Origin of the sequence: Frankia casuarinae (assembly GCF_000013345.1) — a bacterium.
GTDB lineage: Bacteria > Actinomycetota > Actinomycetes > Frankiales > Frankiaceae > Frankia > Frankia casuarinae.
Map to the genome: position 1 here is coordinate 3,669,376 of NC_007777.1, position 57,093 is coordinate 3,726,468.

The 57,093-nt window shown below is 70.8% G+C and carries 52 protein-coding genes (2 of these 52 cut by a window edge); 24 read left to right on the forward strand and 28 right to left on the reverse strand.

Annotated features, from left to right (window positions below; genetic code table 11):
• A protein-coding gene (locus tag FRANCCI3_RS15565) for an AMP-dependent synthetase/ligase (protein ID WP_011437482.1) crosses the window boundary here: on the forward strand, positions 1–723 show its end. Its footprint begins 1,077 nt before the window's first position; the window shows 723 of its 1,800 coding nt (coding positions 1,078–1,800); its start codon lies off the left edge, out of view; the stop codon is at positions 721–723.
• Here FRANCCI3_RS15565 and FRANCCI3_RS15570 read toward each other — a convergent pair.
• The 3 genes from FRANCCI3_RS15570 to FRANCCI3_RS15580 form a co-directional block, all read right to left on the reverse strand.
• Positions 720–1,850, reverse strand: a complete 1,131-nt coding sequence (locus FRANCCI3_RS15570) for a glycosyltransferase family 4 protein (RefSeq protein WP_011437483.1) — start codon at positions 1,848–1,850, stop codon at positions 720–722. The genes FRANCCI3_RS15565 and FRANCCI3_RS15570 overlap by 4 nt on opposite strands.
• A gap of 81 nt (positions 1,851–1,931) precedes the next feature.
• Complete coding sequence (locus FRANCCI3_RS15575) at positions 1,932–2,165, reverse strand: hypothetical protein (RefSeq protein ID WP_011437484.1); 234 nt, start codon at positions 2,163–2,165, stop codon at positions 1,932–1,934.
• Between the two features lie 150 nt (positions 2,166–2,315).
• A complete protein-coding gene (locus FRANCCI3_RS15580) occupies positions 2,316–3,626 on the reverse strand; it encodes an NYN domain-containing protein (protein ID WP_011437485.1) in 1,311 nt (436 codons plus the stop codon).
• Positions 3,627–3,951: 325 nt separating this feature from the next.
• Here FRANCCI3_RS15580 and FRANCCI3_RS15585 point away from each other — a divergent pair, with 325 nt between their 5' ends.
• Positions 3,952–5,247 (forward strand): DUF4352 domain-containing protein, encoded by a 1,296-nt coding sequence (locus FRANCCI3_RS15585; protein ID WP_011437486.1) that lies wholly within the window; start codon positions 3,952–3,954, stop codon positions 5,245–5,247.
• 78 nt (positions 5,248–5,325) lie between these two features.
• On the opposite strand, the gene FRANCCI3_RS15590 is transcribed toward FRANCCI3_RS15585, so the two are convergent.
• A complete protein-coding gene (locus FRANCCI3_RS15590; protein ID WP_011437487.1) occupies positions 5,326–5,721 on the reverse strand; it encodes an HIT family protein in 396 nt (131 codons plus the stop codon).
• A gap of 144 nt (positions 5,722–5,865) precedes the next feature.
• On the reverse strand, positions 5,866–6,276 hold the full coding sequence (locus FRANCCI3_RS15595; protein WP_011437488.1) for a VOC family protein: 411 nt from the start codon (positions 6,274–6,276) through the stop codon (positions 5,866–5,868).
• 307 nt (positions 6,277–6,583) lie between these two features.
• Here FRANCCI3_RS15595 and FRANCCI3_RS15600 point away from each other — a divergent pair, with 307 nt between their 5' ends.
• Positions 6,584–8,338 carry a DEDD exonuclease domain-containing protein gene (locus FRANCCI3_RS15600; protein WP_011437489.1) on the forward strand — a complete coding sequence of 585 codons (1,755 nt, stop codon included), beginning with the start codon at positions 6,584–6,586 and terminating at the stop codon, positions 8,336–8,338.
• Between the two features lie 27 nt (positions 8,339–8,365).
• On the opposite strand, the gene FRANCCI3_RS15605 is transcribed toward FRANCCI3_RS15600, so the two are convergent.
• The 8 genes from FRANCCI3_RS15605 to FRANCCI3_RS15640 form a co-directional block, all read right to left on the reverse strand.
• Positions 8,366–9,949, reverse strand: coding sequence for a cytochrome bc1 complex cytochrome b subunit (locus tag FRANCCI3_RS15605; protein WP_011437490.1), 1,584 nt, complete (start codon positions 9,947–9,949; stop codon positions 8,366–8,368).
• Positions 9,946–11,268 carry a cytochrome bc1 complex Rieske iron-sulfur subunit gene (locus tag FRANCCI3_RS15610; RefSeq protein ID WP_011437491.1) on the reverse strand — a complete coding sequence of 441 codons (1,323 nt, stop codon included), beginning with the start codon at positions 11,266–11,268 and terminating at the stop codon, positions 9,946–9,948. The genes FRANCCI3_RS15605 and FRANCCI3_RS15610 overlap by 4 nt, the downstream gene beginning before the upstream one ends.
• Positions 11,265–12,182 carry a cytochrome bc1 complex diheme cytochrome c subunit gene (locus FRANCCI3_RS15615; protein WP_011437492.1) on the reverse strand — a complete coding sequence of 306 codons (918 nt, stop codon included), beginning with the start codon at positions 12,180–12,182 and terminating at the stop codon, positions 11,265–11,267. The genes FRANCCI3_RS15610 and FRANCCI3_RS15615 overlap by 4 nt, the downstream gene beginning before the upstream one ends.
• A 5-nt stretch (positions 12,183–12,187) precedes the next feature.
• Entirely contained in the window at positions 12,188–12,826 is a 639-nt protein-coding gene (locus tag FRANCCI3_RS15620) for an aa3-type cytochrome oxidase subunit III (protein WP_035941687.1), read from the reverse strand.
• 328 nt (positions 12,827–13,154) lie between these two features.
• Positions 13,155–13,610, reverse strand: a complete 456-nt coding sequence (locus tag FRANCCI3_RS15625; protein ID WP_011437494.1) for an SseB family protein — start codon at positions 13,608–13,610, stop codon at positions 13,155–13,157.
• A gap of 226 nt (positions 13,611–13,836) precedes the next feature.
• A complete protein-coding gene (locus tag FRANCCI3_RS15630) occupies positions 13,837–14,433 on the reverse strand; it encodes a DUF3501 family protein (RefSeq protein ID WP_011437495.1) in 597 nt (198 codons plus the stop codon).
• A 185-nt stretch (positions 14,434–14,618) separates the two neighbouring features.
• Positions 14,619–15,059 (reverse strand): rubrerythrin family protein, encoded by a 441-nt coding sequence (locus tag FRANCCI3_RS15635; RefSeq protein ID WP_011437496.1) that lies wholly within the window; start codon positions 15,057–15,059, stop codon positions 14,619–14,621.
• Between the two features lie 24 nt (positions 15,060–15,083).
• The gene (locus FRANCCI3_RS15640; RefSeq protein ID WP_011437497.1) at positions 15,084–15,524 is read right to left on the reverse strand and encodes a Fur family transcriptional regulator; all 441 of its coding nucleotides are present in this window, start codon (positions 15,522–15,524) and stop codon (positions 15,084–15,086) included.
• 393 nt (positions 15,525–15,917) lie between these two features.
• Between FRANCCI3_RS15640 and FRANCCI3_RS15645 the strand changes: the two genes are divergently transcribed.
• A complete protein-coding gene (locus FRANCCI3_RS15645; protein ID WP_011437498.1) occupies positions 15,918–16,346 on the forward strand; it encodes a response regulator in 429 nt (142 codons plus the stop codon).
• 19 nt (positions 16,347–16,365) lie between these two features.
• Complete coding sequence (gene trpD, locus FRANCCI3_RS15650; RefSeq protein WP_011437499.1) at positions 16,366–17,529, forward strand: anthranilate phosphoribosyltransferase; 1,164 nt, start codon at positions 16,366–16,368, stop codon at positions 17,527–17,529.
• A 52-nt stretch (positions 17,530–17,581) separates the two neighbouring features.
• On the opposite strand, the gene FRANCCI3_RS15655 is transcribed toward trpD, so the two are convergent.
• From FRANCCI3_RS15655 to coxB, 3 genes are read right to left on the reverse strand one after another with little or no spacing between them, the layout of a single operon-like run.
• Complete coding sequence (locus FRANCCI3_RS15655; RefSeq protein WP_011437500.1) at positions 17,582–17,983, reverse strand: aa3-type cytochrome oxidase subunit IV; 402 nt, start codon at positions 17,981–17,983, stop codon at positions 17,582–17,584.
• Between the two features lie 12 nt (positions 17,984–17,995).
• The gene (ctaD, locus tag FRANCCI3_RS15660) at positions 17,996–19,678 is read right to left on the reverse strand and encodes an aa3-type cytochrome oxidase subunit I (protein WP_011437501.1); all 1,683 of its coding nucleotides are present in this window, start codon (positions 19,676–19,678) and stop codon (positions 17,996–17,998) included.
• Positions 19,675–20,625, reverse strand: a complete 951-nt coding sequence (gene coxB / locus FRANCCI3_RS15665) for an aa3-type cytochrome oxidase subunit II (protein ID WP_011437502.1) — start codon at positions 20,623–20,625, stop codon at positions 19,675–19,677. The genes ctaD and coxB overlap by 4 nt, the downstream gene beginning before the upstream one ends.
• Before the next feature lie 246 nt (positions 20,626–20,871).
• On the opposite strand from coxB, the gene FRANCCI3_RS15670 reads away from it, so the two are divergent.
• Positions 20,872–22,020, forward strand: coding sequence for a cysteine desulfurase family protein (locus FRANCCI3_RS15670; RefSeq protein ID WP_035731691.1), 1,149 nt, complete (start codon positions 20,872–20,874; stop codon positions 22,018–22,020).
• 13 nt (positions 22,021–22,033) lie between these two features.
• Complete coding sequence (locus FRANCCI3_RS15675) at positions 22,034–22,270, forward strand: sulfurtransferase TusA family protein (protein WP_035731696.1); 237 nt, start codon at positions 22,034–22,036, stop codon at positions 22,268–22,270.
• Positions 22,271–22,279: 9 nt separating this feature from the next.
• Here FRANCCI3_RS15675 and FRANCCI3_RS15680 read toward each other — a convergent pair whose 3' ends face one another.
• Entirely contained in the window at positions 22,280–23,260 is a 981-nt protein-coding gene (locus FRANCCI3_RS15680) for a carbohydrate kinase family protein (protein WP_011437505.1), read from the reverse strand.
• Between the two features lie 316 nt (positions 23,261–23,576).
• Positions 23,577–23,939, reverse strand: a complete 363-nt coding sequence (erpA, locus tag FRANCCI3_RS15685) for an iron-sulfur cluster insertion protein ErpA (RefSeq protein ID WP_011437506.1) — start codon at positions 23,937–23,939, stop codon at positions 23,577–23,579.
• A 411-nt stretch (positions 23,940–24,350) separates the two neighbouring features.
• On the opposite strand from erpA, the gene nadA reads away from it, so the two are divergent.
• The 3 genes from nadA to FRANCCI3_RS15700 are packed head-to-tail and all read left to right on the forward strand — an operon-like array spanning position 24,351 to position 27,202.
• A complete protein-coding gene (nadA, locus tag FRANCCI3_RS15690) occupies positions 24,351–25,574 on the forward strand; it encodes a quinolinate synthase NadA (RefSeq protein ID WP_011437507.1) in 1,224 nt (407 codons plus the stop codon).
• A complete protein-coding gene (locus FRANCCI3_RS15695; protein WP_011437508.1) occupies positions 25,574–26,203 on the forward strand; it encodes a DUF3043 domain-containing protein in 630 nt (209 codons plus the stop codon). Before nadA ends, FRANCCI3_RS15695 begins: the two co-directional genes overlap by 1 nt.
• Before the next feature lie 33 nt (positions 26,204–26,236).
• Positions 26,237–27,202 (forward strand): aldo/keto reductase family protein, encoded by a 966-nt coding sequence (locus tag FRANCCI3_RS15700; protein WP_011437509.1) that lies wholly within the window; start codon positions 26,237–26,239, stop codon positions 27,200–27,202.
• Positions 27,203–27,295: 93 nt separating this feature from the next.
• On the opposite strand, the gene FRANCCI3_RS15705 is transcribed toward FRANCCI3_RS15700, so the two are convergent.
• The 3 genes from FRANCCI3_RS15705 to FRANCCI3_RS15715 all read right to left on the reverse strand — a co-directional run bounded on the left by FRANCCI3_RS15705 (position 27,296) and on the right by FRANCCI3_RS15715 (position 28,883).
• Positions 27,296–27,904, reverse strand: a complete 609-nt coding sequence (locus FRANCCI3_RS15705; protein ID WP_011437510.1) for a TetR/AcrR family transcriptional regulator — start codon at positions 27,902–27,904, stop codon at positions 27,296–27,298.
• A gap of 68 nt (positions 27,905–27,972) precedes the next feature.
• Positions 27,973–28,452 (reverse strand): nitroreductase family deazaflavin-dependent oxidoreductase, encoded by a 480-nt coding sequence (locus tag FRANCCI3_RS15710; protein ID WP_011437511.1) that lies wholly within the window; start codon positions 28,450–28,452, stop codon positions 27,973–27,975.
• Between the two features lie 218 nt (positions 28,453–28,670).
• On the reverse strand, positions 28,671–28,883 hold the full coding sequence (locus tag FRANCCI3_RS15715; protein ID WP_011437512.1) for a hypothetical protein: 213 nt from the start codon (positions 28,881–28,883) through the stop codon (positions 28,671–28,673).
• A 141-nt stretch (positions 28,884–29,024) separates the two neighbouring features.
• Between FRANCCI3_RS15715 and FRANCCI3_RS28245 the strand changes: the two genes are divergently transcribed.
• Both FRANCCI3_RS28245 and FRANCCI3_RS15725 read left to right on the forward strand, forming a co-directional pair.
• Positions 29,025–29,483, forward strand: a complete 459-nt coding sequence (locus tag FRANCCI3_RS28245; protein ID WP_035731702.1) for a hypothetical protein — start codon at positions 29,025–29,027, stop codon at positions 29,481–29,483.
• Between the two features lie 96 nt (positions 29,484–29,579).
• Complete coding sequence (locus tag FRANCCI3_RS15725; RefSeq protein WP_011437514.1) at positions 29,580–31,103, forward strand: bifunctional adenosylcobinamide kinase/adenosylcobinamide-phosphate guanylyltransferase; 1,524 nt, start codon at positions 29,580–29,582, stop codon at positions 31,101–31,103.
• A gap of 5 nt (positions 31,104–31,108) precedes the next feature.
• On the opposite strand, the gene FRANCCI3_RS15730 is transcribed toward FRANCCI3_RS15725, so the two are convergent.
• Entirely contained in the window at positions 31,109–31,300 is a 192-nt protein-coding gene (locus FRANCCI3_RS15730) for a hypothetical protein (RefSeq protein WP_035731705.1), read from the reverse strand.
• 118 nt (positions 31,301–31,418) lie between these two features.
• On the opposite strand from FRANCCI3_RS15730, the gene cobT reads away from it, so the two are divergent.
• Positions 31,419–32,552: a nicotinate-nucleotide--dimethylbenzimidazole phosphoribosyltransferase gene (gene cobT, locus FRANCCI3_RS15735; protein ID WP_023842026.1), complete on the forward strand. Its 1,134-nt coding sequence runs from the start codon at positions 31,419–31,421 to the stop codon at positions 32,550–32,552.
• Positions 32,552–33,385 (forward strand): adenosylcobinamide-GDP ribazoletransferase, encoded by an 834-nt coding sequence (locus FRANCCI3_RS15740; RefSeq protein ID WP_023842025.1) that lies wholly within the window; start codon positions 32,552–32,554, stop codon positions 33,383–33,385. The genes cobT and FRANCCI3_RS15740 overlap by 1 nt, the downstream gene beginning before the upstream one ends.
• A gap of 70 nt (positions 33,386–33,455) precedes the next feature.
• On the opposite strand, the gene gcvT is transcribed toward FRANCCI3_RS15740, so the two are convergent.
• On the reverse strand, positions 33,456–34,571 hold the full coding sequence (gene gcvT / locus FRANCCI3_RS15745; protein WP_011437517.1) for a glycine cleavage system aminomethyltransferase GcvT: 1,116 nt from the start codon (positions 34,569–34,571) through the stop codon (positions 33,456–33,458).
• Between the two features lie 120 nt (positions 34,572–34,691).
• Here gcvT and FRANCCI3_RS15750 point away from each other — a divergent pair, with 120 nt between their 5' ends.
• The 3 genes from FRANCCI3_RS15750 to sucB all read left to right on the forward strand — a co-directional run bounded on the left by FRANCCI3_RS15750 (position 34,692) and on the right by sucB (position 39,572).
• Complete coding sequence (locus FRANCCI3_RS15750) at positions 34,692–36,287, forward strand: leucyl aminopeptidase (RefSeq protein ID WP_011437518.1); 1,596 nt, start codon at positions 34,692–34,694, stop codon at positions 36,285–36,287.
• 296 nt (positions 36,288–36,583) lie between these two features.
• On the forward strand, positions 36,584–37,966 hold the full coding sequence (gene lpdA / locus FRANCCI3_RS15755; RefSeq protein WP_011437519.1) for a dihydrolipoyl dehydrogenase: 1,383 nt from the start codon (positions 36,584–36,586) through the stop codon (positions 37,964–37,966).
• 142 nt (positions 37,967–38,108) lie between these two features.
• Positions 38,109–39,572: a 2-oxoglutarate dehydrogenase, E2 component, dihydrolipoamide succinyltransferase gene (gene sucB, locus FRANCCI3_RS15760; protein WP_011437520.1), complete on the forward strand. Its 1,464-nt coding sequence runs from the start codon at positions 38,109–38,111 to the stop codon at positions 39,570–39,572.
• Between the two features lie 27 nt (positions 39,573–39,599).
• Here the strand turns inward: sucB and FRANCCI3_RS15765 are convergent, their stop codons facing one another.
• Complete coding sequence (locus FRANCCI3_RS15765) at positions 39,600–41,393, reverse strand: protein kinase (RefSeq protein ID WP_235463132.1); 1,794 nt, start codon at positions 41,391–41,393, stop codon at positions 39,600–39,602.
• Between the two features lie 135 nt (positions 41,394–41,528).
• Here FRANCCI3_RS15765 and FRANCCI3_RS15770 point away from each other — a divergent pair, with 135 nt between their 5' ends.
• The 4 genes from FRANCCI3_RS15770 (at position 41,529) to FRANCCI3_RS15785 (ending at position 44,767) form a co-directional block, all read left to right on the forward strand.
• Positions 41,529–42,263, forward strand: coding sequence for a peptidase E (locus FRANCCI3_RS15770; RefSeq protein WP_023841807.1), 735 nt, complete (start codon positions 41,529–41,531; stop codon positions 42,261–42,263).
• A 158-nt stretch (positions 42,264–42,421) separates the two neighbouring features.
• Positions 42,422–43,423, forward strand: coding sequence for a lipoyl synthase (lipA, locus tag FRANCCI3_RS15775; RefSeq protein WP_011437523.1), 1,002 nt, complete (start codon positions 42,422–42,424; stop codon positions 43,421–43,423).
• Between the two features lie 117 nt (positions 43,424–43,540).
• Entirely contained in the window at positions 43,541–43,798 is a 258-nt protein-coding gene (locus FRANCCI3_RS23580; RefSeq protein WP_023841806.1) for a hypothetical protein, read from the forward strand.
• A gap of 102 nt (positions 43,799–43,900) precedes the next feature.
• The gene (locus tag FRANCCI3_RS15785; RefSeq protein WP_011437525.1) at positions 43,901–44,767 is read left to right on the forward strand and encodes a DUF4191 domain-containing protein; all 867 of its coding nucleotides are present in this window, start codon (positions 43,901–43,903) and stop codon (positions 44,765–44,767) included.
• A 75-nt stretch (positions 44,768–44,842) separates the two neighbouring features.
• Here FRANCCI3_RS15785 and FRANCCI3_RS15790 read toward each other — a convergent pair whose 3' ends face one another.
• On the reverse strand, positions 44,843–45,322 hold the full coding sequence (locus tag FRANCCI3_RS15790; RefSeq protein ID WP_082456814.1) for an RDD family protein: 480 nt from the start codon (positions 45,320–45,322) through the stop codon (positions 44,843–44,845).
• Between the two features lie 182 nt (positions 45,323–45,504).
• Between FRANCCI3_RS15790 and glnA the strand changes: the two genes are divergently transcribed.
• On the forward strand, positions 45,505–46,929 hold the full coding sequence (glnA, locus tag FRANCCI3_RS15795; protein WP_011437527.1) for a type I glutamate--ammonia ligase: 1,425 nt from the start codon (positions 45,505–45,507) through the stop codon (positions 46,927–46,929).
• A 728-nt stretch (positions 46,930–47,657) separates the two neighbouring features.
• Complete coding sequence (gene glnII / locus FRANCCI3_RS15800) at positions 47,658–48,719, forward strand: glutamine synthetase GlnII (protein WP_011437528.1); 1,062 nt, start codon at positions 47,658–47,660, stop codon at positions 48,717–48,719.
• A 107-nt stretch (positions 48,720–48,826) separates the two neighbouring features.
• Here the strand turns inward: glnII and FRANCCI3_RS15805 are convergent, their stop codons facing one another.
• Both FRANCCI3_RS15805 and FRANCCI3_RS15810 read right to left on the reverse strand, forming a co-directional pair.
• Entirely contained in the window at positions 48,827–52,030 is a 3,204-nt protein-coding gene (locus tag FRANCCI3_RS15805) for a bifunctional [glutamine synthetase] adenylyltransferase/[glutamine synthetase]-adenylyl-L-tyrosine phosphorylase (RefSeq protein ID WP_011437529.1), read from the reverse strand.
• A complete protein-coding gene (locus FRANCCI3_RS15810) occupies positions 52,027–53,385 on the reverse strand; it encodes a glutamine synthetase family protein (protein ID WP_011437530.1) in 1,359 nt (452 codons plus the stop codon). Before FRANCCI3_RS15810 ends, FRANCCI3_RS15805 begins: the two co-directional genes overlap by 4 nt.
• Positions 53,386–53,572: 187 nt before the next feature.
• Between FRANCCI3_RS15810 and FRANCCI3_RS15815 the strand changes: the two genes are divergently transcribed.
• Entirely contained in the window at positions 53,573–55,393 is a 1,821-nt protein-coding gene (locus FRANCCI3_RS15815; RefSeq protein ID WP_011437531.1) for an NAD+ synthase, read from the forward strand.
• Positions 55,394–55,425: 32 nt separating this feature from the next.
• Here FRANCCI3_RS15815 and thrS read toward each other — a convergent pair whose 3' ends face one another.
• Positions 55,426–57,093, reverse strand: partial view of a threonine--tRNA ligase gene (gene thrS / locus FRANCCI3_RS15820; protein WP_023841802.1) — the 3' portion only. Its footprint extends 315 nt past the window's final position; 1,668 of the gene's 1,983 nt are visible here — the last part of the coding sequence; its start codon lies beyond the right edge, outside the window — the gene reads right to left on this strand; it ends in the stop codon at positions 55,426–55,428.

Here is a 57,093-nt window from a genome sequence, read left to right on the forward strand (position 1 = left end):
TTCTTCCGCGGGATCGGGTTCACGGTGCTCGAAGGCTACGGTCTGACCGAGACCAGCGCGCCGGCCGCGGCGAACCGGCCGGGCAACGTCCGCATGGGCACCGTCGGCCAGCCCTTTCCTGGCGTGACGATCGCCATCGCCGATGACGGGGAGATCCTCATCCGCGGTCCCCTGCTGTTCCGCGGCTACCGCAACAACGAGCTCGCGACGAAGGAGGCGCTCGACGCCGAGGGCTTCCTGCACACCGGCGACCTCGGCGACCTCGACGCCGACGGCTTCCTGCGGATCACCGGCCGCAAGAAGGAGCTGCTGGTCACCGCCGGTGGGAAGAACATCGCACCGGCGCCACTGGAGCACATCATCCAGTCCCATCCCCTGGTCAGCCAGGCGATGCTGATCGGGGACCGGCGGCCCTTCGTCGCCGCCCTCGTCACGCTCGATCCCGAGGCGTTCGACCGGTGGCGGTCCTCGGCGGGCAAGCCGGCCGGCGCGACGGTTGCCGACCTGATCGACGACGCCGGCCTGCGCACCGAGATCCAGAATGCGATCGACGCCGCGAACGCGACAGTGTCGCATGCCGAGAGCATCAAGAAGTTCGCGATCCTGCCGCAGGACTTCACGGTGGAGACCGGCGAGCTCACCCCGAGCCTGAAGGTGCGCCGCTCGCTGGTGCTCGACCGGTTCAGCCAGGCGGTGGAGGACATCTACGCTACCCCGCGCTAACCGTCCGGGCCGGCGAGCAGCGTGCGCAGGTCCTGCGCGAGGACGTCCCACCGCCAGCGCAGCTCGACCCACGCCCGCCCCGCGGCACCCATCGACGCCGCCCGGTCGGGGTCGGCAAGAAGATCACCGATGGTCGTCACGACCTGCGCCAGATCGGTACCGTCGATCACGATGCCGGTGTGCTGGTGCAGGACGGCGTCGGGGGAACCCCCACTGCGGCCGGCCACCACCGGCAGGCCGGTCGCCGACGCCTCGAGGAAGACGATGCCGAGCCCCTCGACCTCCAGGCCGGCGAGGCGGGAGCGGCAGGGCATCGCGAACACATCGCCCGCCGCATAGTGCGCCGGCAGTTCCTCCCACGGCACCGAACCAGTCATGATCACATGCTCGGCGACGTCGTTCTCCCGGGCGAGCCGTTCAAGGTCACCCCGCCGGGGACCGCCGCCGACGATCAGCAGCGCGGCGTCCGGTACGCGGCGCCGTACCATGGGCAGCGCCCTGATCAGCATGTCCTGGCCCTTGCGGGCGACCAGCCGGCTTACGCACACCACCACCCGGCGGCCCGTCAGCCCGTGGCGCCGGCGCATCTCCTCGCGCCCGTGACCGGGATGGAACAGCGAGGGGTCGACTCCGCTGGGCAGCCGGGCGAAGGTGGGATGGCCGCCGAAGGCGGGCCGGATCCGGGCCCGGGTGTAGTCGGTCAGATAGGTGATGACGTCGGCCGCGGTGCCGATGCTGTGCAACGCCTGACGCGCCCCCGGCAGCGCCGCCCAGCCGACCTCGTGACCATGGGTGCTCGCGACCATCCTGCGCATGGCCGTGTCGCGGCGCAGCCGGGCTCCAAGCAGCCCGAGCGGTGCCGCGGCGCCGAACCACATCGTGTCGCATCCCTCCGCCCGGGCGATCTCTCTGGCTCGGCGCAGGACGTCCGGTGTCGGCAGCATTAGCGACGTGGTGTGCCGCACGACCGGGAAGTTCTGTTCGGCGTCGAAGGCGGCGGCGTTCTTCCAGGCCGGGGCGTAGACGACGATCTCGCCCTCGGGCAGCCGCGAGGCGAAGTTGTGCACGTAGGCCTGGATCCCGCCGGGACGGGGCGGGAAATCGTTCGTGACGGCCAGCACGCGCATCCGCTCATATTCTCCCACGGTCCCACCGCGTTTTCCCACGGCCCCACCGACGCCCGCGCCGGAATCCCCCGGCCGGGCGGGCTAGCCGGCGCGGCGACGCCGCGGCGTCTGGTCCGGCCGCGGCGCCTGGTCCAGCAGGGCCGTCCGCACGTCGGCGAGCGGGGGCAGCAGACCGGCGTCGGCGAGCAACCGCAATGCCTCGAGCTCCTCGGCGTCCCAGCCGACGGGCGGGCCCGACGCCGGGAGCAGGACGGTCATCATGCAGCCGGCGCACCTGACACCACGGGCGGTGCAGGAGTCACAGTCGATCAGCATCGTGCGCACCTTCCGGATCCGAACCGGTGGAGGTCGGCGACGACAAACAATCCGAGCACCGATCTCCCGACTTCACCGACGGTAAGTCCAGGGTCCGACAATTCTCGGCGGACAAGTCCCGCCCGGCGAAAGTCCCGCCCGGCGGATCCCCTACCGGTCGAGGCGGGCCAGCAGAGCGGCCGAGGGCACCGCCCGGGCTCCGGCTGCGACGCAGTTCTCCGCGACCTCCCGGTCGGAGGTGATGACGAAGACCGGGCGGCCTTCCGGTTCCATCCGCGCCAGCCGGACGATCTCCTCGTCAGCGAGCTGCCCGGGCCGGCTGAACAGCACGCGCACCCCCCGAGGCATGGCGACACCCACCGGCCGGGCCACGACGGCGGTGGCGTCGAAGACGACCGTGACCTCGCTGTCGGGATTGCGGCCCGCGAGCGCACCGAGTCCGGACAGCAGCCGCTCACGCTGGGCCTGCAGGGTGAGGCGGCCGTAGCCCCGCTTGGTCACGTTGTACCCGTCGATGATCAGATGGACCCCGGGGACGGCCAACACCTCGTCGATCAGGGAGGGGTCGTCGTCCGGCCGCCCGCGGGCCCCGACGAACGCCTGCGGGCCGTTACTCGGACCGGCTCCGCCGCGAGCGATGAGATCCGCGGGCCTCGCGACCATCGTCGGGAGGTCGAGTTCGCGTCGCAGGCCGTGCGCCGAGGCGATCAGGGTGTCAAGTAGAACGCGCAACCGGGCGTCATCGACGCTGCGGGACTCGCGGCTGTCCCGGCGGGTGGAGGCGAGCGCGCTCTCCAGCTCCGCCACCCGGCCGCGCAGCCGCCGGGTCTCCGCCTCGGCATCCCGACTGGCGGCCAGGGCGGCGTTCCGGGCCGCCTCGGCCGCGGTCAGGGCCTCCCGCGTGGCCTGCTCGGCCTGCCGGATCCCGGCAGCGGACGAGCGCAGCCGCCGGCGAGCCTCGTCCGCCTCCGCCCGGGCCGCCTGCAGCTGCTCGCGCAGTTCCTCCTGCTCGGCCGCGGCGATGCGCTTGCTCGTCTCGAGTTGTTCGGTGAGCCGCAGTATCGTCCGCCCGGCCTCGTCAACCTGGCTGCGGGCCGCCGCCTCCGACGTGGACGCCGCGGCGACCTGGACCAGCTCCTGCCAGCCGGAGACCCGCAGCAGGTACGCGACCGCGGCGATCTTCTCGGGGGGCGCCGCGGGCGGCGGTCCGTCCGGCGAGCTGACGGCTTCGACAAGCTCGGGATGATGACGGTGGATCCACTCGGCGACCCGGCCGCGGAACACGTCACCGTCCACCGCCGCGGCCAGCGGGACGGCCCCCTGGCGGACACGGCGGGAGGGCTTGAAGCGGCGCACCGCGACCAGCGACGGCGGGACCTGCGACTCGGGAAGATCCGCCAGCGTCCGCTCGGCGAACTCGACGACATGCGCACGCACCGGCGCCGGAAGCGGCTCACGCATGCGGCGAACCCGAGGGTGGCGACGAAATGTCCGTCATCACGCGCACGACGGAAAAACTGGGCGGGCCGTATCTCCAACGGCTCGTCCAACCGGCCAGACAGCAAGGCACGCGGGACTCCGGAGCCGATGGGGAGAACGATGACAGTACAGCTTATCGGGAGAGCTCAGGGCACTCACAGCCGCTACCGGCCGGATCGGTACGTCGCGGCCTACGGCTGGGCGGTCATTGTCTTAGGTGAAAGTCGGCTTATGTAGCCTCGCGAGGCGCGCCCCTTATGCTCGATTTCTTCCGAACGCGGCCCTGGCTGCGCCTGAGAGGATCATCGTGACCGACCAGAACCCGCCTCACCAGCCCCCCAGCGGTGACGGGAGCCAGGAGGCGTGGAGGCAGCCGAGTGATCCCTGGCACCAGCCCGCGGACGCCGGCAGCACCCCCACCTCCGGTTCGTCCTCTACTCCCCCGGCGGCCCCGGTCCCATCGTGGGGAGCGCCCCAGCCCGGCCAGCCGAACCAGCCCGACTCGGAGGAGACACGCCTCGCCTGGCCAGGCACCGCCCCACAACCGGGTGGGCAGCAGTGGGGCGGGCAGCCCGGCGGCCCGCAGCACCCCGGCGCCCCACAGCACCCCGGCGCCCCACAGCACCCCGGCGCCCCACAGCACCCCGGCGCCCCACAGCACCCCGGCGCCCCACAGCACCCCGGCGCCGCGCCAGGGTGGGGACAGCCCGGCGAACGGCAGGGCTGGGGACAACCGGGCGGCTGGCAACAGCCGGACCATCCCCCGGCCGCGGCTGCCGGGCCCTACCAGGGTGGGAGTGCCCCATACCCGGGGACGGTCGGCTACCAGGGCGCTCCCGACGCCTACCAGAGCCCCCCGGGGGCTTACCACAACCTCCCGGGGGGCTACCCGCCGCCCGGCGGCTGGCAGCAGGGCAGCCCGCTGCCTCCGCCCCGGCAGCGGGCCAATCCGCTGTTCATCATCGTGCCCCTCGCCGTGGTCGCCGCCATCGTGCTCGGTGTCGTGATCGCCCTCGCGGTGCGCGGCGGTGACGGCACCGAGATCGCCTCCCCGCCGGCCCCGACGGTGACCGTGCCCGACCTCCCGAACACCACTGCGACCGCGACCGCGACCGCCCCGACCGCGGCCGCCCCGACCGCGACCGCCCCGAACGGAGTGCCGAACTGCGTTCCGGTGACGCCACAGCACGCGCCGGCGGCCGGCACCGCGACGATCGGCGGGTCCGGCACCGCCGTCGGCCGGGCCACCTCCTCGGTCAGCGACTTCGAAGCCAGGGTCACCCTCAACAGCGTCTGCTCCACCACCGGCAAGGTGACCCAGTACGGCGACGCGCCCACCCAGGGGGCCTACTACGTCATTAACGTGACGGTCGAGGTGAGCCGCGGGTCGACGTCCGCCTCGCCGTCCGACTTCTACATCCAGACCTCCGACGGCACCCGGTACGACGGCAGCTACGAAAACGTCGCGCCACGGCTGTCGGTGTCGACTCTCAAGGCCGGGCAACGGGTCCGGGGCAACATCGTCATCGATGCGCCGCCCGGGCACGCCATCCTGAACTGGGAACCGCTGTTCGCCGTCGATCCGCCGAAGTTCCAGCTCTGACCGCCGCGTACCCCTACGAACCGCTGAAACCGCCAGAACCCCTGAAACCGCCAGAACCGCGCCAGACCGGTACCCGGCTCAGCCGAGGGCGGCGCGGATCCGCTCGGCCACGGCATCGAGCTCGGCCGAGTCGGGGTTGTGGTCGGCGAGCCTGAAGTCGATCTGCGTCTCGTCCTCGATCGGCAGGAGATGCACGTGGACGTGCGGGACCTCCAGCCCGGCGACGAGCGCGGCCACCCGCCGAGGTCGGAAGGCCGCGTCGATGGCGCGGCCCACCGTCGCCGCGGCGCTCCACAGCGCGGTCTGGAGGTCATCGGGTAGATCGATCCAGTGGTCGATCTCGGTGCGGGGAACAACCAGGGTGTGTCCCGGCCGGATCGGCGCGATCGTCAGGAACGCCACCACATGCTCGTCGGAGTAGACGATGCGACCGGGAAGCTCGCCGTTGATGATCCGGGTGAAGACGCTCGGCATGGGTGCGACCCTATCGACCGGGTCGTCCGGCACGTGACGACAGCACCCGATGGCCGATGGCCGTTCACCCGGCCGTCGAGCTGTCACGTTTTCCGCTGGGCGCGCCGGGAGTCCGGCCCCGCGGGAGTCCGGCCCGCCGGGGTGTCAGACGAAGGGGCGCGCAAATCCCGCTGGCCCAACCGTCATCACCCGGAACTCATTACCCTCCGGATCCTTGAGAACGTATCCGCTCTCCCCGTCGTCGTCGTACCGGGATACCCGGCGGGCACCGAGGGTCGACAACCAGCCGATCACACGCTCCGCGTCGACGGCGTAGAGATCCAGATGAAGCCGGTTACGGCCGGCATTGCGCTTCGCCCCGGGCCTGAGAAGGAGCTTGGGTCCCGCGCCGGCCGGGTGACGCAGGATCGCCCCGTCGTCACGCCGGCTCACCTCGTATCCCAATGCGGCGGACCAGAAGCGCACCATCACGTCAACGTTCAAACAGTCGACCGCGACCCGCGCCACTCGAATGCCGTTCGTCTCGAACCATGCCACCTGGGCATGATTCCGCATTCGACGCACGCAGGCCTGCCGAGTGGGCCGCACGCTTGAGCGCACGCCCCGACAGAAGCACCAGACTGCCCCGACGGGACCATGAACGGGACAACCGCGGAGAATTTCGTGGCCAATACCGGCCCGTGGCACACCCGGCACCCTACGGAGCAGGTAGCGTTAGTCGTTTTCCACCGGCCCGCGACCCGGAACCTCCATGACCCGGAACCTCCATGACGACGTGCGGCGAGGCGGACCTGCTTTCGCATCCGGGTCCGCGGACGATCCCGGGCGCAAAACTGTCGGGGGTGGGACCTACCGTGACGCCGTGCGCCCAGATCCCGCCCCGGACCGTCCCCGGCCGCCCCGACAGGGCAGGCTGGATGATCTCGGTCGTCCGTTGGCGGACGTGACCTTCGTCGTGTTCGACCTGGAGACGACGGGCACCTCCCCGGGACGCGACGAGATCACCGAGATCGGCGCGGTCCGGGTCCGCGGCGGCCGGATCCTCGCCGAGATGGCCACCCTGGTCCGGCCGGGCGTCGGCATCCCTCCGATGGTCTCGGTGCTCACCGGCATCACCGACGTGATGGTGGCGACGGCGCCGCCGGTCACGCAGGTGCTGCCTACCTTCCTGGAGTTCGCCCGCGGCGCCGTTCTCGTCGCCCACAATGCCCCGTTCGACCTCGGCTTCCTGCGCGCCGCCGTCGAGCTCTGCGGCTATCCGGTACCCGTCTGGGAGTATCTGGACACGTTGCGTATCGCCCGGCGGGTGGTCACGAGAGACGAGAGCCCCGACTGCCGGCTCACGTCGCTGGCCTCGCTGTTCCGCAGCCCGGTCGAGCCCCGCCACCGGGCGCTGGCGGACGCCCGGGCCACCGTCGACGTGCTGCACGGGCTGTTCGAACGGCTCGGCAACGCGGGCGTGACCACCCTGGAGGACCTGCACGACTACAGCTCCCGGGTGTCGCCGGCCCAGCGACGCAAACGGCATCTGGCCGACGGCCTGCCGACGGGCCCGGGTGTCTACATCTTCCGGGACGCCGACGAACGAGCCCTGTATGTCGGCACCTCGCGTTCGGTGCGCTCCCGGGTCCGTACCTACTTCACCGCCAGCGAGCCCCGGACGCGGATGGCGGCGATGGTGGCGCTGGCCGAGCGGGTTGACGCGATCGGATGCGCGCACGCCCTGGAGGCCGAGGTCCGGGAACTGCGGCTGATCGCCGAGTACAAGCCGCCGTACAACCGCCGATCCCGCTTCCCGGAGCGCTCCGTGTATCTCAAGCTCACCGACGAGCCATTCCCACGGCTTTCACGGGTGCGCGCCGCCCGTGACGACGCGACCTATCTCGGGCCGTTCGGCAGCGTCCGCGCCGCCGACGCCGCCGCCGAGGCGCTGCTGGCCGCGGTGCCGCTGCGCCAGTGCTCCGGGCGCCTGTCCCCGCGCGTGCGCCGGTCCGCCTGTACCCTCGCCGACCTCGGCAGATGCGGAGCGCCGTGCGACGGCCGGGAGGACGTGGCGAGCTACGGCCGGCACGTCGCCGCCGCCCGGGCCGCCATCACCGGCGATCCGGGCCGGGTCATCGCCGCCTCGACGCGGCGGATCGACCGGCTGGCCGCCGAGCGGCGCTACGAGGAGGCCGCCGTCCAGCGGGACCGGATGATCGCGTTCGTCCGCGCAGCCGCACGTGCCCAGCGGCTGTCGGCCCTCACCGGGGTCGCCGAGCTCGTCGCCGCGGCCCCGACCGCCGAGGCCGGCTGGGATCTGGCCGTAGTGCGTCACGGTCGGCTGGTGTCGGCGGCGAGCGTGCCGCCCGGTGTCGATCCGCGGCCCTGGGTCGACGCCGCGGTCGCCAGCGCCGAGACGGTGCGGCCGCGGCCCGGTCCGGCCCCGTGCGCCTCCGTCGAGGAGACCGAACGCATCGCCCGTTGGCTCGGTGGGCCTGGGGTGCGGCTCGTGCGGCTGGAGGGCGAGTGGAGCTGGCCGGCCGCGGGCGCCATCCGCGCCGCAGCCGGATTCGGTGCGGCCCCCGGCCGGTCGGTACGTGCGTATGACGGTGACGGATGGTTCCCGTCGGCCTGACGTGACGTGCTCCGTCAGGCCGGGCGGCTACTGCCGGCCGCCGCCGGGTGGCTGCTTCTCCTCGACGAAGAACCCGGTCACGGCCTTGCCTGCGCGGCGCGCAAGCCCCTTGCCGTGACCGTCGCCATGCCCGTTGGCCGCCGGCAGCTCGAACCGGTCCGTCGGGACGAGCGGATGGTCGGGGACGGGAGTCGGCTTCGGGCGGTGGTCCTCCACGAACTCCCCGCTGGGAAGCTGGCGGATGATCCCGGTCTCGATGCCGTGATGCTCGATCTCGGCGTCCTTCTGGTTGAGCGCGATGCAGATCTTCTTCGTCACCGCATAGGCGATCGGTGGCACGACGATGAGCCCGATGCGGCCGGCCCAGGTCATCGCGTTCAGCGAGATGCTGAAGGTCTTGGCGATGATGTCGTTACCACCGGAGATCATCAGCACCAGGTAGAAGCTGATCGCCATCGCGCCGATCGCGGTCCTGGTCGGCGCCTCCCGTGGCCGCTGCAGCAGGTTGTGCGGCTTCGTGTCCCCGGTGAACCTGGCTTCCAGCGCGGGATAGAGCGCCGCCAGCGTGAACAGGATGCCCGGCAGGACGGCAGTCGGCCAGAACACCGCGGGGATGGTGTGCCCGAGCCCGCGGAACTCCCAGGGCGGCATGAGCCGGGTCGAGCCGTCGAGGAAGCCGATGTACCAGTCCGGCTGGGAGGCCGAGCTGACCTTCGACGGGTCGTACGGGCCGAACATCCAGATCGGGTTGATCTGGGCGAGACCGCCGAGCAGCGCGAGCATCGCGAAGACCAGCATGAAGAACCCGCCGGACTTCACCGCGAACACGGGGAAGACCCGGTGGCCGACGACGTTGTCCTCGGTCTTGCCCGGCCCGGGGAAGTCCGTGTGCTTCTGGTGCCACAGGATGCCCATATGCGCGCCGATCAGGGCGAGCAGGACACCCGGCACCAGCAGGATGTGCGTCACGTAGAGCCTGGGCAGGAAGTTGACGCCCGGGAACTCCCCGTTGAACACGAGGAACGACGCCCACGTCCCGATGATCGGGATGGACTGGGCGATCGAGGCCGCGATCCGCAGACCGGTGCCGGAGAGCAGGTCGTCCGGGAGCGAGTAGCCGGCGAAGCCCTCGAGCATTGACAGGGCGACCAGACCGATGCCGATCAGCCAGTTGGTCTCACGGGGCTTGCGGAACGCGCCGGTGAAGAACACCCGGAACATGTGCACGATCATCGACGCGACAAAGACCAGCGCGGCCCAGTGGTGGATCTGGCGGAACACCAGACCGGCCCGGGTGTCGAAGCTGATGTCCAGCGTCGAGGCGTAGGCCCGGCTCATCTCCACGCCCTTGAGCGGGACGTAGGAACCGTTGTAGATGACCTCGGTGTTCGACGGGTCGAAGAACAGAGTCAGGTAGATGCCCGTCAGCAGCAGCACGACGAAGCTGTAGAGGGCGATCTCCCCGATCATGAACGACCAGTGGTCGGGGAAGACCTTGTTCAGGTTGCGCCGCAGAAAGGCCTGGTTGCCGAACCGTTCGTCGAGCTCACGGTTGGCCTTCCGGATCGGGCCCGGCCGCTTGACGAACTCGGGGGCGGATGCGGTGGTCATGAGCGCTCCCAGAAGGCGGCACCGACGGGCTCGTGGTAGTCACCGTCACGGGCGTAGAGGAACCCGTCCTTGTCCGCGGCGATGGCAAGCTGTGGCAGGGACCGGCTGGCCGGCCCGAAAATCGCCCGACAGCCGTCCCGCACGTCGAAGACGGACTGGTGGCAGGGGCAGAGCAGATGATGGGTCTGCTGTTCGTACAGGCTGACCGGGCAGCCGGCGTGCGTGCAGATCTTGGAGTAGGCGACGTGGCCGTCGACGCCCCAGTCCTCCCGGCCCTTGCGGGGGCGGTCGACCCCCGGTGGCAGCCGGATGAGCAGCGTCGTGCTGTCGGCCTTGGTCTGGACATCGGTCTTCGGCTGGTACGCAACGGTGCCGTCGGACTCGGTCACCGGAACGGCCGGGAACACCGTCTCGATGCCGCCGATGGCGACGTCGCCGAGCTTGACGTAACGGCCGTCCTCCGTGACGAGGCGGGCACCCTTCACCCAGCTCGTGTGGTCGAGCTTCTTGCCCGGCTTGGTGTTCGTCAGGTTCAGCAGCGGCACCACGATCAGCCCGCCGAGCACGGTGCCCGCCCCGAGCAGGGTGCGGCGCAGCAACGGGTAGCGCGCGAGGCCGGTGTCGGCGAACCCGGCCGCGATCTCCTCCTCGGTGACGGCGATCTCCTCCTTGGAGGAGGCGAACGCGTGGCGCTCCTGCACGGCCTGCTCGTGCGGCATCAGCCGCTTGGCCCACAGGATCAGGCCGATGCCGAGCCCACCGACGGCGAGGCCCAGCGCGGCCCCGAGGGAGGGGGTGTAGTACGCCTTGTACTTGTCACCGACGAAGTTGGTGACAACGAACCCGACGGTGCCGATCACCGAGATCAGGAACCAGCCGGCAATCAGCCGCTCCGCCCGCCGCTCGGCCCGGCGGTCCACGTCCTGCGCGCGCGGCGGACGGACGGTCACCCCACCGGCGGCCCGCTCCCCGTAGGTCGGCTGGATGACCCCCGCCTGCGGGCGAACGGCCGTGGTCGCGGGCTCACGGGTCGAATCGGTCTGGTGGGGCGGCGTGCCCAAGGCCTCCGGGCCGTCCGACGTCCCGGCCGGGACGTCCGGGCCGCCGGCGGACACCCCGGATCCCCCGGCGGGCTGGCCGGAGGTGTCCACCGGGTGTTTCGCCCTTCTGAAGATGCTGCTCATCGAGTCCTGGTCAGATTCGTCGGCCGGTTCGCCCTGGTAGCCCGGGTAGTGCATGCGCCGGTCCGTCGGAACGGACGGCTGGTCCGCACCGGAATCCGCCGGCCCCGGCGTGCCCCGGCCCGTCTGGTCACTCATACCTTCTGCCTCGCTCCGATCCACAGGCACACACCCAGCAGGGCACCGACGCCCACCAGCCAGGCCAGCAGTCCCTCGGGCACCGGACCGTAGTTACCGAGGCTGTACCCACCGGCGCTCGGCGCTTCCTTCATGTGCTTGATGTAGGCCGCGATCGCGGTCGCGTCCTCCTCGTTGAGCTGGCGCGGGCCGAACACCGGCATCGACTCCGGCCCGGTCCGCATGGCCTCGACGACCTGCACCGGGGTGGCCTCGCTCAGCGAGGGGGCGAACTTGCCGTAGGTCAGCGGCGCGCCCTGCCCGACGGCCTGATGGCACTGCGCGCAGTTGGCCCGATACAACTCGCCGCCGTGCGACAGGTCGGCGTCGTTGAGCGCCGCGTCCGTGACCTTCGGCACCTCCTCGCCGCCGCCAAGGCTCTGGATGTACGCGGCGAGCTGGTCGATCTGGGTCGCCGAGTAGATCGGGGGCTTGCGGTCGGCCTGCGCGGCGGGGGCGGCCAGCGGCATCCGGCCGGTCGACACCTGGAAGTCCACCGCGGCGGCGCCGACGCCGATGAGGCTGGGCCCGGTGTTCGTGCCCTGCGCTCCCAGCCCGTGGCAGGTCGAGCAGCCCTGCAGGTACAGCGCCCGGCCCTGCCGGACCGCCTCGTTGGCGTCCGGGGTCTGCGCGGCGTTGCCGCCCGGCGCCAGCACCGTCCACAGCACCCCCGTGGCCAGCAGGCCGAGGACCATGACCAGCGCGGAGGACCTCCGGCGGCGGCGCGCGGACGAACGGCGTCCGCGCGAGAACCGCTTCGTGGCGGCGACCGACACCGAGGATCGCGACGCCGCAGTGCCCGACGCCGGGGTGCCCGACGGTGGGATGCCCGACGGCGTGTCCGAGGATGACGAGGTGCCCGAGGATGCAGTCATGTCGCTCACTGGAGGAGGTAGATGGTCGCGAAGAGGGCGATCCAGACAACGTCGACGAAGTGCCAGTAGTACGACACGACGATCGCCGAGGTCGCCTTCTCCGGTGTGAAGCGCCCGTACGTCGATCGGCCCAGCACCATCAAGAAGGCGACGAGACCGCCGATCACATGGAGCCCGTGGAAACCGGTGGTCAGGTAGTACACCGATCCGTAGGCGTGCGATGCCATCGTGAACTTGTTCTCGCTGAAGTACTCGTTCGCCTGGCCGCCGACGAACACCAGACCCATGATCAGCGAGATCAGGTACCAGCGCCGTAGCCCGTACACGTCACCACGCTCGGCGGCGAACACGCCGAGCTGGCAGGTGACGCTGGACAGGACCAGGATCACGGTGAAGAACAACGCGTACCCGACGTGCAGCTCCACGGGTCCGTGTTCGGATCCGGCGGGGTCGCCGGTGACCGGCGGCCAGTTGCCGCTGTTGACCGAACGGATCGTGAAGTACATCGCGAACAGGGACGCGAAGAACATCAGCTCCGACGACAGCCACACGACCGTGCCAACCGAGACCATCGAGGGACGGTTGGCCGTCGGGTGTGGTGGAGGAGCCTTCTCGAGGACGGGGGCTGAGGCCACGTCGGTCATTCTGGCACGGGACGGCCCACGCGCCACTGTAGGTTCGACGTTCGGTAGGACTACGACCCGTCGATGACCGCCCCGAATCATCGTGGCGGCTGCCTCGCCTGCCCGGCAAAGCCCTGCCGTAGCTGGAAAAACGCAGGTCACAGCGATGTCAGTTGGCCTACGAACGACGCGGAGCGACAAGGCTGACCCGGCCGATGTTGCGTGCCTCACCCGCGACACACCGGCCCGCCAGCGCCCTCCGGCGGGCACAGTCGAGCCAACACGGACACCCCCGACCGCGCCGTGACCCCCGACCGTGACGTGACGTGACGCCGGGCCGGGGCGGGCCTCAGCCGGACATCGCGGCGAGCGCCCGCAGGCCGTCCGCCGGCAGGGCGATGCCGCCCTCCGAGCCGGGATCGACCGCGAGCAGAAGATCGTCGGACGGCCAGATCCGGCCCAGGGCCGCCACCTGGACCGTGCGGTAACGCGCCACCTCCGGCAGCGCCTCGGCCAGGCGTTGCTCAGAGGTGAACGTCGGGACGAACTGGGTGCCGTCCTGCCGTTCGGCCACCGGCAGCTGCAGGAGGCTGTCGTCCTCCTCCGACAGATCGGTGATGTCGTTACCGAGGTCGGGCAACAGGACCTCGGCGGCGGCGAGGTCACCGAGCGCGGCCCACTCGTCCTTGCCCTCGGCGAGGCGGTGCAGCGCGGCCCGCGCGGCCGTGCCCTGCGCGGAGGGGACGCCGGGCGGGACGGCGGCGCCGGGGCGGATGCGGTCGGGACGTAGCTGGTCATCGGTCACGGGTGGCTCCCTGACGTGGATGAACGTGCTGACGTTGACGGGCGGACGGACGTGCCGACACGGACGCGTGCCCTAGATGTTCCGCCTACCCATCCCGCGGCGCGCGAACCGACTACCCGCGGATGCGTCCGACCTCACCCGCGACGGGGACCCGCGGCCGTGACCGGCCGTGGCCAGCCGTGACCAGCCGTGACCGTGACCGGCAGGCAGCGGCCGGGTGAGCCGGTCAGGACCGCAACGCGAGATCCGCGATGAGGACACGCCGGGTAGCTCCGGTCAACGGCGTCGCCTCGCTGTACTCCGGGTGTTCCACGACAAGCTCGACCGGCACGCCGGGGTCGCGGAAGGCGTCCCGGAGCGAATCGGTCAGCGCGAAGCGCACCATGTGCACGGAGACGGTCTCGGTGGGCATGTCGGGATCCTCGTCAAGGCCGGGGATCTCCTCGCCCGCCACCCGGATTCCGCCGATCTCCAGGGCGAGACTGTGCTGCAGCCCGGCAAGCCGCCCCAACTCCTCGCGGACGGTCTCCAGAACCGAGAGCTCGATGAACACCGTCGCCGTGAGGACGTGGCTGGAGGGTAGCAGGCGGGAGTAGGCATCGATCTCGTGGGCGACGTCGGCGGAGGCGGTCAACCGCTCGGTGTAGACCATCTCCTGCACCTGGTAGCGCAGCGTCTGCTCGTTTTCGAACTCGAGGACGACGATGTCCCCGACCCGTACCCGGCGTTCGGCGCGCACCAGGATCATCTGGCTGCGCAGCCGCAGCCGGCGCTCCGCGTACGCCTGGTGGTCGGTGGTGATGTCGGCGATGGTCAGCGCCACCGTGCGATCTCCTGTCCGGAAATGCTGGGATCCGTAAACGGGCGGGCGGTCCAGGAACGGCCGAGGGCCCACGAATCGGCCGAGGGCCCACGGCGCGGGAGCGACGATGCGAGCCGGGGTGGCGACGAGGGACTACTGGCATCGCCCCCGCCACCCCGGCCCGGTAGATCGAGAAACCCCGACGATCAGGCGTCGGCCGTCTCCTCGGCCGACAGCGCGTCGAGGGCCTTCTTGAACCGACCGGCGTGGGTCTTCTCCGCCCGGGCGAGGGTCGAGAACCAGTCCGCGATCTCCTCGAAGCCCTCCTCGCGGGCGGTCTTGGCGAAGCCCGGGTACATTGCGGTGAACTCGTAGGTCTCGCCGGCGACGGCGCTGGCCAGGTTCTTCGTGGTCGTACCGAGGGGCTCGCCCGTCGCCGGGTCGCCGACCTCCGCGAGGAAGTCCAGGTGCCCGAAGGCGTGACCGGTCTCGCCCTCCGCGGTGTCGCGGAACAGCGACGAGGCGTCGGTCAGCCCCTCGATGTCGGCCCGGCGGGCAAAGTAGAGGTAACGCCGGTTCGCCTGGCTCTCGCCGGCAAATGCCTCCTTGAGGTTCTCGTGGGTCTTGGTGCCGTCAAGCTTCGGCATGAAGCGCTCCTTGTGGATGGGTGTTCACTGTTGGCCGGTCCCGGCCGCGCCGCGGGCCGGGCCGGAGCCGTTCGCCTGACAGTCCGGGCACAGCCCCCGGAACCGCAGGTCGTACCCGGTGATGGCGAATCCCGAGCGACACGCGATCTGGGCCATCATCCCGTCGAGGACGGGATGATCAATATCGACCGCCCGACGGCATCCGTCGCAGACCACGTGGTCGTGACGACTCGTGTTGGCGTCGTACCGGGCCGCCGTGCCGTCGCCCAGGTTCAGCTCGAGCGCTCGGCCGGCGGATACCAGCAACGCCAGTGTGCGGTACACGGTCGCACTGCCGATCCCCGGGGATACGGTCCGCACCCGCTCGTGGACCTCGGCCGCGGTCGGATGGTCGCGGGCGGCAGCCAGCACCGCCAGCACGGCCATCCGCTGCGGAGTGAGACGAAGATCGGTCTGGTCGTTCATAGGATCACGCCCGTCGTACGGCGGTGGAACGCCCCAGGCCGCCGGCGATCACGCTCGAGGCGTCACATGGTCCGGCCGGCATCAGGATCCACCGGTTGAGAACGATTCTCAGTATCACTCCCGGGACGATCCGAAGGCAACCAGGGAGCTGTGATCCCGACCTCACCCGGCCCGGCGAGGGCCAGTCGGGCGATGCGACACGGGTCACGTCCAACGGTCCGCGGGAGGTAGCCTGCACAGGACAACTCTCACATGGCAGCGTCCACTTCCGAGGCGCCCGGAGCTCCGGGTGCCTGGAGTTCCGAGGTGCCTGGAGGGCGGTCCGCAGTTCACCGCTGGTCGGCTCGCCGCCGGTCGGCGGTGGTCACCTCTCGCGAAAGGCCCGCGGACGACATGAGCACCGTCCTCGTCTACGCCGACCGAGCGGATGTGCGCGAACACGTCCGGAACGCGATCGGCCGTCTCCCCGCCGCCGACCTCGGTCCGATCGAGTTCGTCGAGGCCACCGACGCCCCCGAGGCGATCGGCGTAGTCGATCATCACGAGGCGGATCTGTGCGTCTTCGACGCGGAGGCCACCCCCAGCGGGGGCATGGGGCTCTGCCGGCAGCTGAAGAACGAGGTCACCAACTGTCCGCCGACCATCCTGCTGGTCGCCCGCCCGGACGACCGCTGGCTCGCCACCTGGTCCCAGGCGGATGCGGTGGTCACCCATCCGATCGATCCGGGTCTACTCACCGAGGCGGTCGTGACACTGCTGCGGGCGCGTGCCGGCGGCGCCGTGGCCCGTCGGCCGCTCACCGGCGCCCAGCTCGCCCACTGAGATCCAGGGCTTCCGAGGTATGACCACCGTTGGCGCATCCCACTCCCACACCGGCCGCTCCCCCGCCGGGGCGTCCCCCGCCGGGGCTCTCCCGACCGCCGGGACGAGCTGGCCGGAGCTGATAGGAGCATTGCTAGCGGGCGAGTCCCTGGACTCCGCGCGCACCGCCTGGGCGATGCAGCAGATCATGGCGGGGGTCGCCTCGCCCGCGCAGGTGGCCGGGTTCGCGGTGGCGCTGCGGTCCAAAGGGGAGACGCCGGAGGAGATCGCCGGCCTGGTAGAGGCCATGCTGGCCAGTGCCACGCCCCTGAGCCTGTCCGAGCGGGTACGGGCCCGCGCCGTGGACACCTGCGGGACCGGTGGCGACCGTTCCCACACCGTGAACCTGTCGACGATGGCCGCGCTGGTCGTTGCCGGCGCGGGTGTGCCGGTGGTCAAGCACGGAAACCGGGCCGCGTCGTCATCCTGCGGCTCGGCGGACCTGCTCGCGGAGCTCGGTGTCGTGGTCGACCTGTCGCCGTCCGGCGTCGAGGCGTGCCTGGCTACGGCCGGCATCGCCTTCTGCTTCGCCCAGGTCTTCCACCCGGCGATGCGGCACGTCGGCGGGGTCCGGCGCGAGATCGGCGTGCCCACCGCGTTCAACATCCTCGGGCCGCTGAGCAACCCGGCCCGCCCCGGCGCGCAGGCAATCGGCGTCGCCGACGCGCGGCTCGCTCCCGTCGTCGCCGGGGTGCTGGCGGACCGGGGCACCCGGGCGCTGGTGTTCCGCGGCGACGACGGGCTCGACGAGCTCACCCCGGTGACGACGTCCGCCGTGTGGGTCGTCGCGGCCGGCGCCGGACAGCCGCGCCGCGAGCGGTTCGACCCCCGCGACGTCGGCATCCACGTCGCGGACCACGCCGCGCTGCGCGGCGCGGACGCCCGTTACAACGCCGCCGTCACCCGGTCGGTGCTCGCCGGTGAGCCCGGACCCGTCCGCGACGCGGTCCTGCTCGCCGCCGCCACCGCCCTGGTCGCCGCGGCCGGCCCCTCCGATGCCCCCGTCACCGAGCAGATCGCCGCCGCCCTGCCCCGGGCGGCCGAGGCGGTGGACTCCGGTGCCGCCCGGGCCGTCCTGGAGCGCTGGGTGACCGCGAGCCAGAGCGCCGCAGCGGTTGACGCGGCGGCGGCCACGGCTCTCTGATCCCGCCCGGGTCGGGGCCCCCGAGGGAAGGGCGACCCCGACCCGGGCGGGATCAGTCCTCGGGCACCGGCGGGTGCCAGAAGTTCTCGAAGACCAGGCAAGTCACGAACACCACGACCAGAAGCGCACCGAGAATGATCATCCAGACGCCGAAGACGAGGCCCATCGCCGCCGTCACCGAGCTGGCCCCGATGAAGAACGGATAGTAGCTGCCCGGGGTGAAGTGCCCGAGCTCCCCAGCCCCGTCGGCGACCTCCGCATCCGGCAGGTCCTGCGGGCGCATCCCGATCCGCCGGCCGGTGAAGATCAAGTATCCGCCGACGAGCAGGCCGAGCCCCGTGGTGAGGGTCAGCGCGGCCGTGCCGGTCGGGTCCTTCGACCAGAACCAGTACACCAGCGCGGCGGCCCCGGCGAAAACTCCGAAGAAGTTGAAGATGATGCCTTCCACCTTCATGCCATGGCCGCCTTAACTGATCTCGGGAGTCGCGTGGTAGTCGATCCGGCCGATCGTGGCCGGATAGTGCAGGTCGAACGCCGGGCGTTCGGAGCGGATGCGCGGCAGCGTCCGGAAGTTGTGCCGCGGCGGGGGGCAGGAGGTCGCCCATTCCAGCGAGTTCCCGTAGCCCCAGGGGTCGTCGACGACGGCGAGTGGGCCCTTGCGGTAGGAGTGCCAGAGGTTGTAGATGAACGGCAGCGTCGAGAGGGCGAGCAGGAACGAACCCGCGGACGAGATCGTGTTCAGCGTGGTGAACCCGTCGTTCGGTCCGTAGTCGGCGTACCGGCGGGGCATACCCTGCACGCCGAGCCAGTGCTGCACCAGAAACGTCGTGTGGAAGCCGAGGAAGACCGTCCAGAAGTGGATCTTCCCGAGCCGGTCGTTCATCAGCCGGCCCGTGACCTTCGGGAACCAGAAGTAGGTGCCCGCGTAGGCGGCGAACACCACGGTCCCGAAGATGACGTAGTGGAAGTGGGCGACGACGAAGTAGCTGTCGCTGACGTGGAAGTCGATCGGCGGGCTGGCCAGCAGTACCCCGGTCAGACCACCGAACAGGAAGGTCACCAGGAAACCGACGCAGAACAGCATCGGCGTCTCGAAGGTGAGCTGCCCGCGCCACATCGTGCCGATCCAGTTGAAGAACTTCATCCCGGTCGGCACCGCGATGAGGAACGACAGGAAGGCGAAGAAGGGCAGCAGCACCGCGCCGGTGACGAACATGTGGTGCGCCCACACCGCGACGGACAGGGCTCCGATGCCGATGGTGGCGAAGACCAGACCCTTGTAGCCGAACAGCGGCTTGCGGGAGAAGACCGGCAGGATCTCGCTGACGATGCCGAAGAACGGCAGGGCGAGGATGTAGACCTCGGGGTGGCCGAAGAACCAGAACAGGTGCTGCCAGAGCAGCGCGCCGCCGTTGGCGGCGTCGAACACGTGCGCGCCGAAGCGCCGGTCGGCCTCCAGGGCGAGCAGCGCCGCGGCGAGCACGGGGAAGGCAACCAGCACGAGGATCGAGGTCACCAGGAAGTTCCAGCAGAAGATCGGCAGCCGGAACATCGTCATGCCCGGGGCCCGCATCGTCAGGATCGTCGTGATCATGTTGACGGCGCCGAGGATGGTACCCAGACCGGACACCGTCAGTCCCACGATCCACAGGTCCGACCCGGCCCCCGGCGAGTACACCTCGTTATTCAGCGGCGAGTAGGCGAACCAGCCGAAGGACGCGGCGCCGTTCGGGGTCAGGAACCCGAGGATCACCGTCAGGCTGCCGAACAGGAAGAACCAGTAGGACAGCGCGTTCAGCCGCGGGAACGCCACGTCCGGCGCGCCGATCTGCAGCGGCACGAGGAAGTTCGCGAACGCGAACGCGATCGGGGTCGCGAACATGAGCAGCATCAGCGTGCCGTGCATCGTGAAAAACTGGTTGTACTGCTCGTTGGAGAAGTACTGCAGCCCCGGGCGGGCGAGTTCCGCCCGCATCATGATGGCCAGGACACCGGCGAAGAGGAAGAACCCGAACGACGTGACGAAGTACATGACGGCGATGTCCTTGTGGGACGTCGTCCGCAGATAGCCGAGCAGGTTCGTCCGCCGGGGGATGTGGGAGTCCGGGGAGTCGGCGTGGCCGACACCCGCTTCTTGTACGAGGGTCACTGTCCACTCCCGGTGGTTGCGGTGGTGGCGGCGGTCCCGGTCGTTGACACGGCCGGCGCCGCCGAGATCGCCACGTTCTCCCGGTCCGCGATGAACGTGTCGTACTCGGCCTGCGGCACGACCTTCACGTAGAAGTTCATCCGGTCGTGGTCCGTCCCGCACAGTTCGGCGCATCGACCGATGAAGGTGCCGGTCTTCGTGATGGTCAGTTCAAACTGGTTCACCCGGCCGGGGATGACGTCCCGTTTGAACAGGAACTCCGGCACCCAGAACGAGTGGATGACGTCCGGCGAGCTCTCCACGAAACGGATCGAGCGGTTCTGCGGCAGCACGAGCACCGCCGGTTCACCGGGGCGACCGGTGACCTCGATCGGGTTGGCACCCTGCCGGCCGGATCCGGTGTCGAGGTACTTGAACTGCCAGTTCCATCGGAAGGCGATCACGTCAACGGTGACGTCTGGCTTCGGCGAGAGCTTGGTGACCTCGCTCTCGTCCCGGGCCGTGTAGAAGAACAGCCCGGCCACGATCACCACCGGCACGACGGTGTAGAGAACCTCGACTGGCAGGTTGTAGCGCACCTGGCGGGGAAGCACGTCGCTGCGTTTCCGGAAGGCGATGATCGCGTAAAAGATCATTCCCCAGACGAGCACACCGACGGCGAGCGCGGCGATCGCCGAACCCTGCCAGATGTTGAGAAGGCGCGGCGTCTGGTTCGTCACGCCCCTGGGATAGCCGAATGTAGGCCTGTCGCAGGCGGTCGCCATGATCCCCACGACAGCGAGCACGGCACCGAGACGCAGGACACGCCGAAGCGGCCGGATGTGCCGCGTCCCGTGCACGCCGACCGCGGACACCGCAGCTGCGCGTGTGTCGGAGTCAGCCGGTGTCGTCGGCGTGTCCTCGACATCCGCGAGCGACGGCCGGGTCCGACCGAAGGATCTCCTCACCAGGTCCTGCCTCCCACGACGAGCGGGCCGCGGCCGCGGGGCGGACAGCGTTCGTCCCCGCGCGCGAGACCCCCTGGAAACGCCATGTCGCCCCGCCGATCCAACCGGACGACATGCTGTCTTCGACACGCTGTAGATGGTGCGGCAGCAGCGTATCTCAGCAGCCGCGAACCTTCTCGCCTAAGGCCCCCGTCAGCGCCTGTGACGCACGCCCCTCCCGGCCGTTCACGGCGTACCGTTTCACAGGTGCCGGCCTATCTCGACCACGCGTCGACCACGCCGCTGCACCCTGCCGCGCGCGAGGCTCTGCTAATGGCTCTTCAGGATGGTTGGGCCGACCCGGCACGGTTGTATCGGGAGGGCCGCCGGGCGCGCATGCTGCTCGACGCGGCCCGCGAGACCGTCGCGGGCGTGCTCGGGGCCCGGCCGGACGAGATCAGTTTTCCCGCGAGCGGGTCGGCGGCGGCGCATCTGGCCCTGTTGGGCACGGCGGCGGCCCGGCGGCGTGCGGGTGACGTCGTCATGGTCAGCGCGGTCGAGCACTCCAGCGTCCTGCACGCCGCGCAGCGGCACGAACAGGCCGGTGGACGGGTCGTCAGGATTGGTGTGGATCATCTCGGCCGGGTCGACCCCGCCGACTTCACCCCCGTCGCCGGTACCGCCGTCGCCAGCCTCCAGCACGCCAACCACGAGGTCGGGACCATCCAGCCGGTCGCCGAGGTCGCCGAACGGATGCGCGCCGCCGGGGTGCCGCTGCACACCGACGCCGCCGTGACAGTCGGCCACATCCCCGTCGACCTGGCCGACCTCGGGGTGGATCTGCTCACCGCGAGTGCCCACAAGTTCGGCGGACCACCCGGGGTGGGCGTTCTCGCGGTGCGCACCGGGACCCGCTGGCGCAGTCCCGGTCCCGTTGACGAGCGGGAGGGCGGTCGGGTTGCGGGCTATCCGAACGTCCCCGCCGTCGTCGCCGCAGCCATGGCGCTGAGCGCCCGGGCGGGTGAACTCGCCGCGGAGGCGCCCCGGCTCGCCGGCTACGTGGCCGAACTGCGCCGCCGGCTGCCCGAACTCGTCAACGGCGTGGAACTACTCGGCGATCCGGACCGGGCGGCGACGGTTCCGCACATCAGCGCGTTCTCCTGCCTCTACGTCGAGGGCGAGGCGCTGCTGACCGAGCTCGACCGGACCGGAATCGCCGTGAGCTCCGGGTCGAGCTGCACATCCGACACCCTGATCCCGAGCCATGTCCTGGTCGCCATGGGCGCGTTGACGCACGGCAACCTGCGGATATCCTTTGGCCGCGAGTCGACCCAGGCCGATCTCGACGCCCTGCTGACGGCGCTGCCCGCAGCCGTACGCGCCGTGCGGGACCGGCTGGGCGCCGCCGGGCTTTGATGCCGACAATCCGATGACGGAACAGCCGCACACGGTCGACTCGCGGGGACGACGCTGCCCGTTGCCGATCATCGATCTGGCCCGCGCCTTCGGCGGGATTCCGGTGACCGGCACCATCACGCTCTGGGCCGACGACCCCGCCGCCGGCGCGGACGTCGTGGCCTGGTGCCGGCTGCGGGGTCAGGAGCTGGTGGACGTCTCCCCGCTTCCGGAAGGCGGGGAGGCGTTCGTCATCCGGCGGCTTGTATAACCCGCCGGCTCAGATTGCCGGCAGATGCTCGGCGATCTCGGCGGCGGCGTCGGAACCGTAGGCCTCGGTGAGACGCTTAAGCACCTCCGAGGGCTCCACCGTGTACTCCTGGGTGCCGATCGTCTCCAGGACCAGGGTGGCGAGCAGGGAGCCGACCTGGGCGGAGCGTTCGAGCGAGAGGTCCCAGGACCGGCCGGCGAAGAACCCGGCCCGGAAGGCGTCCCCGACTCCGGTGGGATCCGGGGTGGCGCGGGCGGGAACGACCGGGACCCGGATGGGGTCGCTCTCCGGGGCCTCGATGACCGCACCGTCCTTGCCGTGCGTGGTCACCCGGACACCGACCCTGGCCAGGATCTCCTCGTCCGACCAGCCGGTCTTGCTGGCGAGCAGCGCCTTCTCGTACTCGTTACAGAACAGGTAGGCCGCACCGACGACGAGCTCGCGGATCTGCGGGCCCTCCATGATCGCGAGCTGCTGGGAGATGTCCGCCGCGAACGGATATCCCCGCTGCCGGCACTCCTCGCTGTGGCGCAGCATCGCCCCGGGGTCGTTGGGGCTGACGATCACCATGTCCAGGCCGCCGAACCGCTCGGCGATCGGCCTCAACTCGATGTCGGCGGCCTCACTCATCGCACCCGGGTAGAAGGACGCGATCTGGTTGAGGTCCTCGTCGGTGGTGCAGACGAACCGCGCGGTGTGCGCGATCTCACTGACCCGCACGGAGGCGGTGTCCACGCCGTGCCGGTCGAGCCAGGAGCGGTAGTCGGCGAAGTCCTCGCCGACCGCGCCGACGAGGATCGGGCGCAGGCCCAGCCGGCCCAGGCCGAAGGCGATGTTGGCCGCCACTCCGCCCCGCCGGATCACGAGCTCGTCGACGAGAAAGGACAGCGAGACCCGCTCAAGCTGGTCGGCGAGCAACTGCTCGGCGAACCTTCCAGGAAAGCGCATGAGGTGGTCAGAGGCGATGGAACCAGTCACGGCGATACGCACGATCAAGGAGCTTACCGGCCTGCCCCGAAGCCCGGAACCACCGGCTCGCGCTGGTTCACACGCGTCATCACGGAGGCGTCAGAATTACGAGGCGTCAGATCGCGGTGTCCCGTGATTCCGGCGGCCCGCCGGCAAGGGAAACGATGAATACCGGCACAAGCGGATACCGACGCAGCACATGCGGGAGAGCCCGGTCCGACGAACAAGGGCCGGACCAGGCTCTCCCGGACGTACCAGTCTGATCAACCGGTCACCGAACCGCACCCGGGACTCGCGTCGAGACGCGAGCAGGAGGGACGGCCCGGTGCTCAGCGCATCAGTGGAACGAGTCGCCGCAGGCGCAGGAACCCTGGGCATTCGGGTTATCGATAGTGAAACCCTGCTTCTCGATCGTGTCGACGAAGTCGATCGTCGCCCCGCCGAGGTACGGGGCACTCATCCGGTCCACCGCCACCTTGACACCGGAGAAATCGATGACGGTGTCGCCGTCGAGGGACCGCTCGTCAAAGAACAGCTGGTAGCGCATGCCCGAGCAGCCTCCGGGCTGCACCGCGATACGCAGCTTGAGGTCATCCCGACCCTCCTGCTCGAGCAGGGTCTTCACCTTGCCTGCGGCGGTGTCGGTGAGGACGACGCTCGAGGACTGCGTCGCGGGTGCCGTGGTGTCCTGAACGGTCATAGGGACTACTCCTGCCCTTGGTGGACGTGCCTGGCAAGCCAGGCCACTAGTTCCGGTTGACTTGTACGCAGGGCGCCGCCGACCATCCGGCGCACACCCCCCGGGCACGGCACTGCCACTGTGCCGACATCCATGCCCAACACCGTCGGCCGGGATCCGCTTCCTATGGTAGCGACGTCGGCGCGGGCCAACCACGTCGAGATCCCGACCATGCCTGGAGACGGTGGTCACTCCCGTTCACGTTAGTGACCTTCGTCTGGCCGCCAGCTGACCACGAAGAGCTCGGCATACGATGGCGCCGGGAGTTAGAGTCTCATCGACCATTCGTGGACGGGTCCGGCGGGATCGTTCGGTCGGCCGCCGCGGACGACGAGGCGGCCAGGCCGAGGGCCGGTCGACCGGAGGAGCGCCATGACCACCAACCCGACCCTGCGGCGCGGCCCCATCCCTGCTCGCGACCCGGCCCTCGGCCGGGTCGGTGTGACTCCATCACCGCTGGCCCTGCTGCTACTCGGCCGCCAGGCCGACCCGGCCAGCGAGCGTGGCGTGGACTGTCCGGGTGAACTCCCCCCGGCGGCCGATCCGGCCCTCACAGCCCGCGCCGCGGCGGCGAAGCGGGCGCTGGGTGATCGGGCGTTCATCCTCGGGCACCACTACCAGCGCGACGAGGTCATCGCCTTCGCCGACGTGACCGGCGACTCGTTCAAGCTGGCCCAGCAGGCCGCCGCGCGGCCGCAGGCCGAGGCGATCGTCTTCTGCGGCGTGCACTTCATGGCGGAAAGCGCCGACATCCTCACCGGCGCGCACCAGCAGGTGATCCTGCCGGACCTCGCCGCCGGCTGCTCGATGGCGGACATGGCCACCGCCGAGCAGGTCGAGCAGGCCTGGGACGATCTGCTCGATGCGGGAGTCGCCGCCGATACCGTTCCGGTGAGCTACATGAACTCCTCGGCCGCGATCAAGGCGTTCACCGGGCGCCACGACGGGACGATCTGCACCTCGTCGAACGCCAGGCGCGCGCTGGAGTGGGCCTTCGGCGAGCGCGGGGGTGCCCGGGTGCTTTTCCTGCCGGACCAGCACCTCGGCCGCAACACCGCCATCGGTGAACTGGGGACAAGCGAGCAGGACTGCGTCGTTTACGACCCCCGCAAGCCCTCGGGAGGACTGACCCGCCGGCAACTGCGCGCGGCGAAGATGATCCTCTGGCGGGGTCACTGCTCGGTGCACGGCCGGTTCACCCGCGACAGCGTCGACGAGGTCCGCCGCCGGATCCCCGGGGTGACGGTGCTCGCCCACCCCGAGTGCCGGCGGGAGGTCGTCACCGCGGCCGACCTCGTCGGCTCGACCGAGTACATCATCTCGGTCGTCGCTGCCGCTCCCGCCGGATCGGCGTTCGCGATCGGTACCGAGCTGAACCTGGTGCAGCGGCTGGCGACGAGGCACCCTGACAAGACCATCGTCTTCCTGGACCGTACGGTGTGTTTCTGCTCCACCATGAACCGGATCGACATGCCCCACCTCGTGTGGGCGCTGGAGTCCCTCGTACGGGGTGAGACGGTGAACCGCATCACCGTCGACCCGGACGTGGCCACCTATGCCCGGAAGGCTCTCGACCAGATGTTGGCGCTGCCCTGATGGCTCTGCTGAAACGACGCAACTCCGCCGGCCCCGATGCCGGCCCCGGCCCCGGGGACCCGATCGCCGAGCAGGTGGAGAGGGTCGAACAGGAGAAGGTCGCCGATCCGCGGCGCACGGCGGCCAAGGGCCGGCCCACGCCCCGCCGGGCGGAGGCGCGGGCCGCCCGTACGAAGCCCGGTGGTGCGCTCGGCGTCTCGGCGAACAAGCAGGAGGCGCGGGCCGCGCGACGCAGGCAGAGCCAGGAGTACCGCGCGGCGATGATGTCCGGCGACGTCAGCCGGCTGCCAGCGCGTGAACGCGCGCCCGAGCGCGTACTGACCCGCGACTTCGTGGACACGCGGATCAACGTCGGATCGTTCTTCTTGCCGATCGCCGTCGTCTACTTCGTCGGCGGACTGGTCCCGAACGCATCGATCAGGCTGGCCGCGACCCTGCTGATGCTGCTCGGGATCGTCGCGGTCGTCATCGACTCGATCCTGCTCTCCTGGCAGGTGAGCCGGCGCGTCGCGGAGAAGTACCCGGACTCCCGGGTGCGGGTGCGGGCCTACGCCGCGCAGCGCGCGCTACTGCCGCGGCGCTGGCGACTCCCCCGCCCGCGGGTCTCCCGCTCCGACCCGCGCCCCTGATCGACGGTCAGGGCCGACGGCTAAGGTCGTCACGTGAAGCATCGACGTCTTGGGCGCAGCGGCCTGTCGGTCAGTGAGATCTCCTACGGCAACTGGATCACCCATGGTGACCAGATCGAGGCGGACGCGGCGACCGCCTGTGTGCGTGCCGCCCTCGACGAGGGCATCACCACATTCGACACCGCGGACGTCTACGCCGGTACCCGCGCCGAGAGCGTCCTGGGCGAAGCGCTGCAGGGCGTGCGCCGGGAGTCCTACGAGCTGTTCACCAAGGTCTACTGGCCCACCGGCCCGGGGGAGAACGACAAGGGCCTCGGTCGCAAGCACATCATCGAGTCCGCGCACGCCTCGCTGCGCCGTCTGCGCACCGACCATCTCGACCTCTACCAGGCACACCGGTACGACCCGACGGTGCCGATCGAAGAGACCCTGCGGGCCTTCGACGACCTCGTCCGCGCCGGCAAAGTGCTCTACGTCGGCGTGTCCGAGTGGAGCGCCGCGCAGATCAGCGACGCCGTCCGGCTGGCCAGCGAGCTGGGGCTGGACCGCATCATCTCCAACCAGCCGCAGTACTCGATGCTGTGGCGGACCATCGAGGCCGACATCGTGCCCGTCAGCCGGAAGGCCGGGATCTCCCAGATCGTCTGGTCGCCGATCGCCCAAGGCGTGCTCACCGGCAAGTACCCGCCCGGTCAGCCACCGCCGGCCGGCAGCCGGGCCACCGGTGAAACCGGTTCCACCTTCATCTCCCGGCTGCTGCGCGACGACGTGCTGACCGCGGTGCAGGAGCTGCGGCCGATCGCCGCGGACGCCGGGCTGTCGATGGCGCAGCTCGCCGTCGCCTGGGTGCTGCAGAACGACAACGTCGCCTCAGCGATCATCGGCGCGTCCCGGCCGGAGCAGGTACGGGAGAACGTCAAGGCTGCCGGCGTGACGCTCGACACGGCGCTGCTTGATCGGATCGACGACGTGCTCGCCGAGGTCGTCACCCGGGCCTGACCCGGGCCTGCCTCCAGGCCTGGCCCCGGGCCCGCCGGCTACCCCGAACCGAATCAGATCTGATCTGATCTGATCTGATCAGATCAGATCAGATCAGCCAGGCTGGTCGCCAGCCGGGTCGGTTCGGCGGAAAGCGGAGGCCAGCGCCTGCCAGGTCCGGTCGAGATCGGATCCTGGCAGATAGCGGCCGTCCAGTTCGAGGATCATCGTGCCGTGCGCGGCGGCCCACAGGGCCTGCGCACGATAGGGTTCCCCGGCCGCCCGGTAGAATGGCTCCCCCGCCCAGTCCTCGACGTCGGCGCTCAGTAGCCGACGGTTCAGCGAACCGGCGGTGACCAGGCGGTAGAGGTTCGGATGGGCTTGGGCATAGCCCCGGTACGCGGCCAGCAGGGCCGGGACCACCTCCGCGGCACCGCCGCGGTCGACCACGTCGTGGAGCAGGTCCCCGATCTCCATGAGCATGGTCTCGATCAGCTTGGCCTCGAGCTGCGGCTTACCCGCGAGATGCTTGTACAGCGACGGCGCCCGGATACCGAGGAGATCACCGATCCGGCGCATCGTCAGCGCCCCCGCCCCCTCGGTCTCCAGCACCCCCCGCGCGACCGTGATGATCTCGGTGACCCGCGGCGAGACGGGGCCTAGGACCGGGCGGGGCGCGATCCTGGGCAATGGCGGCTCGCCGACCGGCCGCGCCTGCGCCACCGACCGTGCTCCCCGCACCGGCGCCGGCCCGGATTCCGCCCGCACCGGTGAGGTCGCCGCCCCCGTGTTCACGCCGGTGTGATCACGAAGACGGGGTGGCGGGGCGCGATCCGACGGATCTCCTCATCGGGCGAGTCCGGCCCGACCCCGTCGAAGAAGGCGCCGACCTCGGCCTTCCACCGCCGCAGGTAGGCCCGCAGCACGGCGACGCTCGCCGCCGGATCCAGCTCGGTCGCGGAGTAACGCGTGCGCGACCGGCCACGCAGCAGGCATAGCTCGCCTTGGGCCGCGCGCAGATTACGCACCCACTGGCCGTGCCCTCGCGCCGAGACCAGGTACTGCTGCCCGTCGAAGATGAGCAGGTTCACCGGGGTCCGGCGCGGCTCGCCGCTGATCCGGCCGCGTACCTCGAGGATCCGACTGCCCAGGAGGCTGATCCCCGCCCGGGTCAACGCCGCGACGGCGCGGTTGGCCACGTTACGGGTGAACCATCCGGGGGCGAGGTAATGCGCTTCGGCCGGAGTGGACGGGTTGTTGTGCTCGGTCAAGATCTGCACCCTCTCTGTCGACCGGAACGGCCCGGCGCCGGCCTGAGCGATCTCGATGGTTCGGCCGGCCGGACCACACCGGACAGGCCAACGTCGTCAGCCAACGTCGTCAGCCAACGCTGCCAGCTAACATCGTTAGCCGACCTCTCGTCAAGAGGCGGTTCGGTCGGCGCGAATCGGGACCGGCACCGGTCGGGACCGGCACGGGCGGAGGCGGCTCAGGTCACCGGGCGCAGGCTCATCGGCCCGTAGACGCGACGGCCGGCATCGAGGAGCGTCACCTGCGCCACCCCCGCATCGAGCAGGTCACGCCAGGTCTCCCCGAGCCACGTCTCAGCGTCTCCCTGGCTGGTGAACGACTCAGAGGTCGAGTCCCCGCCGACCATCGTGATCGTGCCGTCATCGCCTTCGTAGCGCCAGGTCCAGGTCATGAGTGTGTCCTTCCCACCCGGGCGGCCCGCGCTGGAGCCGCCGGCCGTGATCGGCCAGTGCGCCGGCCGGTCGTCCCATCCAACCGCGTGCACCCCGCCGACGCGGGACTCCCGGCCCCACGCCAGGGCCGATGATCCATCGTGGCACTGGTCGACCGGCCCGCGGGCCCGGGTCTGGTCGGCCCGTGCTACTGGCGCGGTCGGCGATACCCGCGCCAGGATGTCGTGAACGTCGGTAACGTCAGTTCCGGTGGATGCCCGGACAGCATCGCGACCACCACGATCGCGAAGCCGGCGTCACCGGTCATCGCCGGTCGTGCGAGCCGGCGGCATGTCCGCACGGTGAGCACAGCCGCGTCGAAGGCAGGTCCGCACGACAGGCACGTCTGCGTGAGCAGTACGTCGGTACAAGGAGGAAGAACCCGCGTGGGAACGACCGTCTACAACGCAGCGGCCATCGTGGCCGAGTCCGTGGAACACGAGGACGCTCCCCTGACCTGGTGGGCCGCCGCGCTCGTCACCTTCGCGGCAATCTTCCTGCTGGCGGTGGTGCTCACCCTCATGACCCTGTGGGAGCGCAAGCGCCACCCGCACGTCTGAGGTTCCGCGGGCCACGGAGCCTGGCAGGCTTGAGAACCCGGAGAGGCGGGATCCGGGGGGATCCGGGGCGCAACGGGATCCGGGAGACGGAACACGATGAAGGTGACGCTGCTCGGCACCGGCTCGGCGGACGGCTGGCCCAACCCGTGGTGCGACTGCGCATCCTGTGCCTGGGCCAGGGAACACGAAGTACGCGGGCAGACGGCCGTTCTGATCGACGACGCCCTGCTGATCGACTGTGGTCCCGACGTGCCCCGGACCGCTGCCCGGCTCGGAGTACGCCTATCGGGGCTGCGTCATCTGCTGATCAGTCACGCCCATCCCGATCATCTGGGGCCCGAGAGCCTGATGTGGCGCTCGTGGTCGACAGCCGCGGGACGGCCCCTCGACGTGGTCGGTCCGCCGGCGGCGCTGGCGGCGTGCCGGGAGTTCCTGGCTCGCTGGGAGCGCTCCGATCCGGACCGGGACGGCTCGCCGCTGCGGCTGATCGCCGTGGTGCCCGGGGGCACGCCGACGACACCCGGACCCCTGCGCCTCGGCGCGGACGATCGGCAGGCCGCGGAGGACCGGGGATCCCCGGAGGATCAGGAGTCCCCGAGCGATCGGGGTTATCTCGTTCGACCGGTCGCCGCCCAGCACGGTGACGCGAGCATCGGGCCGGCCGTGCTCTACGACGTGACGGCGCCGGACGGTGGACGTCTGCTGTACGGCTGCGACACCGCGGCGCCGCTGCCGGCGGAGACGCTCGAGGCGGTCACCGGCCGCGCCTACGACGTCGTGCTGCTGGAGGAGAACAACGGCGACCGGCCGGGGTTCGGCGAGCACCTTGACCTCGACACCTTCGGTCAGCTCGTGGCCGAGCTGCGCCGCCGCGGCGCCGTGGTGCCGAGCACCCTGGTACTGGCCGTCCATCTGAGTCACCGCAACCCGCCCGGCGACGAACTGGCCCGCCGGCTCCACCTCGTCGGCGCGCTGGCACCGGCGGACGGGACCGTCTATGACATCGTCCCGGCCGCCCGGCGGCAGCCATCACAGCCGTCGCAGCCGTCGCAGCCACCACGGGCACCAGGGCGGTGGCAGAGTCCGGTGCTCCCGGCACCACACCGGGTCCTGATCACGGGGGGTGCTCGGTCGGGGAAGTCGGCCGAGGCCGAACGCCGGCTGCTCGCCGAACCGGAGGTGGTCTACGTCGCGACGTCGGCGCCGCCTGATCCGGCCGACGCCGAGTGGTCCGAGCGGATCGCCGCACACCGGCGGCGGCGCCCGGCCGCCTGGACGACCGTGGAGACGGTCGACCTGGTTCCCCTGTTGCGCTCTCCCGGACCACCGCTGCTCATCGACGGTCTGGGGCTGTGGGTCGGCGCCTGGCTGGACCGTCCGGACGAGTTGCGCATCCGCGCGGAGGAGCTCGTTGACGCCTGGCGGGCCACCGGCCGTCGGGTCGTCGCGGTCACGGACGAGGTCGGTTCCGGGGTCGTTCCCCCGGCCGAGGCCGGCCGCCGGTTCCGCGACGTGCTCGGCCGTCTCAACGCCGATCTCGCGGCCGAGGCCGACGAGGTGTGGCAGGTGGTCGCGGGCATCCCCCTCCGGCTGCGACCGTTCCCGCACGAGCGGTCATAGCGTCCTCACGGGACGAATCCTCCCGTGACGAAGTCGTAGCGGTAGAGCCCGGCCGAGCAGGCCACGATGAGACCGGCCGGTTCGGTCGCGGGAAGCCACCGGCAGGACCGGGCCGCGCCGTCGCTCACCCGCCAGACCCGCACGGTGCGGTCATTGCCGCCCGAGGCCAGCCACCTGCCGGCCGGGCCGGCCGGCAAGGACCAACCGTCCCGGCCGCGCCGATCGGCACAATCATGCGGTACGGGGACCACTGGGAGATACCTTCGCGGGGATGTGGTGCGTTGCCGACCGAGCGGATCAGGTAGTAAGGATCCCGTGGATCCCGATGCGTCAGGCAGCGCCGTTCCCGCCGTTCCCCCGTTGGACTCCGACGCGATGGCGGCGGCTCGCCAGCGGCAGACCGAACTGACCAAGCCACCCGGGGCGCTGGGCCGGCTCGAGGATCTGTCCATCTGGCTCGCCGGCGCACAGGCGACCTGCCCACCCCGTCCCTTCGCCCGGATCCGGGCGGTCGTGATCGCCGGCGACCACGGTGTCGCCCAGGCCGGGGTGTCCGCCTTCCCCAGCGACGTGACCGCCCAGATGGTCTCGAACTTCGCCGCGGGCGGCGCGGCGGTCAACGTGCTGGCCCGCCAGGTCGGGGCCGCCGTGCGCGTGGTGGACGTGTCCGTGGACACCGCGCGGCCCCTCACGCCGGGCGGGGTGGATGGATCGGCCGCACCGGAGCGCTATCGGGTGCGACGGTCGAGCGGACGGATCGACCGCACCGACGCGCTGTCGGTCGCGGAGGCGGACGCCGCGTTCGCCGTCGGCCGACTCATCGCGGACGAGGAGATCGACGCGGGCGCGGACCTGCTTGTTCCCGGCGAGATGGGGATCGGCAACACAACCCCCGCAGCCACCATCGTGGCGCTGCTGTGCGACCGGGAGCCGATCGAGGTAGTCGGCCGCGGGACGGGGATCGACGACCAACGTTGGATGCTCAAGACGGCCGCGATCCGGGACGCGATGCGGCGCGGCCGGCCGTTCACCGGCGACGCGCATTCGGTGCTGCGGATCGTCGGTGGAGCCGATCTGCTCGCCCTGGCCGGGCTGCTGGCGCAGTCCGCCGTGCGACGGACGCCGGTCATCCTCGACGGTGTGATCGTCTGCGCGGCGGCACTGGCCGCAGAGCGGATCGCCCCAGGAGCAAGCCAGTGGTGGGTGGCCGGCACCCGGTCCACCGAGCCCGCCCAGGGAATCGCACTGGACGCACTCGGTCTGACCCCCCTGGTCGACGCCGGCCTGCGTCTCGGGGAGGGCACCGGTGCGCTCCTCGCCGTTCCGTTCCTGCGGGCGGCCCAGGCCACGCTGGCCGAGATGGCGACGTTCGACCAGGCCGGTGTCAGCGGGAAAGCCGAGGTCGGCGGCGGCCAAGGGGACTCGGGCCCCGCGGCCGGTGCCCCGTGATGCTCGAGGCAAGAACAGCATTCACGCTGCTCACCGTCCTGCCGCTGCGGGGCCCGGAGCACACCGACCGGCGGCTCGCGGGCCGGGCGATGGCCCTGGCGCCCTTCGTCGGCCTGGCCCTGGGGCTGCTCGCCGGCAGTGCGGTGTTCGCCACCCGGATCGTCACGGCGGTTCCCGGTCAGCGCGCCCAGACCCTGCTGCCGGCCGTCGTCGGCGTCACGGTGCTCGCTCTGGTCACCCGGGGCCTGCATCTCGACGGGCTGGCCGATCTCGGGGACGGGCTCGGCGCCTGGCGAGCGCGGGGCAGGGATCGCGCCTTGGAGATCATGCGCGAGTCGACCATCGGGGCCTTCGGAGCGATCATCGTCCTGTTCGTGGTGCTGCTCCAGGTCGGGGCCCTGAGCACGACGATCTCGGCGCACCGCGGCACGCTGTCGATTCTGGTCGCCGCGATGACCAGCAGGCTCGCGGCCACCCTGGCCTGTACCGGCGCCGTCCCGCCGGCTCGGCCGGATGGCCTCGGTGCGCTGGTCGCGGGAACCGTGCGGACCCGGGACGCGGCGCTGTCCTTCCTGGCAGTCTGCGCCGTCGCGGCGCTGGCCGGACTGCTGGACTTCGACGGCGGCGGCCCCGGCCGGGCGCTGCGAGCGGTCCTCGCGGTCTGGGTCGGGACAGGCGTCTCGTTTCTGCTCCGGCGGTATCTGCTCACGCGCTTCGGCGGGATCACCGGAGACATCCTCGGCGGACTCATCGAGATCACCGCGGCGGCGACCCTGCTCGTCATGGCCATGACGATCCCGACGCCCGTCCTGCACACCCTCGGCCTGCACTGACAGCGCGGCGGACGCCGCCCGCTGGCGTCCGCCCGGCGGGCCCGCCGGACAGGCCCGTCCGGCGGCTGGGCTACTTGGGCGAGGACCTGACGAACGGCGGCCGGACAACCGTCATGGGACTCGGACGGCCCCGGACGTCGACGTTCACCGTGTCGCCCCCCTGCACGGACCGGTCCAGCAGGGCGAGCCCGATCCCCTGGCGCAGCGTCGGAGAGAACGTGCCGCTGGTGACCTCACCGACCGTGGCACCAGCCGCGGAGGCCACGGTCATGTGCGGACGGGGAATCACCCGGCCGGTGGACCGCAGCCCCCACAGCAGGCGGGAGGCGCCGGCGGACCGCTCCGCGAGCAGGGCGTCGCGTCCCCAGAAGCGATCCTTGTCCCAGCCGACGGCCCACCCGGAGCGAGCCTGGACCGGCGTGATCGACAAAGAGAGGTCCTGGCCATGCAGCGGATACCCCATCTCGGTCCGCAGCGTGTCGCGGGCACCGAGGCCGACCGGCACGACGCCGAGCGGCCCACCCGCCGCGAACAGCGCATCCCACAGCGCAGGGGTGTCGTCCCAACGGGGCAACAGCTCGTAGCCTCGCTCTCCGGTGTAGCCCGACCGGCACACGATCACCGGGTGGCCCTTCCACTCCGCGTCGACGAAACTCATATACGTCCCGCCGGTGGGCAGGCCGAGGGCGCCGAGCAGGTCGGCGCAGGCCGGTCCCTGGACCGCTACCACGCCGTACCCGGTGTGCAGGTCGGTGACGGACACGCCCGCCGGCGCCGCCGCGGCGAGGCGAGCGACGACCTGTGCGGTGTTCGCGGCGTTCGGGACGAGGAAGACTTCCTCGTCGGAGTACAGGTAGGCGATCAGATCGTCGACGACCCCGCCGGTCTCCTCGCAGCACAAGGTGTACTGCGCCTGGCCGGGGCCGATCCGGCGCAGGTCGTTGGTCAGGCAGGCGTTGACGAAGGCGGCGGCGCCGGGGCCGGCGATCCTGGCCTTGCCGAGATGGCTGACGTCGAAGATCCCGACCGCGCCGCGGACCGCCTGGTGCTCGGCGAGCACCCCGCGGCCGGTGTACTCGATCGGCATCTCCCAGCCACCGAACCCGGCCATCTTCGCGCCCAGTTCGACGTGCCGGTCGTACAGCGGGGATCGACGCAGCTCTGGGGATCGACGCAGCTCTGCCATGGCCAGCAGCCTAGTGTCCGGCCGGCAGCGGTCGAAACGACCGCGGGCCTGGCCTCCGGCCACCCGCCGGTGGGGTCCGGCTCCCCGTCGGGAAGACCTCCCGTTCAATACGCTCACCGCATGACCACCATCGTGCCCAGTACCGCCGCTCTCGCCGATCTCGATGTGGACGCGGTGGTGATCGCCACCGCCACCGGCGACGAGGGGCTCCTCGTAGCCGGTGGCGCGGCGGACCTGGACGCCGCGCTCGGCGGCAGGCTGACGCAGGTGCTTGCCTCGCTGGGCGCGACCGGCAAGGCCGGCGAGACGGTCCGCTTCGCCACCCTCGGTACCGTGCCCTGCGCGACGGTTCTCGCGGTCGGGCTGGGCCCCCTCGCCACGTCGTCCACGCCGATGTCGTCCACGCCGATCGGCACCGAGGCACTACGCCGGGCGGCCGGGGTCGCGGTGCGCTCCCTCGCCGGGACCGCGCGGGTGGCCGTCGCTCTGGCGGCCGCGCCGGGCGCGGTCACGTCGGAGTCGGTGCGTGCCGTGGCCGAAGGCGCGTTGCTCGGCACCTACTCCTACGACGGGCTGCGCACCACGTCGGCGAACGGCCGCCCCCGCCCCGTCGAGGAGCTGACGGTGCTCGTCGACGAGCAGAGCCTCCCGACAGCGGAAGAGGAACTGCGCCGGGCCACCGTCGTCACGGATGCGGTCACCCTGGTCCGCGATCTGGTGAACACGCCGCCGAGCCATCTGTCCCCCGCCCTGCTCGCCGACATCGCCGTCGAGCGGGCCACCGCCGCCGGCGTGACGGTCGAGGTCCTCGACGAGGTGACGCTCGCCGAGGGCGGCTTCGGAGGCCTGCTCGGTGTCGGCCAGGGATCCGCGAATCCACCGCGGCTGGTGCGGCTGGAATGGCGCGGCGGTGGATCCGAGCGGCCGGCGCTGGCGCTGGTCGGCAAGGGCATCACCTTCGATTCCGGGGGGTTGTCCCTGAAGCCGTCGACCTCCATGGAATGGATGAAGACCGACATGGCGGGCGCGGCCGCGGTGCTCGGCACCGTCATCGCCGCGGCCCGGCTCAAGCTCCCGATCACTCTCACCGGCTGGATGCCCTGCGCGGAGAACATGCCCTCGGGCGACGCGATCCGCCCCTCCGACGTTCTCACCCTGCGCGGCGGCACCCGGGTGGAGGTGCTCAACACCGACGCCGAGGGCCGGCTGGTGCTCGCCGACGCCCTCGTCCGCGCCAACGAGGAGTCACCGGACCTGATCGTGGACGTGGCCACCCTGACCGGCGCACAGATCGTCGCCCTCGGCCACCGGACGAGCGGACTGATGGGTCGTGCGGCCGCGGTGGACGCGGTCGCGTCGGCGGCGGCCGCCGCCGACGAGAGCGTCTGGCCGATGCCCCTTCCGCCCGATCTGCGCAAGGGACTGGACTCGACGGTGGCCGACATCGCCAACGTGCCACCGGGAGGCAACCGAGACGGCGGCATGCTGGTCGCCGCGCACTTCCTCGCCTCGTTCGTCCCCGAGAAGGTGTCCTGGGCGCACATCGACATCGCCGGTCCCTCCTGGAACGGTGGAGAGCCCTACGGCCACACCCCCAAGGGAGGCACCGGCATGATCGTACGCACGCTCGTCCAGCTGGCGCAGGACCGCGCGACGACGACGGCCTCCCCCGGTTCGGCCACCGGTTCCCCGGCTGAGTCCCCGGCCGAGGGCTGACCTGCGGGGGAAGGTAGGTACACAATGGTTGCTGGCGCCTCGCGCAATGCAGCACAGTCACGCCCATCCGAGCGGCAGTGGGCTCACGACGTGAAAGACTGGCATCCGGTTGCCGTGGCTAGGCGAGCCGTGGCCTGACGCTCCTGCTTCGGCTGCCGCGCTCAGCGGTGGGAACGCCGTCGGGGGCGGCGGCCAACCGCGTCACCGGCTTTGTCACTCGACGTAGCAGACGCTACTAGTAACGCTCTCGGCACCACCGGCAAGACCACAGGATTCAACGAGAAGGGACCCCTGGCGTGGCGAATTCAGCGGCCGGTCCCGTCGACCTGGTCATCCTCGGTGGCGGCAGCGGCGGATACGCCGCCGCGCTGCGCGCCGCGGAACTCGACCTGAGCGTCGTTCTGATCGAGAAGGACAAGCTCGGCGGCACCTGCCTGCACCGAGGTTGCATCCCGACCAAGGCGCTGCTGCATTCGGCGGAGATCGTTGACAACATCAACGAAAGCGAGGCCTTCGGGGTTCGCTCGACCCTCGACGGCATCGACATGGCCGCGGTCAACTCCTACAAGGACTCGGTCATCGCCGGGCTCTTCAAGGGGTTGACCGGCCTGATCAAGTCCCGGGGGATCGAGGTCGTCGAGGGATTCGGCCGGCTGGTCTCCCCGACCGCCGTGGCCGTCGGCGACCGGGTCATCGAGGGTCGGCACGTCCTGCTCGCGACCGGTTCCTATTCCAAGACCCTGCCCGGCCTGGACATCGACCACGACAAGGTCATCACCAGCGATGACGCCCTGACCCTCGACCATGTGCCGGCCTCCGCGGTGGTACTGGGCGCCGGGGCCATCGGATGCGAGTTCGCCTCCGTCTGGCGGTCCTACGGGGCCGAGGTGACCATCGTCGAGGCGCTGCCGCACCTCGTCCCGCTCGAGGACGAGTCCAGCTCCAAGCTGCTGGAGCGTGCCTTCCGCAAGCGCGGCATCAAGCAGCATCTCGGCGCGCGGTTCTCCGGGGTGAAGTCCACCGACCAGGGCGTGACGGTGTCCCTCGAGAACGGGACCACCATCGAGGCCGAACTGCTGCTCGTCGCGGTCGGTCGTGGACCGGTCTCGGAAGGTCTCGGCTACGAGGAGGTCGGCATCGCGACCGACCGCGGCTATGTGCTGGTCGACCGTCAGCTACGCACGAACATTCCGACCGTGTCCGCGCTGGGCGACCTGCGGCCCGGGCTCCAGCTCGCCCACGTCGGCTTCGCCGAGGGCATCTTCGTCGCCGAGCAGCTTGCCGGGCTGGGCCCGGTGCCGGTCGACTACGACAACGTTCCGCGGGTCACCTACTCCCACCCGGAGGTGGCCTCGGTCGGCCTGACCGCCGCGGTCGCCAGGGAGCGGTACGGCGAGATCAAGACGGTCACCTACAACCTGGCGGGCAACGGCAAGTCCCAGATCCTCAGGACCTCCGGTGCGGTCACTGTGATCGCGGTCCCCGATGGTCCGGTGGTGGGCGTGCACATGGTCGGCGACCGGGTCGGCGAGCTCATCGCCGAGGCTCAGCTCATCACCAACTGGGAGGCGTTCCCCGCCGAGGTCGCCCAGCTCATCCACCCGCATCCCACGCTGTCCGAGGCTCTCGGCGAGGCGCATCTGGCGCTGGCCGGCAAGCCCCTTCACGTCCACGGTTAGCGGGCACCGCCCTGGATCGTGCCTGCCCGTGCCACCCCCGCGGCCCGATCCGCCCAGGATTCAGGCCACGCCAAGCATGAGCGCCTCCGGCCGGCCGCCCGCGCGGTGCAGATGCCGGACGCGACAAAGGAGTCGTTCCAGCATGTCTGTATCTGTCACAATGCCCCGGCTCGGGGAGAGTGTCTCCGAGGGAACCGTCACGCGGTGGCTGAAGCAGGAGGGTGAACGCGTCGAGGCCGACGAGCCACTGCTCGAAGTCAGCACCGACAAGGTCGACACCGAGATCCCCGCCCCCGCCTCCGGTGTCGTCAGCTCGATCAAGGTCGCCGAGGATGAGACCGTCGAGGTCGGCGTCGAGCTCGCGGTGATCGACGACGGGTCCGCGGGTGGCGGCACCGCACCGGCGCAGGCCACGCAGGCGCCCGCCGCGCCGGAGCCGGAACCCGAACCGGCGCCGGAACCCGTGAAGCCGGCTGCCGCGGCACCGCCGCCTCCGCCCACTCCGACGCCCGCACCCGCGCCGACGCCCGCACCCGCGCCGACGCCCGCACCCGCGCCGACGCCCGCGCCGGCACCGGCGTTCGCTCGTCAGCCGGAGCTCACCCCGGTCCCGGCCCAGACCCCGGCCGCCGCCAACGGGAACGGCGGCGGCATCGGTCGCTACGTCACCCCGCTGGTGCGCAAGATGGCCGCCGAGCTCGGCGTGGACCTGGGAACCGTGGCGGGAACCGGGCCGGGTGGACGCGTCACCAAGCAGGACATCCAGGACGCCGCGCGGCCGCGGGACGCGGCTCCCGCGGCGCAGGAGACTCCCGCGACCCCCCCCACAGCCCCGACAGCCCCAGCCGTGGCGCCGACCGTGGCGCCGACCGGCGCTGCCCCCGTCCGCGGCCAGACCGAGAAGCTCTCCCGCCTGCGGGCGTTGGTCGCTCGCCGCATGGTCGAGTCGCTGCAGATCAGCGCGCAGCTCACCACCGTGGTGGAGGCCGACGTCACCCGGATCGCGCGGCTGCGGGACCGGGCGAAGAGCGGCTTCCAGGCTCGGGAGGGCATCAAGCTGTCATTCCTGCCGTTCTTCGCCTTGGCGACCTGTGCGGCGCTGCGTGAGTTCCCGCAGCTCAACTCCAGCATCGACGTCGAGGCGGGCACGGTCACCTACCACGGAGAGGAGAACCTCGGCATCGCCGTGGACTCCGAGCGTGGTCTGGTCGTGCCCGTCATCCACAACGCCGGCGATCTCAACCTCATCGGGCTGGCCCGCAAGATCGACGACCTGGCGAGCCGCACCCGGGCCAACCGAATCTCGCCCGACGAGCTCGGCGGCGGCACCTTCACCCTGACGAACACCGGCAGTCGAGGCGCCCTGTTCGACACGCCGATCATCAACCAGCCGCAGGTGGGCATCCTCGGCACCGGCATCGTGACGAAGAAGCCGGCCGTCGTCGACGATCCGGAGCTGGGCGAGATCATCGCGGTTCGTTCGACGGTGTACCTGTCCCTCACCTACGACCACCGCATCGTCGACGGTGCCGACGCGGCTCGCTTCCTGGCCTTCACCAAGCACCGGCTGGAAAACGGAGCCTTCGAAGCCGAACTCGGCCTGTAGCCCGGTCACGGCCGGCTGACCGTCCGGTCAGCCGGCCGTGACCGGGACGTTCTCCGAGACCCGCCAACCGGAGCCGGTACGGATCAGGGTGAGGTCACGCCGTTCCGGCGACTTCGCCGCCTGATGCGCCAGCACCTTCCCCCCGGCGTCGAGGAAGTCGTAGGCGTTCAGGCGTTGGGTGACCCGCAGCACGGTGCGGTCCGGTTCCTCGACCCGGACCTTGAGATCGAGGATGTCGCTGCGCAGTGCCGAGGCATGCGCCCCCCTCGCGACCACCTGCCTCATCAGCGCGATATCCGAAGCGTGCAACTCACTACCCGCGGCATCAGACTCCGTCAGGAGGCTCTCGTCAGCCCGCTCGAACGCACGGCTGCGCGCGGTGTTCAACTCGGCGAGTACCGAACGCCAGACCTGCTCGGGCGACTGATTGGCGACCGGCGACGCCGTCGGTCCCCGCCCGGCCGCGGAGGCTGCACCGGTTGGTGGCACGGACGTCCCGGCCGCGCCGGGTGCATCGTCCTTCTCCGGGCTGGCCAGCAGCAACGCGACGGCCGCCACGACCACCAGCAGGCCCAGCCCGGCGGTCACCGGGAACAGCAAGCGCTGGCGGCGGGCTCCCACCCGACGCGGTCGGCGCGCGGAGGTCGGCCGGGTGCTCCGGCCCGGGGAGCCGAGGCCCCCCGGGGGCCTCGCGGGACCCGGGGAGCCCGAGGCGGTCGTGTGCCCGCGCGGACCTCGCTGCGTCCCCTGGCCGCTTCCGGTGGATCCGCCGGAACGCGGTGACCGCGGCCCCGGAGCAGCCGCACCCGGGGTGGCCGACCCCTTGCCCCCGGAGCCCCGACCGCCACCGCGGGCGGCCTTCCGAGGGTTGGTCGTCGCACGGGTCGATCGTCGGGGCGGTGGCGGCAACGAGTCGAGCAGCTCCGCGGCGTTGACGGCCGTCGCTCCGGTGATGGCCCGGTCGGGCGGGGCCGGATCGTCGGGCGGGTCCACCCAGGGGATCGCCGGCAGGGTGTCGGTCGGCGAGGGACCGCGCCGCGCCGCGCCACCCGGCTCGCCGCCGCCCACCTCGCCGCCGCCCGCCAGGCGGACCGGGAGCGGAGTCGCGCTGCGGGCCAGCGACGCGGCGAGTTCCAGGGCGCTCGGTCGCCGACGCGGGTCGTCGATCATGGCGGTCGCCACCGCCACCGCCACCGCGGCCGCGTCTGGCCCGGTGGCCTCACGCATCGCCCCGAGCAGCAGAGTGGCCAGGTCATGGACGTCCGCGGACGCGGCCTCGGGTGGAATCGGATCCGGTCTGGCGGCGTCGGCCAGCGCCGCGACCCCGAGCCCGATCAGAACCGGACGACCGTTCGGCTCCAACAGGATGTCCGCACGCTCGAGCCGGCCATGCACGACGCCGACGGCGTGCGCGGCGGCCAGGGCCTGCGCGATCGGCAGACCGATCGTGACGACCTCACCGGGGTCCAGGTCCCCGCGGGCGGCGAGCAGCCGCGCGAGGCTGACACCGCCGACGACCGGCTCGGTGATCAACGCCAGGCCCTCCGCGGTCGGCAACACCGCCACGACCGGCACCAGATGGGGATGCTCCAGGTCCACGAGGGCCCGGGCCGCGATGACCGCCGCGGAACGCAGCACCGGGTCCGGCGCCAACCGCACCCGCCGCACCACGCACTCGATTCCGGACTGGTCGAACTGACCCGACCAGAGCTCTCCAGAGCCGGCGTCCCGCAGGCGGGAACGCATGCTCACCCCCGGGACCTCGGGTACGCCGCCGACGCGCCGGGCCGGCCTGTCCGCGGAATCGTCGGTGAAGGTCACAAGAAGCGACGCTAGGCTCAAACCGGTCCGGTCTGCCTACCTCTTCGTCCGGTTGTGGATAACTTTTTACGATCCACCGCGGGGTATGCGATCGACGACCGTCACATGCGACAGCCTTCAGAGAGCGACGAACCCGTGCAGATCCTCGCCACCAGCGGTGGCTTCCTTCCGGACGGCCGCTACGGAGCCAAGGTCGGTCCCATCCTCCATCACGCCATCAGTCTGTCCGCGGCGGGCGCACGGCCCCGGGTCTGCCTGCTGCAGACCGCCCTGGGCGACGACCAGGCCGCCTACGCCCGCGGGTACGCGGCGTTCAACCGCGACCGGCCCGACGTGCTGCTCTCCCATCTCACGCTGTTCCCGATGCCGAACATCGCCGACATCCGCGCCCATCTGCTGGCGCAGGACGTCGTCTGGGTCGGCGGGGGCAGCGTCGCCAACCTGCTCGCGGTCTGGGCCGTGCACGGGCTCGGTGAGATCTTCCGAGAGGCGTGGGAGGCGGGGGTCGTGCTCGGTGGAGTCTCCGCCGGTTCACTGTGCTGGCATGTGGGCGGCACCACCGACTCCTTCGGCCCGGCTCTCCGCCCGGTGACGAACGGCCTCGGCCTGCTGCCCTTCAGCAACACCCCGCACTACGACTCGGAGGCCAGCCGGCGGCCGCTGTTCCAGCGGCTGGTCGCCGAGGGCACGCTGCCGGCCGGATGGGCGACCGACGACGGAGTGGGTCTGCACTTCCACGGCACCGATCTCGTCGAGGCGGTGGCCGACCGGCCCGGGGTGCACGCCTGGCGGGTCGAACGCGGTCCGGACGGCACCGCCGTGGAGACCGCGGTGGTGCCCCGCCTGCTACCCGCGGTGCCCCGCGACTGAGCCGGCAGGCTTATGATTGTGGATGTTCTCGGCTTTCCGCGGCCTCCCACCGCGAAGCATGGGACAGACAGCGCTTCCTCGCCAAAATCCGCTTGGCCGCGGAGCCTCCCCTCCTTCGAACCGGTCGCCGAGCAAGCTGAGCAGATGGAGCTGGTGGTATGACCGCCGTCGCCCCCGAGGGTCGCCCGCTGCTGCGCATCGAGGCCCGTAATGCGCAGACGCCGATCGAACGCAAGCCATCGTGGATCAGGACTCGGCTGCGCACCGGTCCGCAGTACCAGGACGTCAAGGGGCTGGTCCAATCGGCCGGGCTGCACACGGTGTGCGAGGAAGCCGGCTGTCCCAACATCTACGAATGCTGGGAGGACCGCGAGGCGACCTTCCTGATCGGCGGGGAGGTCTGCACCCGCCGCTGCGACTTCTGCCAGATCGACTCCGGGCGGCCTGCCCCGCTCGACCATGACGAGCCGCGCCGGGTGGCGGAGTCCGTCGCCACCATGGGCCTGCGGTACGCGACGGTCACCGGAGTCGCTCGGGACGACCTCGCGGACGGCGGCTCGTGGCTGTACGCGGAGACGGTCCGCCAGATCCACGCACGCTCGGCCGATACCGGCGTGGAGGTCCTGATCCCGGACTTCGGCGGCCGGCCCGACCAGTTGGGCGAGGTGTTCGAGGCGGCGCCCGAGGTACTCGCCCACAACCTCGAAACCGTACCCCGGATCTTCAGGCGGATCCGGCCGGCGTTCCGGTACGAGCGCTCACTCGACGTGCTGCGCCAGGCCCGCCAGGCCGGGCTGGTCACGAAGTCGAACCTCATCCTGGGTCTGGGTGAGACGGCGGAGGAGATCCACACGGCCCTGCGGGATCTGCGGTCGGCGGGGTGTGAGCTGCTCACCGTGACCCAGTACCTGCGCCCGACGCCGCGGCACCATCCGGTCGAGCGGTGGGTGCGGCCGGAGGAGTTCCTCGACTGGGGACGTGTCGGCGCGGAGCTCGGGTTCTCCGGGGTGATGTCCGGTCCGCTCGTCCGGTCTTCCTACCGGGCCAGCCGCCTCTACCAGCAAGCGATGACGGCACGTGACCAGGACCGCAGCGAAATGTCCGTTCCCCCGGAAAGTGTGTCGGAGAACTCTCACGGGCAACGGCCGAGTCCGTGGTGACCATTCCTCGAAGCGGCTAGAATTAGCTTAGCGTTACCCCCTCGTTACATGGGGGTCATCCTCTTCGCCCATCATCGAGGTGTGTGCCCACGACCGTGCCGGGAGGTCGTTCCCATCGTGCTCCGTTCACTGCTCAGCGTTCTCGAAGAAGTGACCCTGCTGCTGCTGCCGCACGGAGGTCAGAAGACCGCGCGTCGTAACGCCTGGCGGGCGGCCACCGATCTGCACGTGACGACCGGCTATCGATGGATGGATACCACCGTGCCGCTTTCGGTCACGTCGGTCACGCCCGCGCCACCCCGAGTCACCACCCCGGGCCGCCGCCCCGCGTCCGCGCGCGGTCGCCGCCCAGCCCTGATCCGCGTCACGCCCTGATCACGCCCGACAGTCAGATCCGCCGGACTTCCCGCCGGCCAACGGCGATCAGCGGGCGCGGGACGAGCATGCCGCTGGCCAGGAGGCCGTAGGCTCGCGGTCATGGCACTGAAGAAGAAGCCGACGGACGCCCCGGGGCCGGCGGCCCCTGGGGCGGCGGGGAAGGACCAGTCGGCGGGCGCAGCCGACAAGAACGGCGCGGCTGGCAGACGCGGCACCAATCCTGGCGCCGCGGGGAAGACCCCCGGTGCGGCCGGCAAGGGTGGCGCGGCCGGTCGGAACGGCCGCAGCGGCGAGGCGGGACCGGGAAAGGGATTCACCACTCGGGTCGCCCAACTCCGGATGATCTACAAGGTCACCCGGCAACGCGATCCCCGGGCGCTCTGGATCACCCTGGCGGGCTTCCTCGCTCCGGTCGCCGTCGGCATTGTGCCCGCAATCTTCGTCGGTCCGCTGTACCTGTGGATTCCGATCGCCCTTCTGCTCGGGGTGGTCGTCTCCCTGAACCTGTTCAGCCGGCGGGTGCAGCGGACCGCCTACGCCGAGATGGAAGGCAAACCGGGCGCCGCCGCCGGAGTGATCGAACGGATGCGGGGAGAGTGGCGCCTCACCCCCGCCGTCGGCGTCAACCGGCATCAGGATGTGGTGCACCGTGTCGTCTGCCGGGCCGGGGTCGTGATCATCGCGGAGGGTCACGGGCGTGGCCCGCGGGAACTGCTCGCCGCCGAGAAGCGCCGGATCCGCAAGGCGGTCGGCGACACGCCGGTGACCGACATCATCATCGGTACCAGTGAGGGGGAGACTCCCCTACCCAAGCTGCAGAGCACCCTGATGCGGCTGCGGCGCACCCTGCGCCGCAGCGAGGTCGATGCCCTTGACCGTCGCCTGCGGGCGATGGGCGGCGCGGCGCTGCCGATCCCGAAGGGACCGATCCCCCGCAACATCCCGCGCGGCGGCCGCATCCGATAGCGCCGCCGCCAGGCGTGGTCCGCTGTGCGGCCCACGGTGGCCCACCCCGAAGCCCCGAAGTGGAGGGGATCCGCGCTACTTCTCGGGGCCGGGCTTCTCGGGGTCGCGCACCACCACGGTCCCGGCGGCGCGATCGTGAAGGCCGCGTAGGTCACGGTCCCAGATGAACACCGGGATGAACAGGCCCAGCAGAACGGTACGCACGACGATCCACGGCCAGGACTGCCGACCGCAGTCACGCAGCCGGATCACGCGGATGCCGGCCAGCCGCATGCCGATCGTCTGACCGGCCGTACCGACGAGGATCAGCTCCTCGAGCAGGAAGAGCGCGTAGATCGCGAGGCCACGCGCGTCTGCGGCGTAGCTCAGTCCGACGATGTACAGCACACCGACGATCAGGTTCGCGACGACCGCGTCCACGAGGTAGGCCAGCAGACGCGGGCCGAACCCGACCACGGATCCTCGGCCGTCCCGCGGCAACCCGAGGCGTACCCCGGGCGGGGTGTCCCGTGGCAGACCTGGCCCGTCAAGCCAGCCTCCAAGTGCTCGTCCCACGACGCAAGCTTATGTGGCACCGCAACATGCACCCAACTCATCACGTTGAGTGATGAAGTGGGTTTCGGTAACGCTACGGAAACCATCCCGTGATGTCGTACACCGATGACCTGGTGACCGGAGACACGCCAACATGGCGTAACCTGTGGGCCTAAGAAGCGTGACGCGATGCTGGAGGACGAATGTTCACAAAAGCAGAAGACGTGCTTCGCTATATCCGGGACGAAGACGTTCAGTTCATCGATGTCAGGTTCTGCGATCTTCCCGGGATCATGCAGCACTTCACCATCCCGACCCAGGTCTTCGCGGAGTCGGTGTTCACCGAAGGCCTGATGTTCGACGGCTCGTCGATCCGCGGCTTCCAGGCCATCCACGAGTCCGACATGCTGCTGCTACCGGACCCGCACACCGCTTTCGTGGACCCCTTCCGCGAGCACAAGACCCTCGCCATGACGTTCTTCATCCATGACCCGATCACCAAGGAACAGTACTCCCGGGACCCGCGCAACATCGCCAAGAAGGCGGAGGCCTATCTCCGGGGCACCGGCGTCGCGGACACCGCGTATTTCGGTCCGGAGGCGGAGTTCTACATCTTCGACGATGTCCGTTATGACTACAACCCCTACGGGTCGATGCACCAGGTCGACTCGGTCGAGGCCGCCTGGAACACCGCCCGGAAGGAAGAGGGCGGAAACCTCGGGTACAAGCCGAGGTTCAAGGGCGGCTACTTCCCGGTGCCGCCCACGGACCACTTCACCGACCTGCGTTCCGAGATGACCCGGGTGCTCTACGAGACGGGTATCACCGTCGAGATGCAGCACCACGAGGTCGGCACCGCGGGCCAGGCGGAGATCGACATCAGGTACGACACGCTCCTGAAGACCGCCGACAACCTGATGCTCTACAAGTACGTCATCCGCAACGTCGCCCGCGGCCGCGGCAAGACCGTCACCTTCATGCCGAAGCCGCTGTTCGAGGACAACGGATCCGGTATGCACGTCCACTCCAGCCTGTGGAAGGACGGGGAGCCACTCTTCTACAGCCCGAACGGGTACGGCGGTCTCTCGGACACCGCCCGCTACTACATCGGGGGGCTGCTGCACCACGCCCCGGCGCTGCTGGCCTTCACCAACCCCACCACGAACTCCTACCGTCGGCTCGTGCCCGGCTACGAGGCACCCGTCAACCTGGTCTACTCGGCCCGCAACCGGTCAGCGTGCTGCCGCATCCCGCTCAGCGGTGACTCGCCGAAGGCCAAGCGGGTCGAGTTCCGCGTGCCGGATCCGAGCTGCAACCCGTATCTCGCCTTCGCCGCGATTCTGATGGCGGGACTCGACGGCGTGCGGAACAAGATTGATCCGCCGGACCCGATCGACAAGGATCTCTACGACCTCCCGCCGGACGAGTTGGCCGCGGTTCCCCAGGTCCCGGGTTCGCTGGAGAAGGTGCTCGATGCGCTGGAGGCGGACAACGAGTTCCTGCGGGAGGGCGACGTCTTCACCGCGGATCTGATCGAGACCTGGCTGGACTACAAGCGGGTCAACGAGGTCGACGCCATCCGCCTGCGGCCGCATCCATACGAGTTCACCCTCTACTACGACATCTGACGCCCAGCCGTAAGGTTCCGGCCATTGACCCATCGCCGGGCCTCGGGCGATCCGGCGGGCACCGAGGCGGTGACCGCGACCGGGTCCCGGACAGGTGCGGCACCGGTGAACCGCGGGGGTCGGTCACGCTCTTGAGGCGGGGAGCCCTGATTGACCCCTGCGGTTCGTCTGGGCCTTCGCCGCGGCGCCAGAAGGCCTCTTCGAGCCGGGGACGCGTGCGGAAACCAGGTCCCGCCGCCACCTCCGGGCGGAGACCGGCCGAAGGTCCGCCGCTGTCCACCAAGCGCCGGCGAGCGCCGGAAAGATCGCGAACAGGAGATGCCCGGACCCTTTCCCGGGATACCAGGCGAAACCCCGAACCCACATTGAAAATTAGTATACCAATTCCCCGAGGCCCTACTTCGACGACGTCGGAGGCGGGCCTCACGTATATGCGGAACGGCGCGGTCCAGAATACCGGCCATCTCCCTCCGCCGCCCGCCGGGACAGCACGACACAAAAGCGGAGTCGGGGACCCCGAAAATCCCGGACGGCAGCCGGCCCCGATCGCCCAGAGCCAGCCTTTCGTGACATAGCAGAGACCAAAAATTAACAATCGCGGAACAGGAAGGTAACTGGGCACGACAAGGCTCCGGTCGAACCCTCCCGTCATTCGCGGCCTGGGTCGGCTGGCCAGGCCGATCACGAAGTCGCTCCGTAACGTGCAGGATCAACCACGGGGAGTATGAGTGAGTTATCAGGCCGAGTACATCTGGATCGACGGCACCGAGCCCGAGCCGCTGATGCGCAGCAAGACCCGCATCATCAGGGACGGTAAGGAACCGGAGATCTGGGGCTTCGACGGCTCGAGCACCAACCAGGCGCCCGGATCGAACTCGGACTGCGTGCTGCGGCCCGTCTTCGTCACGCCCGACCCGCTGCGGGGTGGCGACAACCTCCTGGTGCTCTGCGAGGTCGAGCTGACCGACTTCACGCCGCACCCGACGAACACCCGGGCCGCCGCCCGGACCGTCGCCGAGAAGTACGCCGACATGACGCCGATGTTCGGCATCGAGCAGGAGTACACCTTCTTCAAGGACGGCCGTCCCTACGGCTGGCCGGAGGTCGGCTACCCCGCGCCGCAGGGACCGTACTACTGTGGCGTCGGCGGCTCGAAGATGCCCGGCCGCCAGATCGTCGAGAGGCACGCGCAGGCCTGCCTCGACGCCGGTCTCGCCATCGAGGGCACCAACGCCGAGGTCATGATGGGCCAGTGGGAGTTCCAGATCGGCGTGCTCCCCGCCCCGGCGATCGGCGACCAGATCTGGTTGGGCCGCTGGCTGCTCCACCGGATCGCCGAGGACTACGGCGTCGAGGTGTCGTTCGCCGCCAAGCCGATCCCGGGCGACTGGAACGGCGCCGGCGCGCACACCAACTTCTCCACCAGGCAGACGATGGAGGGCTGGGACGCCATCGTCGCCTGCTGCGAGGCGCTCGGCACCCGGGTGCTGGAGCACGTGACCCACTACGGTCACGGCATCCAGGACCGGCTGACCGGTAAGCACGAGACAGCTCCGTGGAACAAGTTCTCCTGGGGCGCCTCCGACCGCGGCGCGTCGATCCGCATTCCGTGGGCTGTCGAGAAGGCCAAGAAGGGCTGGCTGGAAGACCGCCGCCCGAACGCGAACATGGACCCGTACCTGGTCTCCGCGCTCATGATCGACACCTGCTGCAGCGCCTTGGCCGGCGACAAGCCGACGCTGTTCGTGCCGTCCCAGACCACCCCGACCCCGGCCGAGGCGACCGTCTGACGAACGGTCACCATCCCGGAGTACAGGCGGCCGTGGCGGTGCTCCCGACGACACGACCGCCTGCCGCCCGGTCTTACGGTGGCGCGGTTCCGGCACCACCGGACGTACTAGCCGAAATCCGCGGTCCGCTCGCGCGCGAACACCTCCTCGACGACGGCGCGGGCCAGCGCCGCCGACCGGCGGTGCTCGGCGACGAGCTCGCCGGCCCGGTCGGAGGGGTATCCCGCCGCGCTCGCCATCGCCTCCAGACCGGGCGGGCGGTCGGGGACGACGTCCGGACGCGGCCAGCCGGCCAGCGTGCTCGCGTTGCGGATGCGGGAGGCGGACATCCAGGCCGCGCGCAGGATCTCCGCCTCGCTCGCGTCGAGCAGACCGGCGACGACCGCGGCCCCCAGGCCTTCGAGCGTCGACGTCGTGCGCAGCGTGGGAATCTGCCGGCCGTGGCGCAACTGGAGGATCTGCACCGCCCATTCCACGTCGGTCAGCCCCCCGGGGCCGAACTTCAGGTGCAGCGTACGATCGACTCCCCGTGGGATCCGTTCCCGCTCCATCCGCCCGCGCAGGCGGATGATCTCGTCCAGGGCGCCCGCGGGAAGCGTGGTCGGGTAACGCACCATGTCCGCCAGCCGGCAGAACCGGTAGGCGAGCCCGGGATCACCGGCCAGGGGCTCCGCCCGCAGCAGCGCCTGCGACTCCCACTCCTGCGACCACCGTTGGTAGTAGGCCGCGTACGCCTCCAGCGTGCGCGAGGCCGGGCCGCTGCGCCCCTCCGGACGCAGCGCCGTGTCCAGGCGCAGCGCCGGATCGGGTCCGGGAACGGCCAGCAGCCGGTGCAGCTCACCGACCACCTCGGCGACGGCCCTGCTCGCCCGGTCCGCCGACGCTCCTGGCCTGGCCTCGTGCACGAACAGCACGTCGGCGTCGCTGCCGTAGGACATCTCCGCGCCGCCGAGCCGGCCCATCGCGATCATCGAGATCCGCGCCGGCAACGACTCCGGGTCACCTCCGGCGACCCTGCGCTCGGCGACGAGCAGGGACGCGGCAATGGTGGCGGCCGCGGCGTCCGCCAGCGCCCGGCCCACGGCTGCGACGTCCTGCAGGCCGAGCAGGTCCGCGCAGGCGACCCGGACCAGTTCGACGCGGCGCACCGCCCGGGCCCGCCCGACGGCCTCCTCCCAGTCGGGGTTGCGGTGGGCGATCGCCACCATGGTCCGGACCAGTGCCTCCCGCGGCACCGGGACGAGATCGTCCTCGGTGCGCAGCAGCCGCACCGACTCCGGCGCACGGGCCATCAGGTCCGCCACGTACCGGCTGGTCGCGAGCACCCGGGCGAGCCGGTACGCGGCGCCGGCAGAGTCCCGCAGCAGCCGCATATACCACGGGGTACGCCCGAGTGCCTCGCTGACCCGCCGATAGGCCAGCAGCCCGGCGTCGGGATCGGGGGCGTCGGCGAAGGTGGGCAGCATCGTCGGCAACAGGTGGCGTTGGATCGCGGCCGTCCGGCTCACCCCGCTGGTCAGCGCCTCGATATGGCGCAACGACCGGTCCGGCGCGGCGAAGCCGAGCGCGGCCAGCCGGTCGGCCGCCTCCTGGGGGGTGAGGCGGATCTCCTCCGTCGACAGGCGGGCGACCGCCTCCAGCAACGGCTGGTAGAAGAGCTTCTCGTGCAGCGATCGGACGGATCGGACCACCCGAGCGTGGGCCTCCTCGAACGCCTCCGCCGTGCGCAACCCCATCGACCGGGCCAGCCAGCGCAGCTCGGTGGAATCCCGGGGCAGCGTGTGCACCCGGCGCAGCCGTTGCAGCTGAAGGCGGTGCTCGGCGTTACGGAGAAAACGGTAGGCGTCGGCGAGCCCGGCCGCGTCGCGCCGACCGACGTAGCCGCCGCGGGCCAGACCGTCGATGGCGCCCAGGGTGGAGGCGACCCGCAGCTTGGCATCCACCCGGCCGTGGACGAGTTGCAGCAGCTGGACGGCGAACTCGACGTCGCGCAGGCCGCCCGGGCCCAGCTTGAGATTGCGCTCCGCCTCCGCGCGGGACAGTGTCGACTCCACCCTGCGCCGCATCGCCCGCACGTCGGCCACGAAGCCGGGACGGGAGGCCGCCGTCCACACCATGGGCGCGACCATCGCGCAGAACTCGGCGCCCAACGCCAGGTCTCCCGCGATCGGGCGGGCCTTGAGTAACGCCTGGAACTCCCAGGTCCGGGCCCAGCGACGGTAGTAGGCGTGGTGGCTGGCGAGCGTGCGGACCAGGGCACCGTCCCGGCCCTCCGGGCGAAGCCCCACATCGACCTGGAACAGCGCACCGGCAGCGGTGACGGTGCCGGCGGCCCGGACCAGCCCCTCCGCCAGCCGCGTCGCCGCCGTCAGTACCGCCGGCCCGGCCGGTTCCGCCCCGCTCTTCCCCCCGTTCGCCGTACCGTTCGCCGCATCGCGCGGTGCCGTCGGCTCGGCGACGAACACAACATCGACGTCGCTGACGTAGTTCAGTTCCCGTCCGCCGCACTTGCCCATGCCGATCACGGCGAGCCGGACCGGGGGCAGCCGCGGGTCGAGCCCGGCACGGGCGACCGCCAGCGCCGCGTCCAGCGCGAATCCTGCCAGATCGGCGAGTTCGGCCGTGGCCTCGTCGAGTGGCACCGCGCCGGTCAGGTCCCGCGCCGCGAGGACCAGCAGCGCCCTGCGGTACGCGATCCGCAGGGCGTCGAGGATCTGGGGACCGTCGCCCGCCGCCCGGGGCGCCGGATCGTCCTGATCCGCGCCGACCGCGCGCAGCAGACCCGCCCGCACGCTCGCCGCATCCGGCGGGGTGGTGACCACCTCGTCGGCTTCCAGGATGCGCCAGTCCGCCGGATGGCGGGCAAGATGATCGCCAAGCGCGATGCTCGCGCCGAGCACGGCGGCGAGCCGGTCCCGCAGCCCCTCGTGGCGGGCCAGCGCGCCGACGAGGGCCGCGCCCCCGGCCGGGCCGAGGGCGTCCACGAGCCGGTCCAGCGCGGCGAGAGCCCGGTCCGGATCGGCCGCGGCCGCCAGCGAGCCGGCCACGACATTGGCCTCGAGCCGTTCCTCGCGCACGATTCCCACGGTGGCGGGACCGGGCAGGACATCCCTGCCGGCGGTGGGCGGCTGGACGGCCGGAGTGAGCAGGCCGAGGCGGCGCATCGTCGTCTCGACCCGGTCGACGTCGGTGAAGCCGAGCCGCGCGAGCTGCGCGGCGACCGAACTCCCCCGCGGATGGGCCGGGACCGATCCCGCCCCGACTGGTCCCGGCCCGACCGTGGGGGGCCGGGTGCCGGTCCGCCCGGTCATAGCACCGGCAGGTACCGGTCGATCTCGAACGGGGTCACCTGCCGACGGTATTCCAGCCACTCGGCCCGCTTGTTCCGCAGGAAGAAGTCGAACAACTCGTCGCCGAGGGTCTCCCGCACAAGCGCGGAATGCTCCATCACCTTGACCGCCTCGGCGAGCGAGCCGGGCAGGGCGGTGATCCCGCGCTCACGGCGCTGCGTGTCGGTGAGCGTCCAGACATCGTCCGCCGAAGCCGGTGGCAGCTCATAACCGCCCTGGACACCCCGCAGGCCGGCTGCCAGCACCAGGGCGAAGGTGAGATACGGGTTGCACGCGCTGTCCGGCAGCCGGAACTCCACCCGGGTGGCGTTGGATTTGTGGAGCTTGTAGAGCGGAACCCGCACGAGCGCCGAACGGTTGTTGTGGCCCCAGCACACATAGGCCGGCGCCTCCAGCACCTCGCCGACCCGCTGGTCGCCGATGAGCCGCTTGTAGGAGTTCACCCACTGGTTGGTCACCGCGGTGATTTCGGCGGCGTGCGCGAGGAGCCCGGCGATGAAGGCCTTCGCCACCTTGGACAGCTGATAGTCGTCGGTCGGGTCGTGAAAGGCGTTACGGTCGCCCTCGAAAAGGCTCAGATGGGTGTGCATCCCCGACCCGGCCTGGTTACCGAACGGCTTGGGCATGAAGGTGGCGTAAATACCCTGCCGCAACGCCACCTCCCTGACCACCTGGCGGAAGGTCATGATGTTGTCGGCGATGGTGAGGGCGTCGGCGTAGCGAAGATCGATCTCCTGCTGGCCGGGGGCCACCTCGTGGTGGCTGAACTCCACCGAGATGCCCAGCCGTTCGAGCATGCTGATGGCCTGTTGCCGGAAATCATGGCTGATGTCATTGGGGGTCAGGTCGAAGTAGCCTGATTCGTCCACCGGCGGGGGCACCGGGCCACCCCGCTTCGGCGGCTCCCTGAGCAGGAAGAACTCGATCTCCGGATGGGTGTAGAACGTGAACCCCGCGTCGGCCGCCCTGGCCAGCGCGCTCCGCAGCACCCAGCGCGAGTCGGCGGCGGCGGGCGTGCCGTCCGGCATCACGAGGTCGCAGAACATCCGGGCCGTAAGCGGATGTTCACCGCGCCAGGGAAGCACCTGGAAGGTGGAGGGGTCGGGCCGGGCCAGCATGTCGGCCTCGTGTACCCGCGCAAAGCCCTCAATGGCGGATCCGTCGAAACCGATACCCTCCGCCAGCGCCCCCTCCAGCTCCGCGGGGGCGATCTCCACCGACTTCAGGTACCCGAGTACGTCGGTGAACCAGAGCCGAACGAAGCGGATGTCCCGCTCCTCCAGAGTCCGGAGAACGAACTCCTGCTGTTTGTCCATAGTGCCTCCGCGCTGAGGATGTGGACTCGACGATACGGGCCACCCGATGTGCTTATCCCGACCCTAGCGACTACATCCGTTCATCGCCGTGATGTTGCCTGGTAGCAACCCGTCCGCCAACGGCGTGTTACCTACCCTCCCGACACGGGACCTAACGGCCCACGCCGCGACCACCTACGCTGCAACCATGGCCCAGCTGCGGATCGCCCTCGCCCAGGTGGACACGACCGTCGGGGACCTCGCCGGTAACGCCGACCTGGTCAGCACCTGGACGAAACGGGCCGTCGCCGACGGCGCTCATCTGATCGCCTTCGGTGAACTCACGTTGACCGGCTATCCGCCGGAGGACCTCGTCCTGCGCCGCTCCTTCGTCGCCGCGAGCCAGCGGGCGCTGGTAGCTCTGGCCCGCCGGCTGGCCGAGGAGGGGTGTGGCGAGATCGCCGTCGTCGTCGGCTACCTCGACGCATCCGCGCAACCCGCGCCGAATGTGGGACGCCCGGCCGGTGAACCGCAGAACGCCGCCGCGGTGCTCTGGGGCGGCGAGGTCGTCGCACGTTACGCCAAGCATCACCTGCCGAACTACGGCGTCTTCGACGAGTTCCGCTACTTCGTGCCCGGCATGGCCTTTCCGGTGCTGCGGCTGCACGGGATCGACGTGGGCCTGACGATCTGCGAGGACCTGTGGCAGCAGGGCGGGCCGATCACCGTGGCCCGCCGGTCCGGGGTCGGCCTCGTCCTGTGCATCAACGGCTCCCCTTACGAGCAGGGGAAGTCCTTCCAGCGCGACGCCCTGTGTGCCGAGCGCGCCCGGGAGGCCGCGGCCGCCCTGGCCTACGTCAACCTTGTCGGCGGGCAGGACGAGCTGGTCTTCGACGGGGACTCCCTCGTCGTCGACGCCGCGGGGGAACTCGTCGCGCGGGCGCCGGTCTTCAGCGAGGCGCTGCTGATCACCGACCTGGACCTGCCCGCGGCCGGTTCCGGCCCGGCGCGGGCGGTGTCCGGGGCCGTTGACGCCGGGGCCGTTGACGCCGGGGCCGTTGACGCCGAGGACGGCACGACGATGACGGTGACGCGCACGGTACTGGCCGCCGAGCCGCTGGCACCGTTCGCCCCCCTGCCGCCGGTCGTCGCCGACCGCCCCGAGCCCGCCGGGGAGCTGTACACCGCGCTGGTCACCGCCACCCGCGACTACATCCGTAAGAACGGCTTCTCCTCGGTGGCGCTCGGGCTGTCCGGCGGTATCGACTCCGCGCTCGTCGCGACCATCGCGGTCGACGCGATCGGCGCCGACGCCGTCCACACTGTCGCCCTGCCCTCGGGCTACTCGTCGGGGCATTCGGTGACCGACGCCGCCGAACTCGCCCGCCGCCAGGGCACGCGGCACGCCGTGGTGCCCATCGAGCCGATCGCCGCCGCGTTCCGCGCCGCCGCCGCCGCCCTCGGCGGGTTGCACGGCCTCGCGGACGAGAACCTGCAGGCCCGGGTACGCGGAACGCTGCTCATGGCGTTGTCGAACCAGCATGGGCACCTGATCCTCACCACCGGCAACAAAAGCGAGCTGGCAACGGGGTTCTCCACCCTCTACGGAGACAGCGCCGGCGGCTACGCCCCCATCAAGGACGTCTCGAAGACCCGCGTCTGGGGGCTGGCGCGCTGGCGCAACGCCGCCGCGGAGAAGCGTGGCGAGGTGCCACCCATTCCCGAGGAGATCATCGTCAAGGCGCCGTCCGCCGAGCTCGCCCCGGGTCAGCTCGACTCCGACCGGCTGCCCGACTACGGCATCCTCGATCCCGTCCTGGACGACTACGTCAGCCACGACCGGGGCCGGGCCGAGCTGATCGCGGCCGGGCACGATCCGGCCGTGGTGGACAAGGTGATCCGGCTCGTCGACCTCGCCGAGTACAAGCGCCGCCAGAACCCGCCCGGGCCGAAGGTGACCTCCAAGGCGTTCGGCCGCGACCGCCGACTGCCGATCACCTCCCGCTGGCGCGAGAACCCGCCGGCCTGACCAGCCGCGCGGGCCGGGGCCAGCCGCGCGGCTCAGACCTGGCGGCGGCGCTCCACCGCGTCGAGGATCTCCGCGACGGCCTCGTCCACCGGCACGCCATTACGCTGCGTCCCGTCTCGAAAACGGAACGACACCGCACCCTGGGCGACATCGGAATCTCCGGCCAGCAGCATGAACGGCACCTTCTGCTTCTGCGCCGTACGGATCTTCTTCTGCATCCGGTCGTCGGAGGAGTCGACCTCCACCCGAAGGCCGTGTGCGGCGAGCCGCCGGGCGACCTCGTCCAGGTACGGCACGTGCTCGTCGGTGATCGGGATGCCGACCACCTGCACCGGCGCGAGCCACGGCGGCAGTGCCCCGGCATAGTGCTCCAGCAGGATGGCGAAGAACCGCTCGATGGTGCCGAACAACGCCCGATGGATCATGAACGGCCGCTGCCGGGTCCCGTCCGCGGCCTGGTACTCCAGGCCGAAGCGCCGCGGCAGCTGGAAGTCCACCTGGATGGTGGACAGCTGCCAGGTCCGGCCGATGGCGTCACGGGCCTGCACGGAGATCTTCGGCCCGTAGAAGGCACCGCCGCCCGGGTCCATCACCAGTTCCAGGTCCTGCTTCTGCGCGGCCTCCCGCAGCAGTTCGGTGGCCTGCGCCCACTCCTCGTCGGTGCCGACGGCCTTGCCCGCCGGCCGGGTCGACAGCTCCAGGTAGAAGTCGGTCAGCCCGAAGTCGCGCAGCAGCCCGAGCACGAACGTCAGCACGCTGTCGAGCTCGGTGGGTAGCTGCTCGCGGGCGCAGAACAGGTGCGCGTCGTCCTGGGTGAGCCCGCGCACCCGGGTCAGGCCATGGACCACGCCGGACTTCTCGTAGCGGTAGACCGTGCCGAACTCGAACAGCCGCAGCGGCAGCTCCCGGTACGACCGGCCCCGCGACCGGAAGATCAGGATATGCATCGGGCAGTTCATCGGCTTGAGGTAGTAGTCGGTGCCGCCGTCGAGCTGCATGGGCGGGTACATGCCCTCGGCGAACCAGTCCAGGTGCCCGGAGATCTGGTAGAGCTCCGACTTGGTGATGTGCGGGGTGTTGACGAACGAGTACCCGGCCTCGATGTGCCGGCGCCGCGAGTAGTCCTCCATCGCGGTGCGGATCGCGCCGCCCCTGGGGTGGAAGACCGCCAGCCCCGGGCCGATCTCGGTCGGGAACGAGAACAGGTCAAGCTCCGCGCCGAGCTTGCGGTGATCGCGCTTCTCGGCCTCGGCCAGCCTGGTCTGGTAGGCCTTGAGCGCGTCGCGCGACTCCCACGCGGTGCCGTAGATGCGCTGCAGCTGCGGGTTCTTCTCGCTCCCCCGCCAGTAGGCCGCGGCGGAACGCAGGATCGCGAAGGCCGGGATGGCCCGGGTGGTGGGCACGTGCGGCCCGCGGCAGAGGTCCTTCCAGCACAGCTCGCCGGTCTTCGCGTCGAGGTTGTCGTAGATGGTCAGCTCGCCCGCCCCGACCTCGACACTCGCCTCGGCGTCGTCGGCCGCCGTGTCACTCGACTTCAGCCCGATCAACTCGATCTTGTACGGTTCGTCAGCGAGCTCCGCGCGGGCCTCGGGCTCGGTGACGACCCGCCGGGAGAAGCGCTGGCCGGCCCTGATGATCGCCTGCGCCCTCTTCTCGATGGCCCTGAGGTCGTCCGGGGTGAACGGGGACTCGACGTCGAA

Excerpts from the sequence above, each read along its gene's own strand:
- FRANCCI3_RS15570 (WP_011437483.1), bottom strand. The coding sequence starts at position 1,850 with ATGCGCGTGCTGGCCGTCACGAACGATTTCCCGCCCCGTCCCGGCGGG.
- FRANCCI3_RS15575 (WP_011437484.1), bottom strand. The coding sequence starts at position 2,165 with ATGCTGATCGACTGTGACTCCTGCACCGCCCGTGGTGTCAGGTGCGCC.
- FRANCCI3_RS15580 (WP_011437485.1), bottom strand. The coding sequence starts at position 3,626 with ATGCGTGAGCCGCTTCCGGCGCCGGTGCGTGCGCATGTCGTCGAGTTC.
- FRANCCI3_RS15590 (WP_011437487.1), bottom strand. The coding sequence starts at position 5,721 with ATGCCGAGCGTCTTCACCCGGATCATCAACGGCGAGCTTCCCGGTCGC.
- FRANCCI3_RS15595 (WP_011437488.1), bottom strand. The coding sequence starts at position 6,276 with ATGCGGAATCATGCCCAGGTGGCATGGTTCGAGACGAACGGCATTCGA.
- FRANCCI3_RS15605 (WP_011437490.1), bottom strand. The coding sequence starts at position 9,949 with ATGACCACCGCATCCGCCCCCGAGTTCGTCAAGCGGCCGGGCCCGATC.
- FRANCCI3_RS15610 (WP_011437491.1), bottom strand. The coding sequence starts at position 11,268 with ATGAGTGACCAGACGGGCCGGGGCACGCCGGGGCCGGCGGATTCCGGT.
- FRANCCI3_RS15615 (WP_011437492.1), bottom strand. The coding sequence starts at position 12,182 with ATGACTGCATCCTCGGGCACCTCGTCATCCTCGGACACGCCGTCGGGC.
- FRANCCI3_RS15620 (WP_035941687.1), bottom strand. The coding sequence starts at position 12,826 with ATGACCGACGTGGCCTCAGCCCCCGTCCTCGAGAAGGCTCCTCCACCA.
- FRANCCI3_RS15635 (WP_011437496.1), bottom strand. The coding sequence starts at position 15,059 with ATGCCGAAGCTTGACGGCACCAAGACCCACGAGAACCTCAAGGAGGCA.
- FRANCCI3_RS15640 (WP_011437497.1), bottom strand. The coding sequence starts at position 15,524 with ATGAACGACCAGACCGATCTTCGTCTCACTCCGCAGCGGATGGCCGTG.
- FRANCCI3_RS15645 (WP_011437498.1), top strand. The coding sequence starts at position 15,918 with ATGAGCACCGTCCTCGTCTACGCCGACCGAGCGGATGTGCGCGAACAC.
- trpD (WP_011437499.1), top strand. The coding sequence starts at position 16,366 with ATGACCACCGTTGGCGCATCCCACTCCCACACCGGCCGCTCCCCCGCC.
- FRANCCI3_RS15655 (WP_011437500.1), bottom strand. The coding sequence starts at position 17,983 with ATGAAGGTGGAAGGCATCATCTTCAACTTCTTCGGAGTTTTCGCCGGG.
- FRANCCI3_RS15675 (WP_035731696.1), top strand. The coding sequence starts at position 22,034 with ATGACGGAACAGCCGCACACGGTCGACTCGCGGGGACGACGCTGCCCG.
- erpA (WP_011437506.1), bottom strand. The coding sequence starts at position 23,939 with ATGACCGTTCAGGACACCACGGCACCCGCGACGCAGTCCTCGAGCGTC.
- nadA (WP_011437507.1), top strand. The coding sequence starts at position 24,351 with ATGACCACCAACCCGACCCTGCGGCGCGGCCCCATCCCTGCTCGCGAC.
- FRANCCI3_RS15695 (WP_011437508.1), top strand. The coding sequence starts at position 25,574 with ATGGCTCTGCTGAAACGACGCAACTCCGCCGGCCCCGATGCCGGCCCC.
- FRANCCI3_RS15715 (WP_011437512.1), bottom strand. The coding sequence starts at position 28,883 with ATGACCTGGACCTGGCGCTACGAAGGCGATGACGGCACGATCACGATG.
- FRANCCI3_RS15725 (WP_011437514.1), top strand. The coding sequence starts at position 29,580 with ATGAAGGTGACGCTGCTCGGCACCGGCTCGGCGGACGGCTGGCCCAAC.
- FRANCCI3_RS15740 (WP_023842025.1), top strand. The coding sequence starts at position 32,552 with ATGCTCGAGGCAAGAACAGCATTCACGCTGCTCACCGTCCTGCCGCTG.
- gcvT (WP_011437517.1), bottom strand. The coding sequence starts at position 34,571 with ATGGCAGAGCTGCGTCGATCCCCAGAGCTGCGTCGATCCCCGCTGTAC.
- FRANCCI3_RS15750 (WP_011437518.1), top strand. The coding sequence starts at position 34,692 with ATGACCACCATCGTGCCCAGTACCGCCGCTCTCGCCGATCTCGATGTG.
- sucB (WP_011437520.1), top strand. The coding sequence starts at position 38,109 with ATGTCTGTATCTGTCACAATGCCCCGGCTCGGGGAGAGTGTCTCCGAG.
- lipA (WP_011437523.1), top strand. The coding sequence starts at position 42,422 with ATGACCGCCGTCGCCCCCGAGGGTCGCCCGCTGCTGCGCATCGAGGCC.
- FRANCCI3_RS15785 (WP_011437525.1), top strand. The coding sequence starts at position 43,901 with ATGGCACTGAAGAAGAAGCCGACGGACGCCCCGGGGCCGGCGGCCCCT.
- glnA (WP_011437527.1), top strand. The coding sequence starts at position 45,505 with ATGTTCACAAAAGCAGAAGACGTGCTTCGCTATATCCGGGACGAAGAC.
- FRANCCI3_RS15805 (WP_011437529.1), bottom strand. The coding sequence starts at position 52,030 with ATGACCGGGCGGACCGGCACCCGGCCCCCCACGGTCGGGCCGGGACCA.
- FRANCCI3_RS15810 (WP_011437530.1), bottom strand. The coding sequence starts at position 53,385 with ATGGACAAACAGCAGGAGTTCGTTCTCCGGACTCTGGAGGAGCGGGAC.
- FRANCCI3_RS15815 (WP_011437531.1), top strand. The coding sequence starts at position 53,573 with ATGGCCCAGCTGCGGATCGCCCTCGCCCAGGTGGACACGACCGTCGGG.